Here is a 47,387-nt window from a genome sequence, read left to right as displayed (position 1 = left end):
CCCTCAACGCGGCGGGCCCCAACCCCTCCCCGACCCCCACGCCGACCCCGACCCCGTCGCCGAACTCAACGCCCACGCCGACCCCGAGTCCGTCGCAGACTCCGTCTCCGGTTCCGGGGGCTTGTTCGGCCACGCTCGCGACGGTCGGCAACTGGCCGAACGGGTTCCAGTCCACGGTCACAGTCCGGGCGGGCAACGCGCCGATCACCGCGTGGACCGTGCGGTGGACCTGGCCCGGCGGGCAGACCTTCTCCAACGTGTGGAGCGGCATACAGACCGTCTCCGGGTCCAACGTGACCGTCCGCAACGCGGCCTACAACGGCTCCGTCGCGGCGAACTCGTCCACCACGTTCGGCTTCACGGCCAACGGCGCCGCGGCGACCCCCACCGCCACCTGCACCAGCCCCTGACACCACAACCGGGCCAGGTGGGAACGACCACCTGGCCCGAACTCATTGCTGAAGCTTGGCGCGGATCTGGTCGGCGTCGGAGTGACCGAGTTCGTGGAGGATGTCCACGGCCTGCTGCCAGTCACGGCGGGCGGCGTCGTACGCCCCTGCCGCGTGATTGGTGTCGCCGAGGTGGTTCAGGGTGTCGGCCTCGTAGTAACGGTCACCCAGGATCCGGGTCAGGCGGAGGGCGTTCTCGTAGCAGGTGACGGCCTCCCGGTAGCGGCCGAGGTGATGGTAGCTGTAGCCGAGGCTGTCCCAGGAGGCCGCCTCGCCGCTATGGTCGCCGATCTCCTGGTGCAGAGTGAGCGCCCGCAGCAAGTAGTGCGAGGCCGTGGCGTAGTCGCCGAGCTGGGCGCGGTACCAGCCGACGGCGTTGAGGGAGTTGGCCTGCCCGTACCGGTGCACGGTGGCCTGGTAGAGGTCGAGAGCCTGTCGCGCGTGATCGAGGGCTTCCTGGTACTGGCCTCGCACTTCGGACAGCCAGCCGAAATGGAAATGCACGTGCGCCTGCCCGGCGACGTCCTCCAGTTTGGTGAACAGGCCCAGACTGCGGCACAGGTACATGCCTGCCTGGTCGTGCTCGCCGAGGTGGGTGTAGACGACGCCGAGGCCGGAGCAGGCGAGGGCTTCGCCGATCGGGTCGGCCAGCCGCGTGGCCGCGCTCAGGCCGGCGTGGTGGGTGGCCACCTGGTCGTGCCAGTGGCCACGCCGCTGGAAGAAGGTGTCCATGGTCCAGGCCAGCTGCCAGACGTGGGTGTCGAACCCGGCGTTGACGGCCTGGTCGATGAGGGCGAGCAGCACCGGATGCTCGGCGGTGAACCAGGCCATCGCCTGCTCGCGGTCGGTCAGTTCCTCCGCCACCACGCCGATCTGTGCCGCGGCGAGCGTGATCGGCTGCCGGTGCGGATGCAGGAGCAGCGCGGCGGCGTGACCGGTGTGCAGGTAGTGGTCGAGCCATCGGTGAATCGCCGCGCGCTGGTCGTCCGCGGGCTCCAGCAACTGGGCCTGTTCGGTGGCGTAGGCGCGGAGCAGGTCGTGCAGGGTGTACCGGCCGAGGACGACCTCGTTGATCAGATGGGCGCGGGACAGCTCGGTCAGGAGTGTGCGTACCTCTTTCTGGGAGATTCCGGCGAGGCTGGCCGCGGCGGGCACCGCGATGTCCGGGCCGGGGTGCAGGCCGAGGAGCCGGAACAGGCGGGCCGCGTCGGTGCTGAGCGCGTGATACGACCAGGAGAACACGGCTCGCACGTCGGTGGCGGTGTCCCCGTCGGCGAACACGTCGAGCCCGCCGCGCGCCTCTCTCAGCTCCTTCGCGAGCGCCGCGAGGGAGAAGGCCGGGTAGGTCGCGGCGCGGGCGGCCACCACCGACAGCGCCAGCGGCAATCGCGCGCACCGGGTGATGATCTCCGCCACCGCCTCCCGCTCGCCGGCCACCCGGTCCCGGCCCAGGCGCGCCGCGATGAACTCGTGCGCCTCGGACTCGGTGAGCAGATCCACGATCAGCGGGTACGCGCCCTCCAGGGCGACCAGGCCGGAGAGCCGGTTGCGGCTGGTCACCAGGACCAGGCATCCCGGCGCCCCGGGCAGCAGTGGCCGTACCTGTTCGGCGTCCCTGGCGTTGTCCAGCAGGATCAGCACCCGCTTGCCGACCAGCAGGCTGCGATACAGGCCGATCTGGGCGTCCAGGTCGGTGGGAATCTGTTCGTTCGCCACGCCCAGCGCGTCCAGCAGGCAGCGAATCGCCTCAGCTGGCGACATCACCGACTCTGATGGGCCGAAGCCCCGCAAGTTCACGAACAGCTGGCCGCCACTGAAGCGGTCGCGTACGCGGTAGGCCCAGTGGACCGCCACGGCCGTCTTGCCGACCCCCGCGGTGCCGGAGATCGCGGAGAGCACCAGGGTGACGGGCTGGTGCGCGGGGTCCTCGGGCAGCAGGGCGTCCAGCTGGCGGAGGCTGGCGGCGCGACCGATGAACTCGGGCAGGTCCGCGGGGAGCTGGGCAGGCACCAAGCCGGATGCGGGTTTGTACTGTGCGGGCGGCATCGGAAGCTCGGGGGGCAGCCTGATCTCCGGAGCCGAGCCGCTCGTGATGTGGTTCAGGCCGGCACTGGTGATCGTCGCGAGGGTCTCGTCGTCGCGGAGGATGGCTTCGTGGACCCATCTGAGCATCGGCCCGGGTTCCACGCCGAGTTCCGCGTTGAGGGTCGCACGGGTCCGGCGGTAGACCTCCAGCGCCTCGACCTGGCGTCCGGACCGGTAGAGCGCGAGCATCAAGTAGGCGCGCAGCCGTTCACGGTAGGGGTGGACCTGTGTCGTCTCGATCAGGTCGACGGCGAGTTCGGCGTGGCGGCCCAGTTCCAGGTTGACGGCGACCAGTTCCTCATAGGTCAGCACCCGCTGTGCTTCGAGGTGCCGTGCCTCGCTGTTGATCAGCGGTATGTCGTCGAACCCGGCGTATGCGGGGCCTTGCCACAGTCCGAGGGCCTGTTCCAGCGTCACGCTGGCCCGGTCGAGATCGCCGTGCTGCCGCGCGGCCCGTCCTTCGGCGACGAGGCGGCTGAAACGCAGGGTGTCCAGTTCTTCCGGGGCGAGGACGACTGCGTAGCCGGCCGTCCGGTGCACGATCCGTTCGTTGTCGCCGAGGGCCTGGCGGAGCCGGTGCACATACAGCTGGACGGTCTTCCGTGCGCTCTGCGGGGGGTCGTCGTGCCATAACGCGCTGATCAGATCCTCGACCGGAGTCACCTCGCCCGCCCGGCACAACAACACCGCCAGCACACGTCGCCACATCTCCGCACCCAAGGTCACGGGTACGCCGTCGCGTCTGACCTGCAGGTGCCCGAGTACGCAGAATTCCAGCATGAGTAAACACGCTACCCGGCCCCTGCTGAATCGCATTTAGTCATATATAGGTGCATAGGTAATATTTCGGACTTGTGCTGTGGTTTATGTTTAGCCGAAACCAAGAATCCTGGGTGAAAGTGGCACGAAAGCGGCACTAAAACTGCGCTAAACCGGCGCTTCGCATGCTGTCTGGAGGAGAGCCCCGGGGGCGCTTGGCTCGAACGCCGTCCTGCCGACTCTCGTGTGTGCCGTCCAAGAGAGCTGGTGATCACGCTGAGACCCGCAGGCACCGATCGCGTCCGGGCCGTCGAACCGAGGACGGCGATCCATCGAAGCCCTCAGCTGCCCGCTCATTTCTGGCCTGTGCTTGAGCAGCTGCTCATGGGTGTCCCCGATATCACCGCCAGTCGCCGGCTCTCCATGTCGCCGCGGACCTTCAGTCGGCGCGTGGCGGAGCTGCTCGACTTCCTGGGTGTGCAGACGCGGTTTCAGGCGGGCGTGGAAGCGGCGAAGCGTGGGTGGGTGCCATCGGCGCAGAATCGCTCAATTGGGGGATGAGTCGGCGGAGAACTCCAGCCCGTCGGACCTGAAACGGGAAATCGTCTCCGTCACCTCGTGGAGGAGGTCCATCTTGGTGAGCCATCCGTCGTCGTAGAGTGTCGCCGCGTACTTGTCGGCGTCGTCGGCGGCCAGGCAGAGCGGCAGCCGAGGTGCGCCAGGCTCAGCGAGGTCGTGAACGCAGGCGCTCACCACGGAACCGGCGGATCCGCCCAGGCCGATACCGGTGTCTTCCAGGAAGATCCGGGCCGTTGCGATCGCCATCGCGTCGGTCACGGCGACGGCCCGATCGTAGGAGTCGGATCGCAGGAACGAGGAGGGCCGGCTTGCGCCGATGCCCGGGACGAGGCGTGACGTCCGGGTCATGCCGGGCCGCCGGTCCAGGTCGACGGCGCCCGTCGTGGCGAGGGAGGCCGCCGCGTCGACCGCCACCAGTCGGATCGGGCGGCGGAGCGGCCTGATGTGGGCGGCGATTCCGGCCAGGGTGCCGCCGGTGGAAACCGCTACGTATACGGCGTCAAGCTCTCGGCCTCCCTGTGCCACGATCTCCGGGCCGGTCGTCTGCTGGTGGATCAAGGGGTTCGCCGGGTTGCCGTACTGATTGGTCCAGCGGTATCCGGTGTTCTTGCGGCGCAGTTCGGCGACCGCTTCCAGACGGCTGAGCAGGTATCCGCCGTGTCCGTCTGGTACGTCCACCCAGTGCAGCTGCACGCCGGCGGCACTCAACTGACGCAGCGTGGCCTCGGGGGTTTTCGGGTCGACGACCGCGATGAGCCGGCAGTCGAGGGAGTCCAGCAGGTGGGCCAGGGCCAGGCCGAGATTTCCCGAGGTGGACTCCACCACGACGGAACCCGGCCGCAGTTCCTCCCGGGCGTCCAGGGCCCGGAGCAGTCCCAGGGCGGTGCGGTCCTTGACCGACCCCGTCGGATTGAAGGACTCGCGTTTGAGTAGTAAATGGCGGATTCGACCTCGGGACTTCACCTGGACGGTAGCCACCGGCGTGCGCCTGATCGAGTTCAAGAAGTCCGTCGCCACGATATCGATATTGCTGTGCCCGTACCGCGAGCAAAAGCACTTGGCGACTTCTCGCCAGAAGCGCGGGATAACCTTGTTCATTTCACTGGCCGGACCAATACGATCGGCATCCGGCTGAAAGTGCCCGATGAGGAGCGAAGATGGAAACCGCCATCGAGGTGCGGGGCCTGGTCAAGACCTATCCGCGGGGGATTCGGGCGCTGGATGGGCTGTCGTTCACCGTGCCCGCCGGAATTCTGTTCGCATTGCTGGGGCCGAACGGCGCGGGAAAATCGACGACAGTCAAGATCCTGACGACGCTTTCGCGGGCGGATGAGGGCAGCGCCCAGGTCGCCGGCCTCGACGTACGCCGCCATCCGGACCGGGTGCGCCGGGTGATCGGTGTGGTGGGGCAGAAGGCCAGTGCGGATCCGAACGCGACCGGGAAAGAGAATCTCGCCCTGCAGGGCCGGGTGTACGGCCTGCGGCGGCGCGCGCTCGCCGATCGGATCGACGAACTGCTGGACCAGCTGGAACTGTCTCGGGCCGCCGGACGTCTGGTCCGCACCTATTCGGGGGGCATGAAACGCCGGCTGGACATTGCGATGGGTTTGATCCATCGGCCGGAGGTATTGTTCCTGGACGAACCGACGGTGGGCCTGGACACCGAAATTCGAGCACAGATATGGGAAGACCTCGCCAAATTGGTCCACCAGGACGGAATCACCATTCTGGTCACTACGCACTATCTGGAAGAGGCAGACAGACTCGCCAGTCAGCTCGCCATCGTGGACGACGGGAAAGTCGTGGTGACGGGCACACCGAGCGGCCTGAAGGACGGGCTGCGGGGTGATTCGCTCTACATCAACCTGAGCGAGTCGGTCGTCGCCGGCGAGGTGGGGCGCGCTCTGGGCGGTCTGCGGTCGATCGGAGAATTCACCGCCAACGGGAGATCTCTGTGCGTGCGCACCAGCAATGGCGCGAACGCCATCCCCGCCGTGCTGGCCGCACTAGACGGATACGGCGTAGGGGTGTCCTCCGTGACCATGGAGCGGCCTTCGCTCGATGACGTCTACTTCAACTACACCGGCAAGAAGCTCTCGGCTTGAGGCAGGAGACCTGGTGATCGCCACTCTGATTCATACGGGCTACATGACCCAGCGTCAGCTGATCAGCCTGTTCCGGCAGCGATGGCTGGTGGCGACCAATCTCATCGAACCGTTCATCTGGCTCGCTCTCTTCAGTGCGGTGTTCCAGCGGGTCGTCGACATCCCCGGATTCGGGGCGGGGGACTACGTCGACTTCCTGATGCCCGGCATCGCCGTGATGACCGTCCTGTTCGCGAGTGTGTGGAACGGTGTCCTGATCTTGCAGGACATCGAACGGGGCACGCTGGATCGGCTGCTGACCACGCCGGTGGCTCGAAGCGCCCTGATCAGCGGCCCGGTGTTGCGGCAGGCGGTGGGCGGTCTCGTGCCCACCTCCATCATCTTGGGAATGGGTGTCGTCCTCGGCGCCCGCTATGAGGGCGGCGTGATCGGTATCGCGGTCTTTCTCCTCGCCGTGGTCGCGTTCGGCATCGCGCTCTCGATCTTTTCGAATGTCATCGCGCTGCTGGTCCGCAAAGAGGAGACGCTGGTCGGCCTGGTCAATTTCACGATGATGCCGCTGACCTTCCTGTCCACGACCTTCATGCCGGCCAACCTGGTGCCGGGGTGGGTGACCACGGTGGCCCAGTTCAACCCGGTGAACTGGGCGGTGGAGGTCGGCCGCCAGACGCTCGGCGAGGTTACGGACTGGAGCGTCGTCCTCTCCCGCCTCGGCCTCCTGGTGGGGCTGGGGATGCTTCTCATGTGGGGCGCACTGGCGGCCCTGCGCCGATACCAGCGCGACGTATAAGTAATTCCACCACTGTGCGGAGTCGCCACCATGAGTCAGATCCCCTCCTTCGCTGTGATATCCGGTGCCCAGGTGAATCAGGCCGTCAGCGGGCGGGAAAAGGAGATCACCCGCCTGATCGAGGCGGCCTACCTCCTGCACGGCGAGGGCGGGACGGTGAATCCCGACTCCTATTTCCTGCGCTTTCCCGACCGGCCGTCCGCGCGGATCATCGCGCTGCCCGCGTCGATTCGGGGAGACGTCGACGTCCACGGCATTAAGTGGATCTCCAGCTTTCCGGAGAACGTGCCGGCCGGGATTCCCCGGGCCTCGGCGGTACTCATTCTGAACGACATCGAGACCGGCTATCCCTTCGCCTGCGTGGAGAGCTCGATCATCAGCGCCGCGCGCACGGCCGCGTCCGCCTCCCTGGCCGCGATGCGACTGAGTGACTCCTGGCCCGATCGTCCCACCCGGGTCGGATTCTTCGGCGCCGGATTCATCGCCCGCTATATCCACACCTACCTCACCGGGAACGGCTTCGTATTCGACCGGGTCGGCGTCCATGACCTGTCGGCCGAACACGCCAAGGGTTTCCAGGGCTATCTGGAGCGTACGGAGCCCGGCGCGATCACCGTCTACGACCGGGCTGAAGAATTGATTCGCTCCTCGGACCTGGTCGTATTCGCGACCGTCGCGGGGGAACCGCACGTCATCGAGCCGAATTGGTTCGAGCATTGCCCGATCGTCCTGCATGTATCGCTGCGGGATCTGTCGCCGGAGATCATCTTGTCTTCGTATAATGTCGTCGACGACGTCGAGCACTGTATGAAAGCCAATACGTCCCCGCACCTGGCCCAGCAGCGGGCGGGTCACCGCGACTTCGTGGCCGGCACCCTCTATGACGTGCTCACCGGCGAGATCACACCGCCGTCCGACCAGCCCGTGATTTTCTCCCCATTCGGGCTGGGCGTGCTCGACCTCGCCGTCGCCAAGTACGTGTACGACCACATCGCGTCCGCCGGTGAATTACGAACGGTGCCCGATTTCTTTTACGACGTCCATCGATATGGCGCGCCCTGATCAGAAAGATGGCTACTTCTCGCCACCCTGTTCGCCATGTATTGTCCGGGCCGGGAGCGGCGGCCATCGTTATCTTGTGCATCGGCATCTCATTTCGATTCGTGACCTGGACGATGGCGATCTGGACTATCTGGTCCGCAGAGGCGCCTGGTTCGCCGAAGAGCGGGACCCCGCCTATCGGCCGCTCACCGGCAGAGTGGTGGGCGGCTACTTCCGGAGAACCTCCACCCGGACCCGTACGGCTTTCGCGAGCGCGGCACTCCGCCTCGGCGCCGGCTACCTCCCCTACGGCCCCGCCGACCTACAACTCAGCACCGGCGAATCGATCGAGGACACCGCCCAGGTATTCGCGCGAATGCTGGACGCCCTGGTGGTCCGTACCGCGGACGCCCCCGACGAGGTCAGGGCACTCGCCGCCCAGCCCAGCATGCCGGTCATCAACGCGATGACCGCCGACGAACACCCGACCCAGGCCATCGCCGATCTGACCACCCTCCTCCGCCGTTTCGGCCGGATCGACGGTCTCCGGATTCTCTACGTGGGCGAGGGCAACAACACCGCCGCCGCTCTCGCGCTGGGCCTGGCCCGATTCCATGACGTCCAGCTCTGCCTCGCCACCCCGGCGGGCTACGGAGTGGCCGAAAGCGTCCTCGACCTCGCCCGGGACCAGGCGACTCCACGCGGCACGCGGATCACCCAATGCCACGACCTCGGGCAGACGACCGCGGGCGCGGACGTCGTCTACACCACGCGCTGGCAGACGACCGGCACCTCCAAGCCTGACCCCGACTGGCGGCGGCTCTTCGAGCCGTTCCAGGTGAACGGGAGGCTGATGGAACGCCACCCGGACGCCCTGTTCATGCACGACCTGCCGGCTCATCGCGGCGAGGACGTCACGGCGGCGGTCCTCGACGGGCCGTCGAGCATCGCGTTCGAGCAGGCGGAGAACAAGCTGCACAGCGCCAAGGCGCTCCTGGAATGGTGCCTGCTCGGCCGACGACATTGACGGATTTCCCCAGACAGCTGTCGGCGATTCCTCGCCGCTTCCTTTCCTAGCAAGGAGACCGAGTTGAGTAGTGAGCTACGCGACGACCATATTGCGATCACCGGGATCGCCGGCCGGTTCCCTGGCGCGGGAGACGTGCGGGAGTACTGGCAGAACCTGATCAACGGGGTGGAATCCATCACCCACATGACGGACGACGAACTGCGCGACCGCGGCGTGGCCGAGGAGGATCTGCGCGACCCGGACTACATCCGGTCGGCTCCGCTGATCGAGGGCATGGAGGACTTCGACGCGAGCTTCTTCGGCTACACGCCGCTGGAGGCGAAGATCCGCGATCCGCAGGGCCGCATGTTCCTGGAGGCGTGCCATTCCGCGCTGGAGGACGCCGGTTGCGTGCTGTCGGAACAGGACGGCGTCGTCGGCGTGTACGGCGGCGGAGCCAACGCCCTCTACGGCGAGCGTTACGTCAAGCGCAATCGCGCCGTCACCCGGGCCGCGGGGATGATGGGGATCGACGTCAGCAATCATCCGGACTACTTGACCCCGGCGGTGGCGTACCGGCTCGGTCTGCAGGGTCCTGCGGTGAACGTCCAGACCGCGTGTTCCACCTCGCTGGTCGCGGTCCATCTCGCCTGCCAGGCCCTGCGCCTGGGTGACTGCGACCTGGCCCTCGCCGGCGGAGTGGAGGTCGAGCTGCCCTACGGCGCGGGCCACTACTGGATGGAAGGAAGCATCTTCGCCAAGGACGGCCGCTGCCGGGCGTTCGACGCCAAGGCCGGCGGGACGATCTTCGGCACCGGAGTCGGTGTGGTCGTGCTCAAACGCCTGGCCGACGCCAGGGCGGACGGCGACCACATCTACGCGGTGATCCGCGGCTCCGCCGTCAACAACGACGGCTCGGCGAAGGTCGGATTCACGGCGCCGGGCGTGGACGGGCAGACGAAGCTGATCCTGGAGGCCCTCACCGCCGCGGAGGTGGACCCTCGGACCATCAGCTACGTCGAGGCCCACGGCACCGGAACCCTGGTCGGCGACCCGATCGAGATCGCCAGCCTCACCCGGGCCTACCGCTCGGCGGGCGTGGCGGACCACCAGTACTGCGCGATCTCCTCAGTCAAGTCCAATATCGGACATCTGGGACCGGCGGCGGGCGCGGCCGGGCTGATCAAAGCCTGCCTGGCCTTCAAGCACGGCCAGCTGCCGCCGAGCATCAACTTCGACGAGCCCAACCCGAACATCGACTTCCCCAGCAGCCCGTTCTTCGTGAACACCGAACTCCGCCCCTGGGCGAGCGGGGACGAACCGCGTCGCGCGGCCGTCAGCTCGTTCGGGATCGGCGGCACCAACGCTCACCTGGTGCTGGAGGAGCCGCCCGCCGAACTCCGCACCGGCGAGCCGGTCGCCTCGTGGCACGTCCTTCCGGTGTCGGCGAAGACTTCGGCCGCGGCGGACCGTGGCGTGGAACGGCTGAAGACGCACCTGACGGGTCAGCCGGACATCGCGATGGAAGATGTCGCCTGGACGCTGCAGACGGGCAGGGTGGCTCATTCCCATCGGAGAGCCGCCGTGGCACGGAGCTCGACGGACACGGCACGAGTGATCACTTCCTCGGCGCCCGCTCGCCGGCGCGCCGTGGCGTTCATGTTCCCCGGTCAGGGGTCCCAGCACGCAGGCATGGCGCGCGACCTGTACGAGCGTGTCCCCTCCTTCCGCGAAAACGTGGATCAGTGCGCGGAGTTGCTGCACCCCAAGCTGGGGATGGATCTCCGTACCGTGCTGTTCCCCCTGGACGGGCAGGAAGAATGGGCGACCGAGCATCTCGGGCGGACCAGCATCACGCAGCCCGCGCTGTTCGTCGTCGAGTACGCGATGGCCCGGCTGCTGGAGTCCTGGGGCGTTACGCCGGAGGCCATGATCGGGCACAGCATCGGGGAGTACGTCGCCGCTCACCTGGCGGGGGTCTTCTCGCTGGCGGACGCGCTGGAGGTGGTGGCGGCACGGGGACGGCTCATGCAGTCCATGCCGTCCGGCGCCATGCTGGCCGTGCCGATGCCCGAGGCTCTGGTCCGGCCGTACCTCTACGGCGACGTTGAGATCGCGGCGGTCAACGGGCCGCAGATGACCGCTGTCGCCGGGCCGAAGCCCGAGCTCGACGAGCTCGCCGCGACGCTCGCCCAGCAGGGGGTGCAGACTCGGGCGCTGCACACCTCGCACGCGTTCCACTCGGCGATGATGGATCCGATTCTGGCTCCCTTCCGCGAGGTCGTGGCGAATGTCGTGCTGTCTCCGCCGACGATTCCGTTCGTGTCGAACGTCACCGGCACCTGGATCACCGATGACGAGGCCACCGATCCCGGCTACTGGGCCGAGCATCTTCGCCGTGCGGTCCGGTTCGCCGATGGGCTCGCGACCCTCGGCGGTGACGAGAACCTCGCTCTGGTGGAGGTCGGTCCCGGCGAGAACCTGACCGTGCTGGCGCGGCAGTGCCTGCGCGGGCAGAGCATCCCGACGGTGTCCACGATGCGTCATCCGCTCAAGGAGCTTGACGACGAGATGGTGCTGGCCGAGTCGGCTGCCCGGCTCTGGGTCGCCGGTGTGGACCTGAACTGGGAGGCGCTGGCCGGGTCGGGGCGCAAGGTGCCGCTGCCGGAGTATCCGTACGAGCGGCAGACCTTCTGGGTCGATCCCGATCCCGAGTCGGTCCGGGCCGAAGGCCGGCCGGAGGACGACGCGCGGGTGCTTCCGCTGGAGGAGTCGGTCTTCGCGCCGGTCTGGCGCGAGTCGGCGCTGCCGCCTGGCAGGACCGCCGTCGCCGCGGACCGGCGCTGGCTCGTGTTCAGCCCCGGCCATGGCGTCATCGAGTCGTTCGCCGACGGGCTCCGCCGGGGCGGCGCCGAGGTCACCACCGTCGTTCCCGGCCAGGAGTTCGGGGTGCTCGGCGAGGACCGCGTGCAGGTCCGGCCCGGGATGCGCGCGGACTACGACGCGCTGCTCGATCGATTCGCCGTCGACGCCTATCCCACCGACGTGGTCCACGGCTGGACGGCGACCGCGCCGGTCGAGAACGTGCTCGACGACGCCCATGTCCGTGGGCTTGAGGATGCGGGCTTCTTCGCGTTGATGTATCTCGGGCAGGTGCTCGACGGCAGGCCGTCGGAGGAGCCCGTGACGATCACGGTGGTCAGCAGCGACATGCAGCAGATCTCGGGCGAGGAGCACATAGACCCGGCCAAGGCGCTGCTGCTGGGGCCGGTTCACGGCATCAACCGGGAGATGTCGGGGGTGGCATGCCGGAGCGTTGACATCCATCTCGCCTCGGCGCTCCCGGACGAGACCCTGGCCGGGCAGCTGCTCGCAGAGGTTCACGCGGTCCACGACGACGTTCAGGTGGCCTGGCGTGGCAGGAAGCGCTGGGTCTGGAGTCACGAGAAGCTTCCGCCCATCGAGCCCGCCGAGAAGCCCGTCGTCCTCAAGGAGGACGGCACCTACCTGATCACCGGTGGGCTGGGCGGTATCGGGCTGGCTGTCGCGGCGGACCTGGCTCGTACGGTGAGAGCACGCCTGGTCCTGGTGGGTCGTTCACCGTTCCCGGCGCGCTCGGAATGGAACGCCATCCTCGGGGACGAGAGTTCCGACGAGCGTCAGCGTGATCAGATCCAGAAACTGCTCGCCATCGAGGACGCCGGCGGCGCGGTGCTGGTCGAAAGCTGTGACATCGCCGACGAACAGCAGCTTCGCGCCCTGGTGGCGATCGTCGACGAGCGTTTCGGCGCGATCGACGGCGTCTTCCACTCGGCCGGCGTCCTGGCGGGCGGCATGCTCGCGGTGAAGACCAGAGAGGACGCCGAGCGCGTGCTCGCGCCCAAGGTGGCGGGCACGCTCACCCTGCACAAGGTGCTCGGCGGCGGCGACGCCTTCTTCGTGCTGTTCTCCTCGATCGACGCGGTGTTCGGCAACTTCGGCCTGGCCGACTACTGCGGGGCCAACAACTTCCTCGACGCCTTCGCCCGCCGGGCCAGCGCCAGGGGAGAAGCGGTGCTGTCGATCGGATGGGGCGTCTGGGGCGGGGTCGGCATGGCCCACGAGGCCACGGCGGCCGCGCCGAGCTTCTTCCGCGATCTGCAGAAGGGAGTCCGGCATGAGGACGTCGAACTGCCACTGCTGGACCGGCGAATCTACGACCGCAGCAAGGACATCGTCTTCTCCGTCACGCTGGGCCCGGAATCCCACTGGGTCCTGACAGATCACCAGATCGCGGGACGCTCCGTTCTCCCGGGGACCTACTGCCTGGAAGTGATTCACGAGGCCTTCACCAGCGCGGTGGGCGCGCAGTACGCCGAGATCAGCGACGTGGTCTTCCTCGGCCCGATCGTCATCCCCGACCAGCGCGAGCTGCGGGTCACGCTGCGCGAGGACGGCGACGGATACGACGTGACGATCACCACGAAACCGGTCGCGGGCTCCGGGGGCTGGAGTGAGCACGTGAAAGGCCGGGTGCGGGCCGTGGACTCGGGACCGGCGCCGGTGCACGACCTCGACGCCATCCGCAAACAGTGCGACAAGCTGGAGTTCGGCAACTCCGCGGACTCGGCCGCCGTCAGCCTCGGGTACGAAGCCGAACGCTCCGGGATCGTCAGTTTCGGTGCGCACTGGAACAACGTGGGAGCCGTCCGCGTGGGCGAACTCCAGGAGATCGCGCAGCTGAGCCTCAACACGAAGTTCCACGACGAATGCGCCGTCTACACCCTGCACCCCGCGCTGTTCGACGACGCCGTCTCCAACTCCCAGTACCTGCCCATCGAGACCGAGAACCGCTACCTCCCCTTCGCCTACGAAAGAGTGCTCGTCCGGCGTCCGCTGCCGCCGAGCTTCTCCTCCTACATCCGCCACCTCGACTCCGCCGACGGCGAGATCATCAGCACCGACGTGCTCCTGATCGACGACGACGGCAACGAACTCGTCCGCGTCGAGGGGTACGCGATCAGGCGAGTCGACCCCGCGGCGATCCAGGCGACGGTCCAGGCTGAGGGGGCGTCCCAGCCGTCCGGGGACCGGGTCACCACCAACGCCTGGGCGATCATGCCGGAGTTCGGCATGGACGTCCTGCACCGCGTCCTCGACAGCTGGCCGCGCGCGCACGTGGTGATCTCACGCGAGGAACTGGCCGTCGGCATCCGCCGGATCTCGGGACTGAACAGCGAACTCCTCGAACGGGAACTGCCGGACGCCGATCCGGGACAGACCGTCGAGCGCTTCATCGACACGCCCTACCGCGAGCCGAAGACGGAGGTCCAGAAGATGCTGGCCACGCTCGGGGCGCAGTCACTCGGCGTCGACAAGATGGGCATTGACGACGACTTCTTCGAGCTCGGCGGGAACTCGCTGGTCGCCGTTCAGCTGGGCACCCGGATCCGCGGGCGGTTCGAGATCGAGCTACCGGTCAGGACCATCTTCGAGCAGCCGACGGTGGGTCAGCTCGCCGAGTTCGTGGAAAGCGCGCTGCTGACCAAGGTCGAGTCCCTCTCCGACGAGGAGGCGGCCAAGATGCTCGCCCTGCTGGAAGGGCGGTGACGGCGTGACCGTCGCAACGAGGGCTGTGCCCCGTGCTGGGCGCTGACCTCCCGCCCGAGCCTTGGACCCTGAGCGCGCGGTCCGAGCCGAGGGCCCGGCAGCGGTTGCTCTGCCTCCCGTTCGCGGGAGGCGGGGCTTCCGCCTACCGGTCCTGGGGCGCCGAACTGGCCAAAAGCGGGATCGAGGTCTGGCCGGTGCAGCTGCCGGGCCGGGAGAACCGGCTGAAGGAGCCGGCGATGGACGACCTCCCGGCGCTCGCCGCGCTGCTGGCGGATGTGTTCGGCGCCTATCTGCCGCGGCGGCCGTACGCGCTGTTCGGGCACAGTATGGGGGCCAGCATCGCCTTCGAGTTCGTCAGGGAGGTGCGCCGGCGTGGGCTGCCGGAGCCGGTCCGGCTGATCGTGTCGGCGAATCGGCCGCCGCACCGGCCCGATCCGGCGCCGCCGACCCACTCCCTGCCCCGGGCAGAGCTGATCACGAAGTTGAGGAGTTACGGCGGCACGCCGCGGGAGCTGTTCGACGAGCCGGATCTGGTCGATCTGCTGCTGCCGACCATGCGGGCGGACTTCGCCCTGTTCGAGCGGTTCCAATGGGTGGCGGAGGAGCCGCTCGGCTGCCCGGTCACCGTGCTCGGCGGTCTCTCCGATGTATCGGTGCCGGATGCCGAGTTGTACGCCTGGGAGGCGCTGACGACCGGCCCCTTCCACGTCAGGATGCTTCCGGGCGATCACTTCTTTCTGCTGAAGGCCCGGAACATGACCATTGAAACGGTCAGAGAACTACTCAGCGGCCGATGACAAGTGGCCGTGGGGCCGATCCGGCGCCCACGGCCACTTGGCGTTCACCCGGACTGATCGGCCAGCACCAGGCGCAGTTCGCAGGTGTAGCGGTGGCCGTCGGCGTCGGGGAGCCACACGTGGTGCGGATCGGGGTGCATCTCGGTGAGCTCGACCACACCGTCGCCTCGCGCCTGCCGTACCGAGGCGAGGAAGTCGTTGACGAACAGCGGGCTGTCGAAATCTAGGTAGACCGGCTTGGTCCGGCCCGCCGCCCGCCAGAAGACGAACCGCGGCAGGCCGGTGGTCTCGGCCCAGCGGCGCAGGGCGGCGAACGCGGCCGGCTCGTCCCGCCCGGAGCCCGCCGGGATCGTGTGCGCGGGCAGGCGCCACTTCTCGCGGGCCACCACCAGGTCGTCGATGGTCACCCGGGGGGTGTGGGGAAGAGGGGGCAGCGGCTGGAAGAGGTTCACCAGAACCTCCTGAGTGAGTTCCCCGACGACGTCGAGCACGCGCATGCGCGCTCCGGACCGGGTCCGTACGGTGATCGACGTGCCGGTCCGCTCGGCGACCAGTTCGTCCAGTGGCAGGCTCCTTCCCCGGGGAACCGCGCGGGCCCCGTTTCCCGGGGCGAAGGACAGGTACCAGTAGCGATCGGAGAAGAGATCCGGCGTCGGGTAGTTCCGTCCGGTGACCTTGGGGGAGCGCGGATAGATGGGAACGACCCGGGGCCGGTCGGCGGGCCCCGCCTCGGCGGCGTGGCGCAGCCGGTCGGGGTCGGGGTGGGCTGTCGTGAACGCGTAGTTGTCGAGGGTCGCCATGGCGAGATGGATCTCGCCCAGGACGAATTCGTAGCGGCCTGCCTGCAGTTCCCCCAGGCCGGCGGCTGCGATCATGACGTCGGGGCTGTGCTGGGCGGCGCCGTACCAGAGTGGCGGCGGGGCGGCGAACGCGGCGGCGACTGGTACGGCGAGGCCGGCCGAGTCTCGACGGACCCGGCGTTCACCCGCGCGCCAGGACAGGATGTCGCTCCAGGACTTCTGGAATTCCTCGACGAGGGGCGCGGACCAGGCAGGATCCGAGATCCGGTCAAGAAACTGGTTCACGATGATGCCCAGCGGAACGCCGTTTCCCGGGGTCATACCGGCGAACTGGTCGTACAACTCGCCGATGAGCGATTCCAGGTGGTCGCCGAATCGCCAGGTCAGCCAGCGGGCGCTGTCGAGCATCAAGGACAGTGGCGGGAGGAGGGAGCTCCGCAGGCCGGCGCCCAGCCGGACGTCGACATCCCTGCGGCAGTCCTCGTAGACGGCGCGCCGGCCGTAGTGTCCCTGGTCCTTGGTGCGTACGGCCGGCGCTTCGGTCAGCTGCTTCATCCGCTGGTCGAGGAGCGTGAACGCCTTCGCCAGGCCGGCCGGTTGGTCGGCCGCGTCCGCCACCGCCGCGCGGGCGTCTTCGAGTTGCGCGAGCGCGTCGAGGGCCGCCGCGCGGCCATCGGATTCCGGCAGCGCCTGCAACTGGCGGCGGAGCGCGCGTTCGGGCCACGGATCGACCGGGACGTCCGGCCGCCACACGATCAGCCCTCGGGCCAGCAGCCGTTCCAGCGCCGCGACCACGTCGTCCTCGCGGGTCACCCCCGTGAACCCCTGCCAGCGCAGTTCGGCCGTGAGGCTACGCGGGGTCCTCGTGCCGTCCACGGCGGCCAGGACCGCGGCGTCCACGGACGGCAGCCGGCAGGGCGACCCGTCCGGATACAGGGCCAGCGGGCCCTGCACCACGACACCGGCCAGGCGGGCCGGGGCCAGCCGACGCCGGATCGCCGGGTCCTTGGCCAGCGCGGTGCCCAGGGCGTCGATCGCCCAGTCCTCGAAGTGCACCTCGCGCGCCGCGACCAGGTTCGGTCCGGGCTGCGCGGTGATGACCTCGACGTCGTCGGAGAAATCGGTCCAGGTGCAGGGGCCGAAGAATCCGATGGTCTCGTTGCGCGCGTGGTAACGCTGGGCGTAGCGGGTCAGTTTGGCCTCTTTGCGACGCCGATCCCGAGTCCGGGTGGTGTCGGCCGCGTGGCGTCGCAGCCAGCCGGTGACGTGCTCGACGGCGTGCGGGTTCTGCCAGAGCAGGGCCGCCTGGAATGAATCGCCCTCGGCCATGCTGAGCAGGTGCGCCGACGTCCGGTGAATACCGCGATGCCAGGACTCGTGGATTCGTTCGGCCGATGATTCCGGGTCGAGCGCGAGCGCGGCCGTCTCCGGGTCCGCGAGCCGGAGAAGCTCATGGATCGGAAAACCGGCGCTGCGCACGGCCACGTCGGCCCATGGACGCCACGCGTCATTGCTCATTCGCTTCAACTTCCTTCAATCCATCGACCGGATTTATCGCACCCGGGAAAGAAAGCCATTCACGGCAGTTAGTCTGATAGTGGAAGGGCCGGTAGAGCGGGGTCCGCCACGATATATGGCGATAAATCGCCATCTTGTCCGCCGCTATGGCGGTTGGTCTCGACTCGCCGTCAGGATGAACTGTGAGTTCCTGCGATGACGGCGGTGAATAGCGTAAATGTATGAGGACGACGACGGGCGTACTTATCAGGTCGTGGTGAATGAAGAAGAGCAGTACTCGATCTGGCCCGCTGACCGCGAACCGCCGCCGGGATGGCGCGCGGATGGGACCGAAGGGCTGAAGAACGACTGCCTCGCGCACATCAACACGGTGTGGACCGACATGCGGCCACGCAGCCTGCGAGAGCGAAAGGCGGAAGCGTGAGCCATCGGGTCGGCGCGGCGCTGGAGCCGCAGGGAGTCACTCTTCAGGAGACCCTGGAGCGCGTCGACATCACCGAGGAGATGGGCGCGGACTCGCAGTGGCTCATCCAGATGCCGGGCCAATGGGAGAGCGGCACCGTGCTCGCCGCGCTGGCGGCCCGCACCGAGCGCATCACGCTCGGCAGCGCGATCCTGCCGCTCTACTCCAGGCCGCCCGTGGCCATGGCGTCCACGGCGCTCACGCTGGGTGAACTGTCCGGCGGGCGGTTCGTTCTCGGGCTCGGGCTCGGGCACCGTGACGTGGGCGAGTGGATGGTCGGGGCGGGCGCCGCGCCGCCGGCAGTGCCCGGCATGCGCGAGTACCTGGAGATCGTGTTGGCGGCCATCCAGAAGGGAGAGGCCGATCACGACGGGAAATGGTTCGGCGGGCATGTCTTCTATCCCCCGACGCAGGAGCGCCACTCTGATCTGCCGGTCTACGTCGGCACGTTCGGGCCGCGGATGCTCGAACTGGCCGGGGAAGTCGCCGACGGTGTGATCCTGTGGATGTGCACGCCGAGCTATGTCAGGGACGTGGTGATGCCGGCGTTGCGGCGCGGGTTCGCGCGGCGCACCGACGGCCGCTACCCGGGCGGGGCCGGATTCGAGGTCGCCGCGTTGATCTGCGCGGCGGTCACGCCGGAGGTCGAAGCCGACCAGACGAGGTTCGGTGAGTATCTCTCCGCGTATGTGCGGGTCCCCACCTACCGGCGGCTCTTCGAGGCCAGCGGATTCGGAGCCCAGATCAGAGCCGGCCGGCCCGACGAGGAGATGATCCGGGGGCTGTCGGCCATCGGCGGGCCGGCGGAGTCGCACGCCCGGATGGCGGCCTATGCCGCGGAGGGTGTCACGCAGATGCTGATCTGCCCGGCCGGCAGCGCCTTCCTCGACCGGGGCCGGTATCTGGACACGGTCCGGGCGGCGCTGGCGTAGGTGCCGCCGGGCCAACCGGCCCGGCGGCTTTTCTGTGCCCGGCGGGTCCGCGTGCCCGTCACCGGCCGGCCAGGCGTTGTCGCCTGCGGCTTGTCCGCCACCAGAACCTCGGTGGTGAGCCGTCACCGGCCGCGCCGCGCGGCCAGGCGTCGCCGCCGTTCGTCCTCGGGTACGGCCACCCGCCTGCGCTGTGCTCGCGTGACGCCGTTCCGGTCGCCTCGGAGATGGTCGGCGAGGGCCCGTACGGTCGGATGCTCGTAGAGATCGAGAAGCGGGATGTTCTGCCCCAGTTCCGAGCAGAGCGCGGTGTGGACGGTCGTCATCCGCACGGAGGTCCCGCCCAGGTCGAAGAAGTTGTCGTCCACCCCCACCCGGTCGAGGCGGAGCGTCGCCGCCCACACGTCCCCGATCTGGCGTTGGAGGTCATCCGAGGGCCGGATGTAGGCCGGCCGCAGCACCGGCCGCCGGGGGGCCGGTTCGGGGAGCGCGGCTCGGTCGATCTTGCCGTTGGGCGTCAGCGGAAGTTCGTCCATGTGGACCACCAGGGTGGGTAGTGAGTGGGCGGCGAGGTCCTGCGCGAGAAACGACCGCACCTCGTCGACGGCGACCGGTGCGGTCCCGACGGGGACCAGGTAGGAGACGAGTTCGACCTCCTGGCCGACGCGGCGGCCGAGGGTGATCGACTCGCGGACCTGGGGATGCCGGTTCAGCGCCGCGTCGACCTCGGCGGGGGAGACCCGGTGGCCGCGGACCTTGACCTCGTCGTCCAGCCGTCCCAGGTACTCGATGGTGCCGTCGGGCAGCGGCCGGCCTAGGTCGCGGGTACGGAACCGCCGGACATCCGGCACCGGGTCCTGGGCGAAGCGTTCCCCGGTGAGCTCGGCGTCGAGATAGCCGGTCGCCAGATGCCTGCTGCGCACGACGACCTCGCCGACCTCGCCTACGGCGGCGGGGCGTCCGGATGGCGTTGTCACCATCAGTTCGCCGCCCGGCGCACCGGATCCGAGTGGCAGTGGTGCCGCCGGACCGTGGCGCGCCGCCCAGTCTTCGGCCTCGCGCAAGGTGATCGGGCGGTACGAGGGGAGCTGGGGGGTCTCCGTCGCGCCATACCCCACCACGACGGTCGTGTGTTCGGCGACGCGCGACAGATCCTGGACGTCGCGGGGCGTGACCACGTCGCCGGCCAGGCAGACCAGCCGGAGGTCGGGCAGGCGGAGGCCGCTCGCGTCGGCGGCGGCGACGAGGAGGCGGGAGTACTGCGGGGTCAGGTTGGCGACCGTGATCCGCTCGGCCGCTAGCCATTTCAGCAGGGACTCGGGGGTGGACGGCCCGGGGGGAGGGACGTGCAGCGCGCCGCCGCACCACAGCGGCGTGAACAGATCCCGGTGGAGGGGATCGTGTGCCAGCCCGGACAGGAAGGAGAAACGGTCGCGGGGGCCGAGCTGGAACGCGTCGCAGTACCAGTCGAGGAAGTGCGCGAGCGGACCTGGTTCCGCGACGACCGCCTTGGGGCCCGAGGTTGTTCCCGACGTGAAGGCGACGTAGCCCGGGGATACGAGCGGACCGGTGGCCCTGGCGCGGCCCTGGAGGGTGACTTCGCCGTCGCCCGCCACGCTGAGGACGGCGAGGTCCTCGCCCAGTTGGTCGAGGGCGGTGAGGTCTTCGCCTAGCTGGTCGAGGGCGGTGAGGTGCTCGCCCAGTTGGTTGAGGGCGGCTGTCGCCTTACCTCGGTCGGCCTGCGTGATCAGCAGAGCGCCGGGGTCGGCAGCCTTCAGGCAGGCGGCCAGGCGCCGGGGCGGGAGCGCCGGGTCGAGCAGGGCGTAACGGCAGCCTGCCAGCCAGACGCCCAGCAGGATCGCGGGCATCAGGCGGGACCTCGCCGACAGCACGGCCACCGTACCGCCTGGGGGCACGCCGGCTTTCCCGATGGAGGCGGCGATCCGGGCCGCATCCTCGTGGACGGCGGCGGAGGTGCGGACGCCGTGGTCGTCCACGATGACGCCGGTTCCCCGCTCGATCCGGTCGGACAGTCGGCGGATCGCCTCGTCGGCCGGAACGGCGGCCGTTGCCAGGGTCGATGGCTGATCGACGCTCACGTCCGGTTTGTCCAGGCGTCGGTGGGGGTCCGCGACGAGTTCCGCGAGCCGCAGTTCGTACTGGTTCAGCAGTGCCGCGCCCAGTTCCGGCGGGCAGGTCGCCGCGTCGTGGACCACGCGCACGGTCAGGCGTTCGCCGTCGTCGGTGAGGTAGACGTTGAGGTCGTACAGGGCCGGCGGCGAGGGAGGCGGGGCGACCGAGGTGCGTAGGCCCGGCATCGGCGGGGCGGAGTCCGGGGCGCCGAGATGGTTGAACCAGACGGCGAACGGGCGCTCCAGTCCCGTCTCGGCCAGAACCTGGTCGAAGGGCACGTCCGCGTTGGCCTGGATTTGTCCCCATTGGCCGCCGAGCCGTCCGACCAGCTCGGAGAAGGTGGGGTCGCCGCTGGTGTCGATCCGTACGGCCACGGTGTTGACGAAGAAGCCCACGACCTGATCGAGGTCCGCGCCGTCCCTGCGGGATACGGGAACTCCTACGCAGATGTCGTCCTGGCCGGTCCACCCGCGCAGGACGGAGCCGAAGGCCGCCAGCATGACGACGAACGACGTCGTCCCGCAGCGCCGGGCGAGGGTCTCCACCTGGGTGCGTACCTCGGGAGCGAGGTGCTTGGCGTGCTGCCCGCCGACGCCGGCAGGGGCGGCTGCCGCGTTGACGGGCAGGCGGCCCGGCGTGGCCCCTTCGAGGTAGCGTGCCCAGAAGCCGATCTGCCGCTGGACGCTTTCCTCGTCGAGATCACGGGCCGTCGCGGCGGCGCCGAAGTCGAGGGGGAGCGGCGTCAGCCGGGAGGGCGTCCGCCGCAGGTGAGCGGTGTAGAGCTCGCCGAGTTCGGACAAGATGATCTCGGTTGATCGCCCGTCCACGGCCAGATGGTGGATCGCGAGCACCAAGCGATGGCGATTCTCCGTGGTGAGGAGCATCGCGCGGAGGGCGGGATCGGTGCTGAGATCGTAGGGCCGCCCGAGGAACTCGTCGGTGGCCGGGTCGAACCCGTCCTCGGCGCAGCCGGTGATCGTCAGCTCGGGAGGGCCGGTCAGCACCCTGGCGAAGGGCCGACCGCCACGCGGCACGACGACCGAACGCAGGGTGGCGTGCCGCCGGGTCAGCTCGCCCAGCGTGTCGCGCAACGCCCGGGTGTCCAGTTCGCCGTACAGATCCAGGACCACCGGAACGGTGTACGCCGTGCCGGTGGGCGTGAGCGCGTGGGACAGCCAGAGCCGGAACTGAAGAGGGCTGAGCGGGTACTCGGACGATTCGGTCCCGGCGATCCGTGTCGCCGGACGTGCATCGTCGAGCCAGGCCGCCAGGGCCGCCGGGGTGGGGCAGGAGAAAACGACATGCGAGGGCACGTCCAGCTCCAGCCTCCTCCGGAGCTCACCGGCGACCGCGGCGCTGGTCAGTGAGGTGCCGCCGAGCTGGAAGAAGTCATCGTGCGCGCCCACGGTTTCGAGACCGAGCACTTCGGCGTAGACGTCCGCGACCAGGCGTTCGCCGGTGCTTCGGGGCGGCGTCGGAGCCGGCCGCACGGGCGCGTCGGGCAGGGAGCGGCGATCGACCTTGCCGTTCGGGGTGAGCGGCAGGGAGTCCATTTCCACGAAAGCACCCGGCACCATGTACGGGGGCAGCTTTCGCGCCGCGTGTTCGCGCAGGTCCCCGGCCCGCCCCACGAAGAACGCCACGAGCGAGTCGCCGCGGACCAGCACCACGGCCTGGCGGACGGCGGGATGTTCCTCCAGCACGGCCTCGATCTCGCCGAGCTCGATTCGGTGCCCGCGGAGTTTCACCTGGTCGTCCGTACGGCCGAGGAAGTCCAGACTGCCGTCGGGCCGCCACCTGGCGACGTCGCCGGTCCGGTAGAGGCGGGCGGAGCGTGCGCCGAACGGGTCGGGGACGAAGCGCTCCGCGGTGAGCGCGGGCCGGCCGAGATAGCCGTCCGCTACACCGGTGCCGCCGATGAACAGTTCGCCGGGCACGCCGATCGGCGCGGGCCTCCCCACACGGTCGAGCACGTGGACCGTGGTGTTGTCGATGGGACTGCCGATCCTGATCTCGTCAGGATCGGTGGGGATCTCCCAGGCCGTCGACCAGATCGTGGTCTCCGTGGGTCCATACACGTTGATCAGTCGGCTCACCCGGGATCTGAGCTGCCTTGCGAGCTGACGCGGAAGGGGCTCGCCACCGGTCAGCGCCACCACCGGCGGAAGATCGCCGGTCAGCAGCACGCGCCAGCCCGAGGGCGTCGCCTGCACGTGGGTCACGCCGTGCGCCCGGATCAGCCGGGCGACCTCCGCCCCATCGTGGGCGGAATCGGCGATCACACAGGTGCCCCCGGTGATCAGTGGCAGATAGAGCTCCAGCGCCGATATGTCGAAGGAGAGCGAGGTCAGCGCGAGCCAGACATGGCGCGGCCCGGCATCGAGCAGGTCCCGCGCCCAGAGCAGGAAATTGGTGAGCGCGCGATGCGGGACGACGACGCCTTTGGGACGGCCGGTGGAGCCGGAGGTGTACAGCACGTAGGCCGGGCTCCTCGGATCGACGGCGGGCAGTTCGTCGTCGAAGTGGGCCGAGGCGTCTCGCGCGGTGTCTCGCGGGGTATCTCGCGAGCCGTCTCGCGCGGTGTCTCCCGAGGCGTCTCGCGAGCCGTCTCCCGCGTTGTCTGCTGAGGCTGCTCCTGCGGTGTGTGCTGAGCCGTCTCCCGAGGCGAGGACATCGCTCAGGTAGAGGGCCGGGATTCCAGCAGGTTCGAGGTGCCGTTCGGTGAGCGCGACGCGCGCGCCGCTGTCCGCGATGACGTATTCGGTGCGGGCCGCCGGGTAGGCCGGGTCGATCGGCAGGTAGGCCGCGCCGGACATCGAGACGCCGAGGAGGGCGGCGAGCAGATCCGGCCCCCGGTCGAGGCACACAGCGACCAGCTCGCCGGGTCCGACGCCCTGCCCCCGCAGGTGCCCGGCGAGGATCCGCGCACGGGCGAGCAGGGCGCCGTAGGTGAGCTGCTGCTCACCATGGAGAACGGCGACGGACTCGGGGTCCTGCTCCCGGATCAGATCGAGCAGGGTGACCTCGGGGCGGACGCGCCCGGTGTCGTTCCAGGCGCGAATCGAACCGGACTCCTCATCAGGGAGCACAGAGAACTCTGCACGTTCACCCACGCCGTCAGTCGGATCCTTATCCACCACGTGCAGCAGCATCGCGGCAGGTGAAATGGAATGAGAAGCGTCTGGCGACTTCTCGCCAGGAACGTCCCGCACCCTTGTTGGCAGGGAAATGCGGCCAGAATCATAAGGGCCATGATTCAGCGTGGAAGCCGTGCCGCAGGGCGTTGCGGGTCGTCGTTTCAGCGATCCGTGGAGTAGAAGGTGGAGGCATTCTCCCCGGCCAAACAGGCGCTGCTGGCACGCCTGCGTCGTGGCGCGCATCCGGAGACCGTGATTCCCCGGGTGGATTCCAGCGGGCCTTTTCCGCTCTCCTATTCACAGGAAAGGGTCTGGTTCGCCGAACAGCTCGTTCCGGATATGCGGAGCTCCAATCTGGTCGTCGCGGTCCGGATCCCGGCGGTGCTGGATCCAGCCGACGTGGAGCGGCGCCTGGCGGCACTCGTCGCCGAGCACGACGTCCTGCGCATGTCCGTCGAAATGATCGGCGAAACGCCGGGACTGGTCGTCGCCGACACGGTCCCGATCCAGGTGCCGGTGATCGACCGCTCCGGCTACCACGGCCAGGACCTGGACTCGATGGCCCGGCAGGAGGCGCTCGCGATCAGCGGGCGCGGCTATGACCTGGCGTGTGCGCCGCTCTGGCGGATAGAGCTGGTCCGGCTGCCGGGGGCCGAGACGATGGTCGTCATAGCGGCCCACCACCTGATTCTCGACGGCACCTCCCTCACCCTGCTGGGTGGCGCGCTCGCCGGCCTGCTGGCCACGCCAGAGCTGCCCGTCCGGTTCGTCGACTTCGCCGCCTGGCAGCGCGAGCAGGTCGAGGGTGGCGCGTTCGCGGCGGAGTCGGACTACTGGCGGCGGCAGCTGGCCGACCTGCCGGCGCGGCTGGAGCTGCCGGCGGATCGCCGCCGCCCCGCCCGGGTCACCTTCGACGGCGCGACCATCAGCGCGCCGGTGCCGGAGCGGACGGCTCAGCGGGTCCGCGCCTTCGCCAAGGAAACGGCCGCCACTCCGTACATGGTGCTGCTCGCGACGTTCAAGGCGGTGCTGCACCGCTGGACTGGCGAGCAGGACCTGGTGGTCGGCTCGTCGGTGTCCGGGCGTACCCGCCCCGAGATCGAGCATCTGCTCGGCACGTTCAACAACATGATCGTTCTGCGTACGTCGCTGGACGGCCGGCCGTCCCTCCGTGAGCTGGTCGGCCGCGTCAAGCAGGTGGCCACCGAGGGGTTCGACCGGCAGAACCTGCCCTATGAATGGCTCGTACGCGAGCTGCGCGGCGGCGGCGCGGAACCCCCCGTGACGGTCTGCTTCAACATGCCGGCCCAGGACGTCCCGCTGCGGCTGGTCGACCTTCCCGTCGTTCCCGAGGGCGCCCAGTTCGAGCTGACCGCGCACATCATGCCGGAACCGGACGAGGGGTTGCGGGTCCAGTTCGAGTACTCGGCCGACCTGTTCGACGAAAGCACCGTACGCGAACTGCTGGACCAGTACCTCAGCCTGATCGATGAGCTGCTCAGGAACCCGGACCTGCCCATCGCGCAGGCGCCGATGGCGGCGTCGGTGCTCGAAGGGGCGCCCGCCGAGCTCACCGGCACCCTGCCCGAATTCGTGATCGCACAGGCCCGCCGGACCCCCGACGCCATCGCGGTGATCAGTGGCGCCGACTCGCTCACCTACGCCGAGCTGGTACGGCGGGCGCGTGGCACCGCCGCCGCGCTGCGCGCCCGGGGCGCGGGGCCGGGCGTGCCCGTGGGTGTCCAGCTGGCGCGTGGACTCGAACTCCCCGTCGCGGTGCTCGGAGCATGGCTGGCCGGCGCCGCCTACGTGCCGCTCGATCCCGCGCAGCCGGAAGCCAGGACGCGGTTGATCGTGGCGGAGACCGGCGCGCTCGTCCTCGACGAGGCAACCCACACGGGGGTCGCGCCGGACGTCCGGGTCGAGCTCGGCGACCCGGCGTACGTGATCTACACCTCCGGCTCCACCGGCCGCCCCAAGGGTTCGGTCATCACCCATGCCGCAATCGCCAACCGGGTGCTGTGGGCGGTACGCCGGTACGCCTTCGGGCCCGGCGACCGGATGCTGCAGAAGACCCGGATCACCTTCGACGCGCACGTGTGGGAGTTCTTCGCGCCACTGGTGAGCGGCGGAGCCGTCGTGATGGCCCCCGCGGGCGTGGAGGAGGACCCCGAGGCGATGCTGCGGGCGGTCGCCGACCATCAGGTGAGCGTCCTGCAAGTGGTGCCCTCGGTGCTGAGACTGCTCGCCGAGGACTCCCTGTCGGCCGGGTGGGCGCGGTGCCGGAACCTCCGGCTGCTGTTCTCCGCGGGTGAGCCGCTGCACGCCGAACTCTGCCAACGGATCTTCACCCGGCGGCCCGGCATAGAGATCGTCAACACCTACGGGCCGACCGAATGCGCGATCGACGTCAGCGCACAGGACGTCGATCCCGGTCAGACCGCCGGTCCCATCCCGATCGGTCGGCCGATCGACGGCGTGCGTCTGCTCGTCCTCGATCGGGAGGGGGAGCCCGCGCCGCCGTGGGTGCCCGGCGACCTCTACGTCGGTGGTATCGCCGTGGGCCTGGGATATCTCGGCAGGCAGGACCTGACGGCCGCCGCGTTCGTACCGGATCCCGCAGGAGGCGTCGGGCGTCTCTACCGGACCGGGGACAGGGCCCGGCTGCGGGGGGACGGCGCGCTGGAGTTCCTCGGCCGCCGCGACGGGCAGCTGAAGATCAACGGGGTCCGGGTGGAGCCGGGCGAGGTGGAGTCGGTCCTCGTCCGGCACCCCGCCGTCCCCGCCGCCACCGTGGTGGCGCGGGAGGGAAACCTGATCGCCTACGTCACCGGGAGCGTGCCTCACGACGACCTGCGCGCCTTCCTGCGTGAGTGGCTGCCCGCCCCCATGCTGCCCGGCAGGTTCGTCACCCTGGACCGGCTCCCGCTGAACGCCAGCGGAAAAGTGGACCGGGCCGCACTGCCCGAGCCGGGCGCGCCGGCCGTCCCCAGTAGCCGCCTGGCGGCCCGCGATCCGATCGAAGAGAAGATCGTTGGCATCTGGGCGGAGTTCCTCGGGCTCCAGACCCCCGGCGTACGCGACGACTTCTTCGCACTCGGCGGGCATTCCCTGCTCATGACGCGCCTCGGCCTGCGGTTGCGCGGCGAGTTCGGCGTCGAGATCCCGCTGCGCGACCTGCTGGGCGCCACCACCGTGGAGCAGCAGGCCGCCCTCGTCGGGCGGGCGAAGACGGCCGGGGACCGCATTGCGCCGGTCGGCCGCGACCTGCCGCTGCTGCTCTCGCCCGGCCAGCGGCGGCTGTGGTTCCTGGACCGGATGGAGCCGGGCGGCACGCTGTACACAGTCCCGCTCGCCGTACGGCTGAGAGGCCGGCTCGACTCCGTTCGGCTGGAAAACGCCATCACCGAGGTCGCGCGCAGACATGAGGTGCTACGGACCCGGTACGACGACGGACCCGTCCAGATCGTCATGCCCGAGCCCTCGGTGCCGCTACGGCACGCGGAAGCGCCGCTGTTCGAGGTGCTCGACGACGAGCTCGGCCGCCCGTTCGACCTGGACAGGGGTCAGGTCATGCGGGCGGTGCTCGTCCGGCAGGCCGAAGACGATCACGTGCTGGTGCTGCTTCTGCACCACATCGCCTGCGACGGCTGGTCGTTGGAGATCCTGCTGCGGGAACTGGGGGAGATCTACGCGGGGGGATCACCTGAACTGCCGTCCATCCAGTTCGGCGATTTCGCCGTCTGGCAGAACAGCGAGCGACGGGACGGCTCCTCGCTGGCGTACTGGCGGAAGAAACTCGACGGGCTGACTCCCCTTGAGCTTCCGCCTGACCGGCCGCGGCTGGCCGAATGGAGCGGACGGGGGGCGGTCAGCGGCTTCGTCATTCCGGCGGATCTGGCCGGTCGCCTGCGAGAGCTCGGCCGGGCCCACGCGGCCACCCCGTTCATGACGTTCCTCGCGCCGTTCCTGGTCCTCCTCTCGCGCTACACCGGGTCGATCGACACGGTGGTGGGCACACCGCTGGCGGGGCGGGCGCAGCCGGAGATCGAGGACCTCATCGGTTTCTTCGCCAACACCCTCGTGTTGCGCACCGACCTGTCCGGGGATCCCGCATTCCCGGAACTCCTCGGCCGGGTCAAGTCGACGGTGCTGGAGGCGTACGCCCACCAGGAGTTGCCGTTCGAACGGCTGGTCGAGGAGGTGGGGCAGCGCCGGGACCTGTCCCGCAATCCGTTGTTCCAGATCATGTTCGAGATGGGCGGCGAGCAGGCCGCTGACTCCCTCGGCTTCGGCGGGCTGACGGCCGAGCGGCTCGTCGAGATGCCCTGGCACACCGCCAAGTTCGACCTCACGATGAGCCTGCTGGAGCGGACCGACGGCTCGGTCCTCGGCTACGTCGAATACGCCACCGACCTGTTCGACGCCGTCACCATGGCCCAGTTGGTCGGCCGTTACCGCCGCGTGCTGGAGGCGGTGGCGGCCGACCCCGCGCTGCGGCCGTCGGAGCTCGACGTGTTCACCGGCGAGGAACGCCGGTTGATCGGCGCGGAAACCGACGGCGAGGAACGCGGGTTGGTCGGCACGGAATCCGCCAGCGAGGAACGGCGGTTGATCGGCGCGGAAACCGTCGGCGAGGAAGTCGCCGAGTGCATGCACGAAATGTTCGAGCGTCAGGCCGCAGCCTCTCCCGACACGCTCGCCGTGGTCGAGATGGACGGCGATCGGCTGACCTACGCCGAGTTGGACGCACGGGCGAACGCCCTCGCACACGGATTGCGGCGGCGCGGGGTGGTGGCGGAGACGCCCGTCCACGTCTTTCTCGGACGTGGCGCCGCGATGGTGACGGCCATGCTCGCGACCCTCAAGGCGGGCGGCGTCTACGTGCCGCTCGACGTCGACGCGCCACCGGCCAGGATGTCCGGCCTCGACGCTCGGTTCGTGGTCACGACGCCGGAGCTGGCCGATCGCGCCCGGCTGTACGCCGCAGACCTGGTGCTCGTCGGGCCCGAGGTGGCGGCGGAGCCGCCCGCTGCCGAGGTCACGCCTGGTGATCTCGCGTACACGATCTTCACTTCCGGGTCGACCGGGCGGCCCAAGGGGGTCATGGTCGATCACCGAGCCTGGACCGGCCATGCGCGGGCGATCGCGCGGGAGTTCGAGCTGAAGCCCAGTGATCGTGTGCTGCTGATGTCGTCGCCCGCGTTCGACGTCTCGATGGAGCAGGTGGCCGTCACCCTGCTATCCGGCGCGACCCTGGTGGTCGCGGCGCAGGAGCTCACCAGTCCGGCGCGCATGCCCGCGCTGATGGCCGAGCATCAGGTCACGGTCGCCGAGATCCCGCCGTCGTACTACCGCGAGATGGTCGGCCACTGCGACGAGGGTCTCGCGGGTCTGCGGCTGCTGAGCGTCGGCAGCGACGTCGTGCGCCACGACGATGCGGGGAAATGGTTCGCGACCGGCCTCCCCGCACGTTTCGTGTCCGGCTACGGCCCGACCGAGACCACCGTCACCTGCACTCTCGCGCGGGTGACCGCCGAGGAGGTCGCGGTACGGCCCGGCGCGGACCCGATCCCGATCGGCCGTCCGGTCGGGCACACCCGCGTCCACGTGCTCGATGCACAGCTCAACGCTGTCCCCTTCGGCGTGCCGGGAGAGCTGTACATCGGCGGTGCGCGGCTGGCTCGCGGCTACGCCGGACGGCCCGACCTGACCGCGGATCGCTTCGTTCCTGATCCGTTCAGGCACGGGGAGCGGCTCTACCGGACCGGGGATCTCGTCCGCTACCGGGAGGACGGTTCGCTGCGTTTTCTCGGCCGTACCGACAATCAGGTCAAGCTGCGCGGATTCCGGATCGAGACCGGCGAGGTCGAGGCGGCGCTGCTGGGCCATCCGCAGGTACGCGAGGCCGCGGTCGTCGCCTTCGGCGTGGGCGACGAACGCGGCCTCGCCGCCTACGCCGCCACCCGGTGCGCGCCCGATGAGCTCAGGGAGTTCCTCACCGGCCGGTTGCCCGGCTACATGGTTCCCACCCGGTGGACCGTGCTGGATCGGCTGCCGCTCACGGCGGGCGGGAAGGTCGACCGCCGGGCGCTGCGCCTGATCGAGCCCAGCGCCGTACGGTCGCCGGGGCGACGCCCGCGGACACCGGCCGAGGAGCGGATCGCCGGAATCTGGGCTTCGGTGCTGGACGTCGAGGGCATCGGCATCGACCAGGATTTCTTCGCACTCGGCGGCCATTCGCTGCGCGCCGCGCGGGTGCACACCCGGATCCAGGAGGCGTTCGGCGTCGAACTGCCGCTGCGCCGTCTGTTCGAGGCCACCACCATCGCCGACCTGGCGCAAGCCGTACAGGCGGCGATCGAGGACGATCTCGCCCTGCTCTCCGACACCGAGATCGCGGCGCTGCTGGAGGAAGAGGAGCCGAGTGACCGCCACATCTGAGCTCAGACGCCAACTGCTGGAGCGCAGGCTGCGAGGTGAGGCCGCCGACGCCGGCATCGGGCGGGCCCCGCGCGACCGGCCGCTGCCGGTCTCCTCCGCACAGCGCCGGATGTGGTTGCTGGATCAGCTGCTTCCCGGCACCGCCGAGTACACCGTCCCGCTGGTGCTGCGGCTGTCCGAGCCCGCGCGCGTCGACGACCTGCGGGCGGCGCTGACCGCCCTGGCGGAGCGGCACGAGGTGCTGCGGACACACTTCGCGGTGTCGGGCGGCGAAGTCCACCAGGTGATCGCCGAGCCCGCGCCGGTCCCGCTGACCGTTTCCGACCTCGGCACCGAGACGCTGGAGGAAGCCGTCCGGCGCCGGCTCGTCATCCCGTTCGATCTCGCCCGGGGGCCGATCTGGCGGGCCGCGCTGCTGCGCGGCGACCACGACGTCCTGGTCCTCACCGTGCACCACATCGCCTGCGACGGCTGGTCGATGGAGATCCTGAGCCGCGAACTGAGAGCCCTCTACGACGGCGCGGCGCTGCCTCCCCTCCCCGCGCGGTACGCCGACTTCGCGGCCTGGCAGCGAGACCGGCTGACCGGGCAACCGCTGGAGCGCCGACTGGATTTCTGGCGCACCACCCTCGCCGGCCTCGAACCGCTCGACCTGCCCACCGACCGCTCCCGCGCCGTTCCCCGTGACCCCAGCGGAGCCAGGGTGCGCTTCACCGTGCCCGCCCCCGTCGGTCAGGCACTGCGCGAACTGAGCCACTCACACGGGGCGACACTGTTCATGACCCTGACCGCGGCGCTGAGCGCCCTGCTGTCCCGGCACACCGGGCAGACCGACATCGCGGTGGGTACGGCGGTCGCCGGCCGCCCCCGATCCGAGGTCGAGGGCATCGTCGGACCCTTCATCAACACCGTCGCCCTCCGCTGCGAACTGACCGGAAACCCCACCTTCCCCGAGCTCCTCTCCCGGGTACGGGAGACCACCCTGGCGGCCTTCGCCCACGAGGACCTGCCCTTCGAGCGCCTTGTCGAGGAACTACAGCCCGAGCGGGACCTGTCCCGCAACCCTCTCGTCCAGGTGATGCTCCTGCTGGAGAACGGCGGCCCCATCGCATCGGCAGGGTGGGAAGAGATCCCGGTCGCCTCACCCGCCGTCAAGATGGACCTGACGGTCGGCTGCCACGAACTGGCGGACGGCACTCTCCTGGGCGGCCTGGAATACGCCACCGCCCTGTTCGACCAGCCGACCATGGAACGGCTCGCAGATCACCTGGTACGACTGCTCACGGCCATCGCCGCCACTCCCGAGACCCGCGTCGCCGACCTGCCCCTGCTGACCGCGGACCAGGAATCGGCCGTCACCGCGTGGGCCACCGGCGCACCAGCCCCCGTTCCGGCGCACTGCCTGCACGAACTGGTCGAGGAGACGGTACGGCGGTCCCCCCACGCCGACGCGGTGATCTCCGCCACGGAGACGCTCACCTACGCGGAACTCAACACCCGAGCCAACCAGCTCGCGCACCGGCTCCGCTCGGCAGGCGTCGGCCCAGACCGCCCCGTGGCGGTCTGCCTCTACCGTGAGGCAGACCTGGTCGTCACCCTGCTGGCCGTACTCAAGGCCGGCGGCGCCTACCTGCCGCTCGACCCCGACGACCCGCCCGCCCGGCTGGCGGACCTCATCGCGGAGTCAGGCGCCGCCTGCGTGGTGACACGCGAAACCCTGACGATCCCCGTGCCCGACGTCCCGCTGCTGTTCGTCGAGGCCGACCGCGGCGACTGGGCCGCCGAGAACCCGTCCCCGCTGACCTCGCCCGCGAACCTGGCCTACGTGATCTACACCTCCGGCTCGACCGGGAAACCCAAGGGCGTCATGGTGCCGCACCAGGGCATCGTGAACCGGCTGCTGTGGATGCAGGACCGCTACCGGATGAAGCCGGGGGACCGCGTCCTGCAGAAGACCCCCTACACCTTCGACGTCTCGGTGTGGGAGTTCTTCTGGCCGCTGCTGACCGGCGCGACGGTGGTCATGGCCCCGCCAGGGACGCACAGGGAACCCCTCGAACTGGCCGCCTTCATGAACGAGCACGACGTCACCCACGTCCACTTCGTGCCCGCCATGCTGGACGCGTTCCTGGACGTCGCGGCAGCCTTCACCAACGGACGCTGCCCCGACGGCTGGCGTCAGGTGTTCTGCAGCGGCGAGGCCCTCCGTCCCGCCACGGCCCAGCGCTTCTTCGCCATGTCATCAGCCCACCTGCACAACCTCTACGGACCGACGGAAGCCTCGGTCGACGTCACCTCCTACGAGGTCCCCCAAACGGCGAGCCGGATACCGATCGGCGCACCGATCACGAACATGCGCGTCCACGTCCTCGACCCGGAACTGAACCCCGTCCCGCCCGGCGTCCCGGGAGAGATCTACCTCGGCGGTATCGGACTGGCCCGCGGCTACCTCGGCCGCGCCGACCTGACGGCGGACCGCTTCACCCCCGACCCCTTCGGCGGCGGCCGGCTCTACCGGACGGGAGATCGCGGCCGCTTCCTCCCCGACGGCTCCATCGAGTACGCGGGACGCCTCGACGACCAGATCAAACTACACGGCCTGCGCATCGAACTCGGCGAGATCGAAGCGACCCTGCTGGCCCACCCCTCGGTGGCACTGGCGGCCGTAGCCGTGACCAATGAACAGCTCGTGGCCTACGTCGTCCCGGCCAGCGGATTCGAGACGTCCGCCACCGAGCTGCGCGCCCACCTCTCCCGGCGGCTGCCCGCCTACATGGTCCCCGCGCACGTCGTTGAGCTCGCACGACCGCCGCTCACCGTCAGCGGCAAGATCGACCGCAAGAGGCTTCCCGCGCCGCCTCGGCTGCGCGTGGCCGCCGACTCCGTCGCCCCGCGTACCCCGGTCGAGGAGGCGATCGCCGCGGCTTGGTGCGCGGTGCTCGGCCTGGACCGGATCGGCGTGACGGACGGCTTCTTCGACCTCGGCGGTGATTCGATGCGAGCCGTGCGGCTCGTCGGCGAACTCCGGGCTCGCGGGGTCGGAGTGACGGTTCAGGACGTCTTCCAGTCCCGCACCGTCGAGGCACTCGCCCTGGTCGCCGGAGGAGCCGAGGAGCGCCTCGACGAGCTGCGAGCCGAGCCGTTCACGCTGCTCACCGACGCCGACCGGGGCCGGCTGCCCGGTGGGGTCGTCGACGCCTATCCGCTGTCGCAGGTGCAGGCCGGCATGGTGTTCGAGATGCTGGCCGACGAGACCGTCATGCCGTATCACAATGTCACCGGATACCGCGTCAGCGGCGGTCTCTCTCCCCATGCGCTGCGCCTGGCCGCCGCGAAGGTCGCCGCACGGCATCCGGTGCTGCGCACCTCGGTCGAACTCGACGCCTTCTCCGAACCGCTCCAGCTGGTGCACGAGGAGGCCGCCCCCGAGATCGAGTTCACCTCGCTGCTGGGGGTGCCCGACGTCGACGCCGCCGTGGAAGCGGCCATGGCGGCCGAGCGGGCCCGGCCGTTCGAGCTTTCCACGGCACCGCTGTGGCGGCTGCGCGCCTTCGAGGTCTCGGCTGACGAATGGTGGCTCGCCATCGTCGAATGCCATGTGATCCTGGACGGCTGGAGTCACAACGCGCTGCTCGCCCAGCTGCTGGAGACCTACCGGGCTGGCGAACAGGCCGACCCGCCGGCGCCAAAGCTGAAATATGCCGATTTCGTCGCGATGGAGCAGCGCACACTGGCAGCCGCCGACGATCGCGACTTCTGGGCGTCGCGGCTGACCACCCACCACCGGCTGGCTCTGCCGGAACGCTGGAGCGAACCGGGACCCGATCGCGTCCAGACGAAGGTGATCGCAAATGATCATCTGGAGGAGGGGGTGCGCGCCCTGGCCAAGGCGCACGGGGTCTCCCCCAAGACGGTCTTCCTCGCCGCCTTCGCCGCCACGCTGGCTCCGCTGGCCGCCGACCAGTTCTTCTTCGGGCTGGTCAGCAACGGCCGCCCCGAGGTGAGCGGCGGCGACGAGGTCTTCGGCATGTTCCTCAACACCGTGCCCTTCGCCGTCACCCGGCCGTCGGGCACCTGGCGCGAACTGATCAAAGCCGTGTACGCCGAAGAGATCGCCCTCTGGCCACACCGCCGCTTTCCCCTCCCGGCGCTGCAACGGGCGCACGGCGGGCGGACCCCGTTGATCGCGGCCACGTTTAATTATCTCGACTTCTACACGGTCGGCCGGACCGGAGCCGTCGATCTCCCGGTCACCAAGGACGACAGCCCCAACGAATTCCCGTTCGACCTCACCATCATGCCGGGCCGGATCGTCGTCACGAGCCGCCGGGCACGCATCGGCGAAAGCCACGCCGCCAAGCTGGGCGAACGCTTCGCCGAGGTGCTCCACTCCATGATCGCCGACCCGGACGGGGTGGTGCCGTCCGAGCTTGGCTCGTCCGACCCCGGCGGGGTGGTGCGGTCCGGGCCCGGCTCGTCCGACCTCGATGGGGTGGTGCCATCCGAGCCCGGCACGACCGAACCCGATCCCCAGCAACTGGCCGCCCATTCCGCACCTCGCCCGTACGTCCCGCCGCGTACCCGCTTCGAGAAGGCCATCGTGGCGGTCTGGGCGGAGGTCCTGGGTGTCGCCGAGGTCGGCGTCGAAGACGACTTCTTCGAGATCGGGGGCTACTCCCTGGCGGCGATGCGGATCGCGAGCAGGCTCAGGGCCGTGCACGGCATCCATGTGACACCGCGCGATGTGCTGGAATGTGGCACGGGTGAGGCCCTGGCGGAGGTGGCGGTTCCGGTCCGGGGGCCGGAACTCCGGTCGCGTCGCGCTGATCCGGAAGTCACCCAGCCGGTGAGCCGGGGCAGCATGCACTGGCTGCGGCCCGCCGGTGCGGGGTCGGCGCATGCACCCCTGGTCTGCGTCCACCCCGGTGGTGGCAGCGTGCACTGGTACCACGCCCTCGCCGAGCACCTGGCGGGGGACCGCCCGGTCGTCGCCTTCCAGCATCCGGCTCTGGCGGACGTGCGCGAGGCAGAACACGACGTGCCCGGTCTGGCGGCGCTCTACATCGATCAGCTCAGGCGAGAGTTTCCCGCCGGGCCGTACCACCTGTTCGCCTGGTGCGGGGGGTCGGGTGTGGCCTGGGCGATGGCCGGGCTCCTGGACGCGGCCGGTCAGCGGTTCACGCTCAGCCTGCTGGATCCCGGCGTCGACGGCTTCGGCGACCCCGAGGTCCTACCGGCTCATCTGCCTGTCCTGCGGCAGATCGAGGCGGCCTATCAGCGGCTGGAGGAGTCCCCGGCGGACGCCGTCAAGCTACGCCGCGAATTAGCGGAGATGTTGCGATTCGTCGTTAACGATCCCGATGCTGAGGATCTCATCAGCGACGAGCCGGACCGCAGCTGGAACGACCTGGCCCGAGCCTGGAGAGTGATGCTCGAAAGGCGCATTAGCTATAAATATCCGACTAAGCCATACCAGCTGCATCTCATCGTGAGCGACGAATGCGCCGCGGCCAGCGCGGACTCACTCCGCGGCTACACCTATCCGGAATACCTCGCTCTCTGGCGTGGCCTCGCCTCCGGCGGTGTCACCGTCCACCGCACTCCCGGAGATGAGATGTCCGTGGTGCGTCCCCCGCAGGTCGCCGCCCTGGCAGTCCTGCTGGGCGAGGTGATCGATCCGGCCTAACAACTCCTAACGGAATAGGCGAGTTGCCGGGTCGGTCGCCGTTATCCGGCGGCGTTAACGCAGGTGATGCTTCTCACCGCGCCGGCGCCAAGAAGGCGCAGCGCTGCTCGCCGACCCGGTGGCCAAGGCGCTCGTCCCCGGCCTGCGGGTGACCGAGATCGACCCGGATCTGTGACTGCTGCGTCTCCGGCTCCGTGGTCACCTCGTCAGGCACCCGCTGCCGGTACGGATTCGGCGACAGCCGGGAGACACATTCTGTTAGTGGTTCTAATAGGGCTCGCAGGAAATTAACCCGTAGGTTCACAAGTCTCTGACCTCGACAAACCCTTTGTGAGCGCGCAAGTTAATTCTCTGCGAGTCCTAAGGTGTGAGGCGCCAGACATGCGCCCACTCGGACTGGACCCGGCCCTGTAGCGGCAGCATGAGCGCCACCGTGGTCCCGGACGAGGCTCCCACCGAGAGGTCGAGGGTTCCGCTGGCCTGGGCGACGTTCAGCCGGAGCGACGGGAGCCCATGTCCGGACGAACCGAAGTCACGTTCGGCCTGTGAGCCCAGGCCGACCCCGTCGTCGGTCACCAGCAGCCGGATGATCCCGGGCTCCGGGATGTCGACCAGGACCTCGATCGTGCAGGGCCCCGCGTGCTTGGCCGCGTTGACGACGAGCTCGCGCGTCGCCCCGACGAGCAGGTCCTGAGTCTCGGCCGTGCCGACCGCCGCCATCGCGTCCTGGCTGATCGACAGGCGAACGTCGGCCCGGAACGCCCGCCGGACCTCCTCCAGCACCGCTTCTATCCGCGTGGCCAGCAGCTGGCTGGACTGCTGCGGAAGCTCGGAGATGACCCGCCGCAACATGGCGTCGGCCCGCGCCAGGAGCGAACTCGCCAGCCCGACCCGATCGACGGCTTCTTCGGGGATGGTCGGCAGTTCGAGCACCTCATCGAGCTGGATCTGCGCGGCGAACAGGTACTGGGCGACTTCGTCGTGCAGCTCGTTCGCGAGCCGTTGCCGTTCCTCCAGACGGGCCAGCGCCGTCCGCTGCTGCAGGTAGCGCGCGCTGGCGATGGACAGGGCGATGATGTAGGCGAGCCGGGCGAATCCTCGCTCTTCCGGTCTGCCGACGGTCGACGCCGACAGCCAGACCGCGATGAGGGTGCCCACGCGCTGATCGCCGATCCGTACCGGCGCCATCAGCACCCCGCGCGGTGCGGCGGTCTGGATCAGGTCGGCGGCCCGCCGCCGGGACGTCTCGTCCAGTCCTTCGCGCCAGGCGTCCTGGCGCGGCGAGTCCGCCGGCGCGTACGCCACGACATCCGCGTCGATGGCGTCGCGCATCGCGGACAGGACGCGGGGGAGCTGGGTCGCGAAGTCGTCGGTGTCGCGCATGGCCGAGGCCGCGTCGGAGAGGACGGCCTCGATCTCGCTGCGCAGGCGCAGGCGGCGCACGTTGGCGGTCAGTTCCACCGACACCGCGACGGGACGCGCCAGCAGCTGCGCGTCGTGGAGATCGTTCATGGTGAAGCCACGCGGCTTGTTGGAGATCTCCAGCACGCCGGTCGTCCGGCCGGAGACGAACATCGGCACCGTGAGCAGCGACGTCGGCAACGGCCGCCGGGTGGCCGCCCCCGTCGGGTCGGGCTGGACCGGCCCGTTCGTCATGTCGGCGCGGCCGGTCGTGAACACCCGGGCCACCCGGTAGCGCATGTCGTGCGGCTCCACCGGCTCGGCCCCGGCCTGAAGTGTCCCGTCGGGCTCGGGCAGCGGCTCAAGCAGGCCGGAGTCCTCGTTGTACAGGTAGACGCGGACGCGTACCAGGCCGATGACATTCCGGACCGCCGCCGCGATCCGCCCGGCCAGGTTCTCGAAACCCACCCACGAGATCGCGGCGGCGAGGTCCAGAATCGCCTCGGACTGGGCGATCCTGCGCTCCAGGTGCCCGCCGCTTCCCCGCCGCAGCCGGCGACTCGCCATGGCGATGGCGGCGTGCCTGCCGAAGTCCGCGGCCAGGTCCTCGTCATACCGGGTGTCCCCGGCGCAGATCAGGTGGAAGTTCCCCATGCGCTTGCCGCTCACGAAGAGCGCGAGCCGCCGGATCTCCCGGCCGTCGCGCAGGGGCGCCGCCGGGAGGGGGACGACGTGCGGGACGCCGGGGTGGGGCGCCAGCCGCTCGTCCTCGCTCCGGTCGGCGTGCAGGAACTCCGGCCAGTGCCGGTGCACCTCGTCGCCGACCAGGCCCGCCACGCCGACGATCGTGGTCCGGCCACCGGAGTCACGCCCGGTGATCAGGACTCCGCCGCAGCCCAGGGTGGCCTGGGCCAGGTCGGCCAGAACGGTCAGGTCCTCCGAGTCGAGCTGCGCGGTCGCGAGCGGTATGTCCTCGGCCACCTATACCGCCTGTGCCGGAAGCTCCCCATCCTCCGGCGCCGGCGGTATCGTCCCGTCCTGCATGGCCTTGACCACCAGCGCGGTACGGCTGGGCACCGCCAGCGTGCGCTTGAGCTTCTGAATGTGGAACCGGACCGTCGATTCGGAGATGCACAGCCGGTCGCCGATCTGGCCGTTGGTCAGCCCGGCCGCGACCAGTTCGAGCACCCGGCGCTGGTGCGGCGTGACCACCTGGCGCTCGGTGCGGCGGCTCATCACCCCGTCGAGCCGGTGCACGATCGCCGAGGCGCTCTGGTCGGCGAGCCGGATCCGGCGGTCCGAGGCGACCTGGAGCAGGGTCTCCTTGAGTTTGGCGATGCCGGCGGCCTTGGTGACGTAGCCGGCGGCTCCGGCGAGCTGCGCGGAGCGCACCGTGTCGTCGCTGAGGTAGGTGGTCAGCATCACGACGGCGATGTCGGGGGAGTCCTCGATGAGCCGGCGGCAGACCGCCTGGCCCGTCATGTCGGGCAGGCGAAGGTCGACGATGGCGGCGTCCGGCCGGGTGCGCCGCGCGATCGCGATCGCGTCCGTGCCGTTGCCGGCCACGCCCACCACGCGGAACTGGGTCATCGCGGAGAGTGAGGCGACCACGCCGTTGCGGACTACCTCATGATCGTCGACCACCAAGATCCTCATTGGTCCTCCATCTCGAACTGCCACCGTCCTACACCTTGGGCCATTTTTAAGCCAGGGACCGGTCCACTATCCGGCCGCGCATCGCTGCCACGCCTCCCGCAGCCTGCGGGCGTGCCGGTCGATCGCCGAGATGACCGTCGAGAGGTTGCCGTCCCGGTAGCCGGTGACGATGGCGGCGTGGTCGCTGTCGCCGGGCGCCTCCCCGGGTCCGATCCCCGTGTGGGCGGTCACGGTGGACAGTTCGCGGTAGTGGTTGAGCAGCCGGGGGTTGCCCGCCAGCGCGACCAGCCGTTCGTGGAAGTCCGGCCCGGCGCCGTCGGCGGAGCGGGGGAAGGCCCGGCACGGCTGGTCGGCCAGGCGGGCGAGGCTGGTCAGGTCCGACTCCTCGACCCAGCCGACGGTCAGTTCGGCCACGCCGACCTCGATGGTCCGCGAGGCCGAGATCATGTCGAGGGCGGTCCGCAGGTCGAGGCCGCCGACGACGTACTCGCCCTGGGGGTCGCGGGCGACCCGCTTCTCGGCGGTGAGCCGTTTGAGGGCCGCGAGCACGGCGGCCGGTTCTGCGGAGAGGCTCTCGACCAGGTGCGGCACCGACAGCGGGCTGCCGGGTGGGAGCCCGTCGACGAGGATCATCGCCCGGATGGCGCTGTAGACGGCGGCGTCGTCGCCGACGAGGAAGTGGCCGAAGGCGCCGGCGAAGTAGGCGAGCGGTCTTCCGTCGTAGCGGACGGCGCTGTGGACACTGCCCAGGAAGACGGTGTGGGTGCCGCCTTTGACCGCCTCCGAGACTCGGCATTCGACGTGGGCGAGGGCGTCCTTGATGAGGGGGACGCCGGCTTCGCCGTACCGGTAGTCCACCGTGGAGAAGCGGTCCGGGTGGCGGGAGGCGAAGCATTCGGCGACCGCGCCCTGGTCGTCGCGGAGGATGCTGATGCCGAAGCGGCCGGTCCTGCGGATCGCCTCCTCGGTGGCGGCGCCGCGGAAGAGGCAGGCCAGCACCATCGGCGGGTCGAGGGACAGCGAGGTGAACGCGCTCGCGGTGGCGCCGAAGTCGCGTCCGCCGTCACGGGTGGAGACGATCGTGACGCCGCTCGCGAACTGGCCCATCACGCGCCGGAAGTCGGCGGCGACGATGCGTCGTCTGGGGCCGCCCGACAGCGACTCGGTGGGCGAGAGCCCCTCGGTGGTGTCGTTCATGCCATGACCTCCAGTCCAGCTTGTGAACTTTGTCACTTTCCGCTGGGTTTTGTCTATTTGCTAGTCGTTGTCGCGGGCCAGGCGGGCGACGTCGTCGGGGTTGGTGAAGTCAGGGATCTTCCAGCCGTCGAGGTCGTACTCGGCCATGGCCGATTCGGCGTAGCCGTTGAGGGAGTCGGCCAGGCCGGTCGCCTCGGCCATCCAGATGGTCTGTACGCGGGCGTCCTCCTCGCTGCCGGTGTAGCTGCGCTCGTACAGCTCATTGCGGCCGGCGAACTCGCTGCCGACGATCTCCCACAGCATCTTGAGCGTCTTGACGCGGTCGATCGCGGTGTTGCCGTTGGATCCGCGCAGGTACCGGTCGAGCAGCGGCCGCAGTTCGGGCGTCTTGAAGTCCTTGGCGTGGCCGTTGAGGTAGATCAGGGCGCTGCCCAGGGAGGATTCCACCAGGTTCCTGATCTGCGGCATCGCCTGGGAGGAGAAGATCCGGTAGGCGACGGAGGCTTCGAAGTCGGGCAGGACGTGGCCGTCGAGCCAGGGGTTGGGGTTGCGGGCCATGGCGGACGACAGGCTCCAGAACAGGTTCCGGTAGCCGATGATCTCTCCGACCCGGGCCTGGACGCCGCGGAAGTTGTCGGTGCCGTTGATGCGTACCGCCTTCAGCATCAGCCCGGCGATGAGGTCGATCTTGACGGCGAGGCGGGTCGCGCCGTGGAACCAGATCCGGTTGGCCTGGCCGGAGTTGCCGCCCGCCCACTGGCCGGCCTTCTCGGTGTCGCCGTAGACCAGGACGTTCTCCCACGGGATCACCGCGTGGTCCAGGATGAAGATCGCGTCGTTCTCGTCGAGCCTGCTGGCGAGCGGGTAGTCGAACGGGCTTCCGTGCATCGCGGCGGCCTGCTCGTACGAGGCCCGCGCGATCACCTTCACCCCCGGCGCGTCCATCGGCACCGTGAACACGACCGCGAACTCCCGCTTCTTCAGCGGCGCTCCGACGTACCCGACGAAGCAGTAGTTGGTCAGCGGCACGTTGGTGGCGACGACCTTGGCGCCGGACACCACGAGCCCGTTGTCGGTCTCGTTCTCGACGTGGATGAACACGTCGCCGACCTCGTCGGCGGGCAGGTTACGGTCGACGGGCGGGTTCACGATCGCGTGCGCGACGTACGGGATGCGTTCCTGCATCAGCCGGTGCCAGGCGCGCGCGTTGTCCTCGAAGGGGGCGAAGAAGTCGGCGTTGATCTCCATGCCCCCGTAGAGGCCGGCCTTGTAGTCCGGGGTGCGCCCCATGAAGCCGTGCATCATCCTGGCCCAGTGCGCGATCGCCTTCTGGTCGGCGAGCATGTCGTCCACGCTCCGGGCCGGCCGGAAGAACGGGTGGGTGAAGCCGCCGTTCCCGGTCGTGGTCGGGGTGCGGAGCACGTCGGCGTTGGCTTCGTCCCAGAGCGCGTCGTAGAGCCGGGCGATGGATCGGGCGGAATTGCGGAAGGCGGGGTGCAACGTCACGTCCTTGACGCGCTCGCCGTTGAGCCAGACCTCCCGCCCGTCTCGCAGGCTCTCCAGGTATTCGTCGCCGGTCATCGGCCGGCGCGAGTTGGCCGCCGACGCGGTCACGGCGCTGCTCGGGTTCTCGTTGGTGCTCACTGCGATGTCGCTCCTCAAGTCGCAATATCGTCGGGGCGCGCTGCCCATGTGGGTGAGAAAACCACCCGGTTCGTCGCCGTTGGCGGGGTTGCCGCGACAACTAGCGACAACGACGGCTGGTCAGTCGTCCTCGGCCGACAGCCGCGCCACGAGCCAGGCGGTGATCCTGTCCAGCTCCGGGGCCGCGCCCGGGATCACGTCGGGGATGTTGAGGAACACGTGGTTGGCGCCGGCGACCACCGAGACGGTCACCTCGACCCCCGCGCCGGCGAGCGCCCCGACCATCGCGAGGGAGAGCCCGAGCGCCTGGTCCTCGGAACCGCACGAGACGTAGGTCGGCGGAAAGCGCTGGAGATCGGCCTGGATCGGGCTCACCCGGGGGTCAGACACCCGGTCCCGCCAGTTCTCCCCAAGATACGACTCGAAAACGGGGTTCGGTCCGGGGAAGTGCGCGATGGGGCCCAGGTCGTAGATCCCGTAGAGCAGCACGAGGGCGCTCACCCGGGGATGGGCCGCCGGATCGGCGCAGAGCACGCCCGCCGCCGCCGCGGCGAGATTGCCCCCGGCGGACGCGCCGGCCAGCGCGATCCGGCCGGGGGAACCGCCGAACCCGGTGATGTTCCCGGCGATCCAGTGCACGGCCTCGACGACGTCGTCCAAGCCGGCCGGGAACGGGAACTCCGGGGCGAGTGCGTAGTCGAGGTTGACGACCACCAGGCCCTTCTCGGCGATCTGCATGCCCAGCTTCCGCTCGTCCTCGGCGCTGCCCTTGAACCAGGCGCCGCCGTGGGCGAACAGGAGCACGGGCAGATCCTGGGCGCCGTGCGGCACATAGATCTCGGCCGTCAGACTGCGCTCGCCGATCACCACGCCCTCGTGGACGTCCACCGAGGCCGGTAGATCGACGTTGAGATGCAGGAAGCGGTTCTGGCCCCGGTCGAAGAGCAGGTCGTCGATCGAGGCCGGGAAGGGCACCTCCACCGGATGGCCCATCACCTGGGAAACCCAGACCGACATGGGGTTCATCGGGCGTCCTCCTTCTTCTTGGGTCCGCTGAAAAGCCCGTCGGCCAGGCCGAGCCGGACCAGGCTCATCCGGGCCCAGTACGTCTCCCGCTGCGACGACTGGTGACCTCGGTACATCGCGGTGTCGCGGAAGTAGCGCGCCAGCCGGCTCGCCGGCACCGAGGCCGAAGTCCCGGCGCCGCGGTACATGAGTTCGACCGCCTCGGCGGCGAGGGCGCCCGCCTGCTGCGCCATCCCGTAGAGCGCGATCACTTTGGGCATGTCGAAGGGCTCGCCCGTACGCGCCCAGCGCTCGGCGTGCTCCCGGTACCGGTCGGTCACCGTGAGCAGGATGGACTCGGCCGAGTCGACCATCGCGGCGGCCTGACCGTGGATGCGCTGCGAGTGTGGATCCTCGAACCGGAACGCCGCCGACGGGACGACCGTCCTGCGCGCCAACATCTGCTCGTCGAACTCGTCCAGGGCGGCCTTGGCCGCGCCGACCTGCACCGACGCGATGGAGGTGTGATAGGTCGCATGGGCTCGGCCCAGGTACATCGGGTTGTCGTGCAGGATCGCCCCGGGGGTGGCGACCTGCGGGTCCCAGCCCTCGTGCCAGGTGCCGGCGACGACGTGCCGCGCGGGCACGAACACGTCCTCGACGACGAAGCTGTTGGAGCCGCTCGCCCGCATGCCGAGCGTCCGGTCGCCGCCCCAGTTGTCCAGCACGGTCACCCGGTCCTTCGGGACCGCGATGTTGACCATCTCGGGCGGGGTGCCCGGTCCCCGGTCGATCATGGCCATGCCCAGCACCCAGTTGGAGTACGGGATGCCCGAGCCGTACTCCAACCGGCCACTGGCCTGATAGCCCCCCTCGACTTCGCGCAGGACGATCCCGGGACCGACACCCGTGTGCGGCGCGCAGAACGTCCCGTCCGAGAAGAGCTCCGCCTGCGCCTCCTCGGCGAAGAAACTCCCGGCCACGAGCGCGTGACTGGAACCCAGCGTCAGGCACCAGCCGGTGCCCGGGTCGCCTCTGGACACCTCGACCATGACCCGGTAGTAGGTGGTCAGGTCGAGTTCCAGCCCGCCGTAGCGGCGCGGCACGAGTATGGAGTAGAAGCCCGCCTCGGCGAACATGTCGTGCATCTGCGGCGAGTAGCTGCCGCGCTTCTCGGCATCCTCCTGCTGCTCCCGCAGCAGCGGCCGCAGCGCCACCGCACGCTCGACAAGTTCGTCGGCAGTGAGGGTCGCTTCGGAATCACTGATGACGTCTGACATGACAGATGACCTCTTCATCGCTCTGGAGGGTGCGCGCACAGCGCCCGAACCCCTCGCCCGGACGCTAACCATGGTTGAAAGGGATTGCCCGTCGATCCGGCGCGGGCTATCGACCCCGCCAGTCACCCGGCGCGGACCGGTGTCCCGGGTTCTGGAACCGGGCGTTCGCGGGGGATCCAGACACCGATCGCGACGGCGAGCGCGCTGGCCAGAGCGGCCACCAGGAACGCGATCGAGAAGCCACGCTCGGTCGGCAGGCCGCTCGGCAGCGTGTGCGCCGCGATGATGCTGCCGGCCAGCGCGCTGCCCGCCGCGGCGCCGGCGTTCCGCATGATGGTGTTGACCCCGCTCGCCTCGCTGCTCTCGTGCTGCTCGACCGCGCCGAGGATGAGGGTCGGCATGGCCGGGTAGCTCAGGCCGACCCCGACCGCCAGCACGCAACTCCACAGCACCAGCAGCCACGCCCCGCCGTGCGCCACGCTGAGCAGGACGAAGGCGGCCACCGCGATCGAACAGCCGACCAGCAGCGGGGTACGGGCGCCCCAGCGGCCGATCACGCGCCCCGACATGCCGGACGTCGCCGCGTTCACCAGGGCGTTCGGGACGAGCAGCAGACCGGCGGCTGACGCCGCCAGGCCGAGCCCGTAGCCGGAGCTCTCCGGAACCTGGGCGAGCTGGGGCAGCAGGATGAAGGACCCGAAGAGCCCGAACCCCGCCACTGCCGTGGTCAGGTTGGTGAGCAGCACCGGTCGGCGGATGAAGGTCCGGATGTTGACCAGCGGGTCGGTGGTGCGCAGCTCCAGCCAGGCCCACCCGGCCAGCAGCGCCGCTCCCACCAGGAAGCAGCCCAGCGTGGTCGGCGACCCCCAGCCCCAGGAGACGGCACGCGAGACCGCCAGCAGCGGTAAGCCGAACCCGACCGTGAACACGATCGCGCCGACGATGTCGACGCGCCCGCTGGCCCGGAACCGGGAGCCGGGAAGGGTGATCCAGGCGGCGGTCAGGGCGGTGATCGCCAGCGTGCTCTGCGCCACGAAGATGATCGCGACCGGCGCGTGCTCCGCGATGAACCCGCCGAGCGGCAGGCCCAGGGCACCCCCCACGGCCGGCGTGGCCGCCAGGAACCCGATCGCGTTCGGTATTCGCGCCACCGGCAACTCGTCACGGACGATGCCGTACGCCAGGGGAAACACAGCCCCGCCGAACCCCTGCAGCGCCCGGCCGAAGATCTGCAGAGCGAGGTTCGGCGCGACCGCGCAGACCAGCGAACCGACCAGGAACAGGACGAGCGCGCCGATCAGCACCGGGCGCTTGCCCTTCATGTCACCCAACCGGCCGAGAACGGGGGTGGCGGTGGAGGCGACCAGGAAATAGGCCGTGACCAGCCAGGCGGTGTCGCCGGCGGTGACGCCGAAGTGCTGCTGCAGCACCGGCAGCACCGGGACGACCGTGGTCGCGGCGATCGACACGGTGAACGTGCCCAGCCCGAGTGTGATCAGCAACGCCCGGGGCGAGCGAGCGGCAACGGTGGTGTTCATCGCCACGAATTGTCACCGGCCGACGTCCCATCCGGCCTCTTCAGCGGTCGGCACCATCGAGATCGACAGTTCTCGAACCGGAAACACCCGCGTAACCGCGGATTGATGGATGGTCGCGGGACGGGGGGCCGAACGGAACACAAATCAACATTTCGAACTCGCGAAAGGAGCGACGATGGAATCCGAGAGATCCCCCCGGCTCAACGACGAGGGCTTGGAAGAGGTCATCGACCCGTCGACTCGGGTCGACCAGGTCACGATCGATCCAGCCCAACAGGCCAAGATCGACAGCCTGCGGGCACGACGGGGCGGCTTCTGGATCGCCGTGGTGCTGTCCCTGGTGCTGCTCAGCGAGCAGTCGGCGCTGGCCATCACGGTGTTCGCTCCCATTCTCCCCCAGTTCGCGGCCGAGTACGAGACCGCGCAGATCGTGTGGATCCTCACTGTCTTCGCCCTCGCCGGCGCGGTGGCCACCCCGCTGCTGGCGAAGGTCGGCGACATCTATGGCAAGAAGCGGGCCCTGCTCATCACCGCCGCGATCGCCACGGTCGGCGCCGTCATCGGCATCTTCGCGACGAGTTTCATCGTGCTCCTGATCGGCCGGGCGCTCATGGGCGCCGCGATCGCCTTCGCACCCCTGACTTTCGCCCTGATGCGCGACACCTTCCCGCCGAGATGGCGCTCGCTGGGAATCTCGATCGCGACCAACGGCATCGGCGTGGTCGTCATCGCCGGACCGCTGCTCGCCTCGCTGCTGGTGGACCTGTTCAGCACCAGCGCCGTGTTCGTCCTGATGGCGGGCATCTCGCTGGTGGGCCTGGTGCTGGTCGCCCTGATCGTGCCGGAATCGCCGCTGCGTACCCGGGGCTCCATCGACTACCTCGGCGCGGTCATCCTGGCGTGCGGTGTCCTGGCCGTCCAGCTGGGCCTCACCCAGGCGCGGGACTGGGGGTACGGCGACCCGCGCACCCTGGGCCTGTTCCTCGGCGGCCTGGTGGTGCTCGGAGTGTGGGTCCAGCAGCAGCGGGTCACCCGCGAGCCGCTGATCAACATCAAGTTGCTGACCAGCCGTCCGATCTGGGCGCCGATGCTCGCCTGCGGGCTCGTCACCTCGGCGACGGCCATGGGCAGCTACGTGGTGCCCCAGATGCTCGCCACCCCGAGCGAGGCCGCCCCGGCGTACGGCCAGGGGCTCACTTCAACCGAGATCGCCCTGGTCTTCTCGCCCGCCGGCCTGCTGGTCATCGTCGGCGGCGTGTTCGTCGGCCTGACCGCGAAGTCGATCGGGTTCCGCAACCACGTCTTCATCGGCGCCGCGCTGGTGGCCTCGCACGTGGTCGTGCTGGCGCTGCT

23 protein-coding genes (1 of these 23 only partly in view) are annotated in these 47,387 nt (G+C 69.5%); 12 read left to right on the top strand and 11 right to left on the bottom strand.

The annotated features are described in order from the left end of the window. A partial coding sequence (locus Acor_RS25935; RefSeq protein WP_174876197.1) for a cellulose binding domain-containing protein occupies window positions 1-410 on the top strand: 410 nt, incomplete at its 5' end. 42 nt (window positions 411-452) lie between these two features. On the opposite strand, the gene Acor_RS25930 is transcribed toward Acor_RS25935, so the two are convergent. Continuing rightward, window positions 453-3,314: an AfsR/SARP family transcriptional regulator gene (locus Acor_RS25930; RefSeq protein ID WP_170317086.1), complete on the bottom strand. Its 2,862-nt coding sequence runs from the start codon at window positions 3,312-3,314 to the stop codon at window positions 453-455. 525 nt (window positions 3,315-3,839) lie between these two features. Beyond that, on the bottom strand, window positions 3,840-4,889 hold the full coding sequence (locus Acor_RS25925; RefSeq protein WP_170317085.1) for a cysteine synthase family protein: 1,050 nt from the start codon (window positions 4,887-4,889) through the stop codon (window positions 3,840-3,842). A gap of 140 nt (window positions 4,890-5,029) precedes the next feature. Here Acor_RS25925 and Acor_RS25920 point away from each other — a divergent pair, with 140 nt between their 5' ends. The 6 genes from Acor_RS25920 (at window position 5,030) to Acor_RS25895 (ending at window position 15,203) form a co-directional block, all read left to right on the top strand. Then, window positions 5,030-5,977, top strand: coding sequence for an ATP-binding cassette domain-containing protein (locus Acor_RS25920; RefSeq protein ID WP_155339351.1), 948 nt, complete (start codon window positions 5,030-5,032; stop codon window positions 5,975-5,977). A gap of 13 nt (window positions 5,978-5,990) precedes the next feature. Continuing rightward, window positions 5,991-6,767 carry an ABC transporter permease gene (locus tag Acor_RS25915; protein WP_170317084.1) on the top strand — a complete coding sequence of 259 codons (777 nt, stop codon included), beginning with the start codon at window positions 5,991-5,993 and terminating at the stop codon, window positions 6,765-6,767. 30 nt (window positions 6,768-6,797) lie between these two features. Further along, on the top strand, window positions 6,798-7,829 hold the full coding sequence (gene sbnB, locus Acor_RS25910; protein WP_155339349.1) for a 2,3-diaminopropionate biosynthesis protein SbnB: 1,032 nt from the start codon (window positions 6,798-6,800) through the stop codon (window positions 7,827-7,829). A gap of 76 nt (window positions 7,830-7,905) precedes the next feature. Next, complete coding sequence (locus Acor_RS25905; RefSeq protein ID WP_246239112.1) at window positions 7,906-8,835, top strand: ornithine carbamoyltransferase; 930 nt, start codon at window positions 7,906-7,908, stop codon at window positions 8,833-8,835. A gap of 63 nt (window positions 8,836-8,898) precedes the next feature. After that, window positions 8,899-14,406, top strand: a complete 5,508-nt coding sequence (locus tag Acor_RS25900; RefSeq protein ID WP_155339347.1) for a type I polyketide synthase — start codon at window positions 8,899-8,901, stop codon at window positions 14,404-14,406. Between the two features lie 32 nt (window positions 14,407-14,438). Next, window positions 14,439-15,203, top strand: a complete 765-nt coding sequence (locus tag Acor_RS25895; RefSeq protein WP_170317083.1) for a thioesterase II family protein — start codon at window positions 14,439-14,441, stop codon at window positions 15,201-15,203. A gap of 44 nt (window positions 15,204-15,247) precedes the next feature. On the opposite strand, the gene Acor_RS25890 is transcribed toward Acor_RS25895, so the two are convergent. After that, the gene (locus Acor_RS25890; RefSeq protein WP_155339345.1) at window positions 15,248-17,521 is read right to left on the bottom strand and encodes a lantibiotic dehydratase; all 2,274 of its coding nucleotides are present in this window, start codon (window positions 17,519-17,521) and stop codon (window positions 15,248-15,250) included. Between the two features lie 217 nt (window positions 17,522-17,738). Between Acor_RS25890 and Acor_RS25885 the strand changes: the two genes are divergently transcribed. Next, window positions 17,739-17,945 carry an MbtH family protein gene (locus tag Acor_RS25885; protein ID WP_155339344.1) on the top strand — a complete coding sequence of 69 codons (207 nt, stop codon included), beginning with the start codon at window positions 17,739-17,741 and terminating at the stop codon, window positions 17,943-17,945. After that, entirely contained in the window at window positions 17,942-18,916 is a 975-nt protein-coding gene (locus Acor_RS25880; RefSeq protein ID WP_170317082.1) for an LLM class flavin-dependent oxidoreductase, read from the top strand. The genes Acor_RS25885 and Acor_RS25880 overlap by 4 nt, the downstream gene beginning before the upstream one ends. Before the next feature lie 122 nt (window positions 18,917-19,038). Here Acor_RS25880 and Acor_RS25875 read toward each other — a convergent pair whose 3' ends face one another. Next, window positions 19,039-24,159, bottom strand: a complete 5,121-nt coding sequence (locus Acor_RS25875) for a non-ribosomal peptide synthetase (RefSeq protein ID WP_170317081.1) — start codon at window positions 24,157-24,159, stop codon at window positions 19,039-19,041. A gap of 207 nt (window positions 24,160-24,366) precedes the next feature. On the opposite strand from Acor_RS25875, the gene Acor_RS25870 reads away from it, so the two are divergent. Together Acor_RS25870 and Acor_RS25865 are read left to right on the top strand one after the other, a co-directional pair. Continuing rightward, window positions 24,367-30,627, top strand: a complete 6,261-nt coding sequence (locus Acor_RS25870) for a non-ribosomal peptide synthetase (RefSeq protein ID WP_155339341.1) — start codon at window positions 24,367-24,369, stop codon at window positions 30,625-30,627. After that, a complete protein-coding gene (locus Acor_RS25865; RefSeq protein ID WP_155339340.1) occupies window positions 30,611-36,313 on the top strand; it encodes a non-ribosomal peptide synthetase in 5,703 nt (1,900 codons plus the stop codon). Before Acor_RS25870 ends, Acor_RS25865 begins: the two co-directional genes overlap by 17 nt. 360 nt (window positions 36,314-36,673) lie before the next feature. On the opposite strand, the gene Acor_RS25860 is transcribed toward Acor_RS25865, so the two are convergent. The 7 genes from Acor_RS25860 to Acor_RS25830 all read right to left on the bottom strand — a co-directional run bounded on the left by Acor_RS25860 (window position 36,674) and on the right by Acor_RS25830 (window position 46,034). Then, on the bottom strand, window positions 36,674-38,695 hold the full coding sequence (locus tag Acor_RS25860) for a GAF domain-containing sensor histidine kinase (RefSeq protein ID WP_155339339.1): 2,022 nt from the start codon (window positions 38,693-38,695) through the stop codon (window positions 36,674-36,676). Further along, on the bottom strand, window positions 38,696-39,370 hold the full coding sequence (locus Acor_RS25855; protein ID WP_155339338.1) for a response regulator transcription factor: 675 nt from the start codon (window positions 39,368-39,370) through the stop codon (window positions 38,696-38,698). A 66-nt stretch (window positions 39,371-39,436) separates the two neighbouring features. Then, the gene (locus Acor_RS25850) at window positions 39,437-40,567 is read right to left on the bottom strand and encodes a flavin reductase (RefSeq protein WP_155339337.1); all 1,131 of its coding nucleotides are present in this window, start codon (window positions 40,565-40,567) and stop codon (window positions 39,437-39,439) included. A 60-nt stretch (window positions 40,568-40,627) separates the two neighbouring features. Further along, window positions 40,628-42,211, bottom strand: coding sequence for a 4-hydroxyphenylacetate 3-hydroxylase family protein (locus tag Acor_RS25845; protein WP_246239111.1), 1,584 nt, complete (start codon window positions 42,209-42,211; stop codon window positions 40,628-40,630). A 120-nt stretch (window positions 42,212-42,331) separates the two neighbouring features. Then, on the bottom strand, window positions 42,332-43,237 hold the full coding sequence (locus tag Acor_RS25840) for an alpha/beta hydrolase (RefSeq protein ID WP_155339335.1): 906 nt from the start codon (window positions 43,235-43,237) through the stop codon (window positions 42,332-42,334). Then, on the bottom strand, window positions 43,234-44,496 hold the full coding sequence (locus Acor_RS25835) for an acyl-CoA dehydrogenase family protein (RefSeq protein WP_170317080.1): 1,263 nt from the start codon (window positions 44,494-44,496) through the stop codon (window positions 43,234-43,236). Before Acor_RS25835 ends, Acor_RS25840 begins: the two co-directional genes overlap by 4 nt. A gap of 122 nt (window positions 44,497-44,618) precedes the next feature. Beyond that, window positions 44,619-46,034: an MFS transporter gene (locus Acor_RS25830; protein WP_155339333.1), complete on the bottom strand. Its 1,416-nt coding sequence runs from the start codon at window positions 46,032-46,034 to the stop codon at window positions 44,619-44,621. A gap of 175 nt (window positions 46,035-46,209) precedes the next feature. Between Acor_RS25830 and Acor_RS25825 the strand changes: the two genes are divergently transcribed. Further along, on the top strand, window positions 46,210-47,387 hold the 5' portion of the coding sequence (locus tag Acor_RS25825; protein ID WP_170317079.1) for an MFS transporter. It continues 367 nt past the right edge of the window; the window shows 1,178 of its 1,545 coding nt (coding positions 1-1,178); the start codon lies at window positions 46,210-46,212; its stop codon lies beyond the right edge, outside the window.

The sequence above is a fragment of the Acrocarpospora corrugata genome (assembly GCF_009687845.1).
Classification (GTDB): Bacteria; Actinomycetota; Actinomycetes; order Streptosporangiales; family Streptosporangiaceae; genus Acrocarpospora; species Acrocarpospora corrugata.
Note: the sequence above shows the minus strand (reverse complement) of the source record. Positions and strands in the feature narration are given on the sequence as shown.

Excerpts from the sequence above, each read along its gene's own strand:
- sbnB (WP_155339349.1), top strand. The coding sequence starts at position 6,798 with ATGAGTCAGATCCCCTCCTTCGCTGTGATATCCGGTGCCCAGGTGAAT.
- Acor_RS25890 (WP_155339345.1), bottom strand. The coding sequence starts at position 17,521 with ATGAGCAATGACGCGTGGCGTCCATGGGCCGACGTGGCCGTGCGCAGC.
- Acor_RS25855 (WP_155339338.1), bottom strand. The coding sequence starts at position 39,370 with ATGAGGATCTTGGTGGTCGACGATCATGAGGTAGTCCGCAACGGCGTG.
- Acor_RS25835 (WP_170317080.1), bottom strand. The coding sequence starts at position 44,496 with ATGTCAGACGTCATCAGTGATTCCGAAGCGACCCTCACTGCCGACGAA.
- Acor_RS25885 (WP_155339344.1), top strand. The coding sequence starts at position 17,739 with ATGTATGAGGACGACGACGGGCGTACTTATCAGGTCGTGGTGAATGAA.
- Acor_RS25930 (WP_170317086.1), bottom strand. The coding sequence starts at position 3,314 with ATGCTGGAATTCTGCGTACTCGGGCACCTGCAGGTCAGACGCGACGGC.
- Acor_RS25920 (WP_155339351.1), top strand. The coding sequence starts at position 5,030 with ATGGAAACCGCCATCGAGGTGCGGGGCCTGGTCAAGACCTATCCGCGG.
- Acor_RS25840 (WP_155339335.1), bottom strand. The coding sequence starts at position 43,237 with ATGAACCCCATGTCGGTCTGGGTTTCCCAGGTGATGGGCCATCCGGTG.
- Acor_RS25830 (WP_155339333.1), bottom strand. The coding sequence starts at position 46,034 with ATGAACACCACCGTTGCCGCTCGCTCGCCCCGGGCGTTGCTGATCACA.
- Acor_RS25850 (WP_155339337.1), bottom strand. The coding sequence starts at position 40,567 with ATGAACGACACCACCGAGGGGCTCTCGCCCACCGAGTCGCTGTCGGGC.